Source organism: Brachybacterium sp. P6-10-X1, assembly GCF_001969445.1.
GTDB lineage: Bacteria > Actinomycetota > Actinomycetes > Actinomycetales > Dermabacteraceae > Brachybacterium.
This window is the reverse complement of the sequence record NZ_CP017297.1, coordinates 1,254,618-1,312,288: the sequence shown is the minus strand read 5'-3', so window position 1 is coordinate 1,312,288 and position 57,671 is coordinate 1,254,618. Positions and strand designations below refer to the sequence as shown.

Genomic DNA, 57,671 nt, shown 5'->3' with positions numbered 1-57,671 from the left:
GACATGAACAAGGCCGACTGGACCACGGCGGTCGCGACGATCGCCGGCGTGCTGGGGGTCGGGGTAGGCCTGTGGTGGGCGGACGGCGTCGCCGCCCTCATCGTCTCGGTCTCGATCCTGCGTGACGGACTCAAGAACCTGCGCAGCTCGATCCGAGGCCTCACCGACGCGGAGGCCCGCACCTACGACGACGCGGAGCCGCACCCGCTCACCCTCCGGATCGAGCAGCGCGCCGAGCAGACGAGCTGGGTGCGGGAGGCCTCCGCCCGAGTCCGCGACGAGGGACATGTCTTCCACGTCGAAGTCTTCGTCGTTCCCCACGGGGGAGCGCGGCCGCCGGCCGAGGACGTCGTGACGTTGCGCGACCGAATCGACGAGCTGGACTGGAAGGTCCACGACATCGTGATCGCCCCGGTCGACGAGCTCCCCCCGATGCAGACCTTCCGGTCGACCCTGCAGACGTGAGCGCCGCGGGACCCTACCGTGGAAGAACGCCGCACGGGACCACCTGGAGGAGGCGGGACCATGAGAGCAGTGACCTGGCAGGGCACCGAACGCGTGAGCGTCGAGGGCGTCCCCGAACCGATCATCCAACAGCCCACCGACGCCGTGATCCGGGTGACCTCCACCGCGATCTGCGGATCCGATCTCCATCTGTACGAGGTGCTCGGCCCGTTCATGACCCCGGGCGACGTCATCGGCCACGAACCCATGGGCATCGTCGAGGAGGTCGGGGCGGGCGTCACCCACGTGCGACCCGGCGACCGCGTCGTCGTCCCCTTCACCATCTCCTGCGGCCACTGCGCGATGTGCGAGCAGGCGTTGCCGTCCCAGTGCGAGACCACGCAGGTGACGGAGTTCGGGACGGGCGCTGCGCTGCTGGGCTATTCCAAGCTCTACGGGCAGGTTCCCGGCGGGCAGGCCGAATACCTGCGCGTGCCGCACGCCGACTACGGGCTGATGAAGGTCGGCGTCGAACTCCCGGACGAGAACTACCTCTTCCTCAGCGACATCCTCCCCACCGCCTGGCAGGCCGTGCAGTACGCGGGCGTCCCCCGGCACCGCACCCTGGCGGTGCTGGGCCTCGGCCCGGTCGGCCAGTTCAGCGCCCGCATCGGGCGGCATCTGGGGGCGCGGGTGTTCGGCATCGACCCGGTGCCGGAGCGCCGCACCCTGGCCGAACGCCACGGCATCGAGGTGTTCGACCTGTCGGAGAAGTCCGTCGGTGAGATCCGGGAGGCGACGCAGGGGCGGGGCCCGGACGCCGTCCTCGACGCCGTCGGGATGGAGGCCGAGGGCAGTCCCGTCGGCGGACTCGCGCAGAGCCTCGCCGGCAAGCTGCCCGATGCGATCGCCCGACCGTTCATGGAACATGCCGGCGTGGACCGGCTCGCGGCGCTGCACACCGCCCTCGATCTGGTCCGCCGCGGGGGCACCGTCTCCCTCGCCGGGGTCTACGGGGGAGCCGCCAGCCCGATGCCGCTGCTGACCATGTTCGACAAGCAGCTGCAGCTGCGGATGGGCCAGTGCAACGTGCGCCGCTGGACCGACGAACTGCTGCCGCTGGTCGAGGACCCCGCCGACCCCCTCGGCGTCGGCGACCTCGTCACCCACCGACTGCCCCTCGAAGAGGCCGCCGTCGGGTACGACCTGTTCCAGAAGAAGCACGACGGCTGCATCAAGGTCGTCCTCGACCCGACGATCGCCCCCACCCCGACCGACTGACCGCACCGCACCCTCCGTGCGGGGCGCGGCCGGACCCGACCCCGGCCCCCGATCCGACCACTCAGGAGAGAACCCATGGCACCCGCAGACCAGCTCACCCTCGTCGACCCCGTGACCCGTTTCCCCGACATCACTCCGCCGCGGCAGGACCAGAGCGAGCCCGGCCTCGATGCGGAGCTGATCCCCGGCACGGACCGCGGCGAGGACTCCTACCGCGGCACCGGCAGGCTCGAGGGCCGCAAGGCTCTGATCACCGGGGCCGACTCGGGGATCGGTGCCGCGGTCGCGATCGCCTTCGCCCGCGAGGGCGCCGACGTCGCGATGAACTACCTCCCGCAGGAGCAGGAGGACGCCGAGCACGTGGCCGGGGTGATCGAGCAGACCGGGCGCAGGGCGGTCCTGCTGCCCGGCGACCTCGTCGACGCCGACGTCTGCCGACAGCTCGTCGAGGACGCGGTCGCCCAGCTGGGAGGGCTCGACGCACTGGTGAACAACGCCGGTCGGCAGATCGCCGTCGAGAGCCTCGAGGAGCTCGAGGAGGAGCAGTGGATGACCACCTACGAGGTCAACATCCACGCGATGTACCGGATCACCAGGGCGGCGCTGACGCATCTCTCGGCCGGCTCCACGATCGTGAATTCCACGTCGGTCCAGGCCTACGAGCCCTCGACCACTCTGATCGACTACGCCTCCACCAAGGCCGCGATCAACAACTTCTCCAAGGGCATCGCCCAGCAGCTCGCTCCGAAGGGGATCCGGGTGAACGCCGTGGCCCCCGGACCGATCTGGACCCCGCTGCAGGTCTCCGACGGCCAGCCGAAGGAGGCGCTGCCCCACTTCGGCAAGAACACGCCGCTGGGCCGCGCCGGCCAGCCCACCGAGCTGGCCCCGGCCTACGTCTTCCTCACCTCGCCGGAGTCCAGCTACGTGCTCGGGGAGACCCTGCACGTCAACGGGGGCATGCCGACGCCGTGACCTCGCGACCCTCCGATGCCCTGCTGCTGATCGATCTGCAGGAGGCGTTCTTCGACGGCCCCGCGCTCGCCGAGGCGCGCACCGCGGTCGTCGCCGCCGTCGACTCGCTCGCCGGGGCGGCGCGCCGCGCAGACGTGCCGATCTTCCTGATCTCCACCGAGCACAGCCGCGACCGCTCCACCTGGACGCTGTCCATGCTCGAGGACGATCAGGGCTTCCTCTTCCACGGCGACCCGGCGACCGAGATCATCGCCGAGCTCGATGCCACGGGCATGACCCGGCTCGAGAAGACCCGCGACAGCGCCTGGTTCGGCACCGACCTGCTGCTGCGGATGCACAACCTCGCCGTGGGACGGGTCGTCATCGCGGGGGTCTCGACGCATGCCTGCATCGCCCAGACCGCACGGGACGCCTACGCGAACAACATCCGCGCCACGATCGTCGAGGACGCCGTGGCCGACGAGCGACCGGAGCACGCGCGCGCCGTCCGGGAGCTGCTAGTCGGGGACCGGCAGGCCGATCTCGCCGACTCCGCGGAGATCCGGGAGCACTGGACGCGCTGAGCGCCGTCCGGGTCCGGCGCGCCCCTGCGCCGTGGGGACCCCGTGACCACCGGGGCTCTCAGAACCCGGCGAGCACGACTCCGCTGCGGGGTGAGGCCGGGAAGCGACCCAGGGGGATCGACAGATCCTGCGGGGGCGCCGTGAGTTCGCTGCGGCTGAGCAGGCGCACCGCCCGCTCGAGCAGAGCGACCGTGCTCCCCTCGCCCGGGCACCGGTGGTCCTCCTCGTGGTACCCGGCACCCTGGGCGATCAGCGTGAAGGGGTCCTCCTGCCAGGACCAGCCCCGGAAGCGCTCCGGACGGAAGCTGTCCGGGTCGGGGAACGTGCGTCGGTCGTGGCAGGTGCCGTACAGGTCCAGGACCACCCGGTCGCCGACGCGGAAGGCATGACCGTGGAGCCGGAAGGGAGCGCGGACCCGGCCCGGCACTGCGGGGAAGAACGGGAAGAAGCGCCGCACCTCCTGCACGAACGGTTCGAGGTCGCGCTCGTCCCCCGCGGCGAAGGCGTCCCGCCACTGCGGGTGCCGGAGCAGGGCGACGGCGGCGAACTCGATGAATCGGGAGACGGCCAGCAGGGGCCGCAGAAGATTCATGATCTCCACGGCCGCGACCTGGGGAGGAAGCAGTGCCCCGTCCTCGGTGTGGGTGGCCAGAACGGCCAGCGGCGACCCGGGCGGCGGCGTCAGGTCCCCGGCCCGCACCTGCTCGACGAGACCGGCGGCCCAGCGCTCGGTCCCTCGCCGACGCCATCGGGCGTACCAGTTCGGAGGTCCGGGGCGGGCCACCTGGTCGATCATCAGGCTCAGCTCCGTCGTCAGACGGGGGACGTCGACCGTCTCCAGCGCGATCCCGCACCAGCGCAGCGCCATCCGTGCGAGCACGATCCGGCTGAGGTGGGCGAGTCGCACCCGGCCGCTGCCGTGCAGCCTCGCCAGCGCACGGTCCCACTCGGCCTCGTACAGGGCCCCCAGGCGATCCATCGCCTCGGGCCCCAGCAACGACAGGAAGACCCGCTTGCGGCGGCGATGCGCCGCATCGTCGAGGCTCTGGACGGAACCCTCGTCCTGCAGCAGGTGCTGGACGAAGGCCGGCATCGCGCCCTGCCGGGCGAGGTGCCGGCCGTCGTAGAAGACCCGCGCCGCCTCGCCGCCGCGGAGGAGGGTGACCGGCTGCAGCGCCAGGCGCGTGGTCAGCAGATCGGCGCCGGCGGCATCGCACCGCGAGGCGATGAACGGATATCCCTCGCGCAGGAACGCGAGAGTGCTGTCGAACGGGACGGTGCGCATCGGGGCCTCCCAGCCGTCGTCGGAGCCTGCCGTGTTCAGGCGGTGCAGGCCGAGCCCGACCGGATCGCGGGGCCGGGACCGGAGGGCAGATCGGAGCGGGCGTCTGCTCCGTCCCGACGCTAGGCCGCCCTGGTCCCGGGGGCAACGGATGGACCGTTCGGACGGGGCGAGGCTTCCGTCCGTCGGGCGGGAGTGCTTCGATGGGAGGATGAGCATCGATGCCGTCTCCGTGATCCGCGAGGAAGCGGACCTCCTCGCCGCCGCCCTCACCACCACCGACCCGAGCAGAAGGTCCCCACCTGCCCGGACTGGACCGCGGCCGATCTGCTGTGGCATCTCACCGAGGTCCACGAGTTCTGGGGCGCGGTCCTCGCCCACGGCGTCACCCGTGAGGAGGAGGCCGAGAAGCTCGAGGAGTCCGCGGCGCCCAGACCCGAGCGGTTCGAGGAGCTGCTGGCGCGGCGGGTCGCGGCGACCGAAGCGCTCCTGGAGCAGTTCGACGCGCACGAGGACGAGGAACCGGCCTGGTTCTGGTACTCGGCGGAGCAGACCGTCTCCGTCATCCGGCGGATGCAGACCCACGAGGCGACCATCCACCGCGTCGACGCCGAGCTCGCCGCCGGCAGAAGGGTGACCCCGATCGCCCCGCAGGTCGCCCATGCCGGACTCGATCACGTGCTGCGAGTCATGTGGCCCGCCGCCGTCGAGTGGATCCCGGAGTGGGCCGAGATCGCCCCGGTCGCCGTCGCCGAGATCACGGCCGAGGCCGGGCAGCCCCGGCGGCTGCTGATCAGCCGCTGGTCCGGGACCCGGCCCCGCGACGGGCGGGAGTTCGACGCCCCCGTCGGCCGGCTCGTGACGGACGAGGACGAGACCGATGGCCTGCCGCGCGCCGACGTGTCCGGGGCGCCGCTCGCCCTGGACCTGTGGGCCTGGGGACGGGGACAGGCCCTCGACCATCTCTCCGGGCGGAGCGAGAAGGTGGAGATCGTCGGGGACCAGGCGGCCGTGGCGCAGATGGAGGCGCTGATCGCCGAGGGGCACGACTGACACGATTGACCCGGACGCGCCCGGAGGCCTCACGCCACGGTGCGCTCGGGGATCTCCCGCCTCGACGGCTCCGCCCGCAGCCGCCCGCCGCCGAGGTGCAGCAACGAGGCCACGGTGAAGAAGGCCACCAGCACGATGGCCGTGACCAGGAGGACCTGCGGCCAGGAGGAGACCGTCGGATCCAGGAAGTCGTAGGGGTACCAGCCGGTGATCGCGCCACGCACCCAGGTCAGCACGAGATAGGCGATGGGGTAGAGCTGCCACAGCAGGATCCGGCGGGCGGGAGCGTGCCGTCGCCGCGGCGTGAGCAGCCAGTCGGCGACCGCGACCACGGGGGCGAGGCGATGCAGCACGATCCCGGTCCAGCCGATGTCCCAGCGCAGCAGCTCGGCCGGCGGCGCGATCAGCAGGGCGTAGACGATCCCCGTCATCGCCAGGTAGAACGTGACGGCGCCGCGCACGTCCTCCAGCCAGGGCGGCCGCTTCCGCCCGAGCAGCAGGGTCCCGGCGACGAGCAGGACGAATGCCAGGCTCGACTGGTTGGTGAAGTAGGAGATGTCCTGGGCCAACAGACCGTCCCGGGCGGCGACGACCACGTCGTGGACCAGGGCGGCGAGCACGGCGAGGGCGACCAGCACCCGCACCGTGCGCGCCGCGGCGCTCACGATCCCAGGGGCCAGGAGTCGCGCACGTCGGCTCCGCCCTCGACCACGTGCTCCTCGGCGCCGGGCAGATCCGTCCAGGAGTCCTGCGGGCGATATCCCAGCTCGAGCGTCGTGTTGGTCAGCGACCAGCGGCGGTTGGGGTTGTTCGAGATGGCGTAGAACAGGCCGAAGCGCACCTCCGCCTCGATGGCGCGACGCACCACCCGGGTGCAGTCGGCGGGGCTGAGCCACATGGCCCGCAGCACGTCCTCCTCGGTCGCGAGCGGGTCCTCGGCGACCCAGCCGATGCGCAGCGCGATCACGTCCAGGCCGTGCTCGTCGTGGTAGTAGCGCCCGAGAGCTTCCCCGAAGATCTTCGAGACGCCGTAGAGGGAATCCGCCCGCTGGATCTGGTCCGGGTAGACCGGCCACTGCTCGTACCGGTCGTACATGCCCATCGTGTGGTTCGAGGAGGCGAGCACGACCCGTCGGACCCCGGCGTCACGGGCGGCCTCGAGCACATTGCGCTGCCCGATGAGGTTCGCCTCCAGCACCGCCTCCCACGGGGACTCGGGGGACGCCGCACCGGCCAGGTGCACCACGGTGTCGACGCCGTCCATCAGCGCCCGCACCTGCTCGTACTCGCCCAGCTCCGCGAGCTTCAGCTCGACGCCCGGCGGTGCCTTGTCCGCGGTGCGACCGTGGAGGACGAGGTCGTACTCCTCGCGCAATGCGTCAGCCAGCCGGGCGCCGATGCCACCTGTGGCACCGGTGATCAGGACACGCTTCCTCGAGTTGCTCATGGCCTCATTATGGGCGCGCGGGCCGCTCCGGGTCGGACATCGGGCGGATCTCCGCCCGCAGCCGCTCCATGCGCGCATCGAGGTCCGCCGCGACCTGGGCGGCGTCATCGAGCTCCGCCCGCAGGTCCGCGGGCAGGTTGCGGCGGTACTTGTAGCTCAGCTTGTGCTCGGTGCTGGCCCAGAAGTCCATCGCGATGGTGCGCAGCTGCAGCTCGACGGGGACCTTCTCGGTGTGCTCGGAGAGGAACACCGGCACCTGCACGATCAGGTGCAGCGAACGGTACCCGTGGGGCTTCGGGGCGGTGATGTAGTCCTTGGTGGTGAGCACCTCGAGATCCGGCTGCCGGCGCAGCATGTCTGCGATCCAGTACACGTCGGAGACGAAACTGCAGGTGATGCGCACCCCGGCGATGTCGTGGACCCGTTCCCGGATCGCCGGGATCGTCATATCGCCTCCGGTGCGCACGGCCTTCTCGACGAGGCTCTCGGTGGACTTGAGCCGGGAGCGGACGTGCTCGATGGGGGAGTAGTCGTGGATCTGCTCGAACTCCTGGCGCAGGATGTTCACCTTGGTCTGCACCTCGTCGATGCCGAACTGGTAGTACATCCGCAGCCGAGTGAACTCCTCGTGGACCTGCTTCATCTGCGCGGCCAGCTGCTCGGGGTCGGTGCCCGGCCGGGTCAGCTGCTCCTGCCGGGCGCGCACCAGCGAGCTCATGCGCTGCGATGTGTCGGCCTGGACCGAGTCGTCATCATCCATCAGGTGCTGCCCTTCGAGGAGAGATCCGGGCCCTCGACGATGCCAGATCTCTCTGAGGGAGAGCGGAACGTCCTGGCCCCGCCCGCGATCCGGCCGTCGATCGGGCCGGGCCACGCCTTCGACACACCCCCGGTCCGTCATCGACCATTTCTCACGCGTCCGCGCGCCAGCGGGCCGCAGCCTCCAGGTCGTTGAACGTGTACACATGCGGTCCGGCCAGCGCGAGCCCCGGCTCCTCACGTGCCTGATCGAGCTCGTCCAGGAGGGGCCCGGGGTCCCAGGACCCGGGGCCGACGAGCCGCCGCACCCCCGAGCCTTCGCCACCGAGCATCCGCAGCGAGCGACCCACCCCGATCCGCGCCCCGATCCGCAGCAGCCTCGCCGTGCCCACGGCAGCGGCGACGCCCGGGCGCACGGGCACCGTGATGCCGGCTTCGCGGAGGCCGCGCACCCAGGCCAGCAGCGGGGCCGCCTCGAAGCACATCTGGGTCACGAGATGGGAGGCGTGCTCCGCCTTCGCGCGCAGCAGCCGCATCGCCTCCTGCTCGTCGACGAAGGGGTGGCCCTCCGGGTGCGCGCCCACCCCGATCGCGAGTCGGGGCGCCTCGGCGGCGAGGAGCTCGACCAGGCTCAGCGAGCCGTCGAAGTCGCCGGCAGCACGGGGCGCGTCACCGGCGATGACGAACACCTCGTCCATCCCGGCGGCGTCGAGCCGTGCCAGGATCGTGCGCACCTCCTGCGGGTCCCGGATCTGTCGCGCCGGGAGGTGCGGGACCGCGGTGAAGCCCCGGCCCGCGAGCTCGCACGCCACCGCCAGCGTCGCCTCCAGGCCGTGCGCCGGGGACGCGGTCACGGTCACGCGCGTCCCCGGCGGGAGGTGGGCGCCGACGCGGTCCGAGATCCCCCGCAGCGGGAGGACCTCGAACTGCGCCTCGCTCTCTTCCGCCGAGTCGACCTGGTCGGCGTCGGCGGTCACCTCACCCTCCCGCAGGGGCCGGTGCGGCCGAGGTGTCGGCGGCCGCCAGTGCGGTCACGTCTCCCTTGGGCTGCTCCTTCGTCGGATCGATGAAGGGCTTGGGGACCACCACCGCGTCGACCAGCTCCTCGCCGTACGGCAACAGGGTGCCCGCGAGCTCACCGGTGTCGACCGTGAACGCCGTCCCCACGTCGGAGAGCTCGGTCGGCACCAGGGCCAAGCCGATGTTCTTCTCCAGGCGGGGGGACCAGCAGGCGGAGGTGACCTGGCCGACCACGGTCCCGTCGTGATGGACGGGGAAGGCGTCGATCATGGAGCCGTCGTTGTAGCAGCCCAGCTGCGCCCCGCCGATCTCGAGCCCGACCAGCTTACGGCGCGGCCCCTCCTCCTTGATCCGGCGCAGCGCCTCCTTGCCGACGAAGTCCGCCTCCTGGTTGAGGTCCACCATCCAGTCGTAGCCCATCCCGACCTCGAACGGGTTGGTGTCGACGGTGATGTCGGCGCCGTGGGCGAGCATGCCGCCCTCGATGCGTCGGATGTGGCACGGCCCGATGACCTTCAGGCCATGGGGCTGTCCGGCCAGCCAGACCAGCTCCCACAGCCGTGCGGCGTCGCGGGAGGCATGGTGCACGTAGATCTCGTAGCCGATCTCGCCGGTGTACCCGGTGCGCGAGACGGTCACGTCGATTCCGTCGATCGTGAAGTCGTGCAGGTAGTAGTAGCGGATGTCCGCCACCGACTCGCCCAGCAGGTCGCGCATGACGGCGTAGGACTTGGGGCCCTGGACCTGCACCGGGCCGACGTCGACCTCGGAGATGTCGACGTCCATCCCGGCGTAGGTGGCGACTCCGCGGGCCCACAGCAGGATGTCGCTGTCGGCCAGGGAGAGCCAGAAGCGGTTCTCCTCCAGGCGCAGCAGGACCGGGTCGTTGAGGATCCCGCCGTGTTGGTCGGTGAGGAACACGTACTTGCACTGGCCGACCTTGCACTTGCTCAGATCGCGGGTGACCAGCAGGTTGGTGAAGTCGAAGGCGTCCGGTCCGGAGATCTGGATCTGCCGTTCGACGCCGACGTCCCAGAGGGTGACACCCTCCAGCAGCGCCCAGTACTCGGCGATCGGATCGCCGTAGTTCCGGGGGTGATACGTGTGGTTGTACACGCTGTACATCTGCACGCCGTGACGCCGGGAGGCGTAGAAGAACGGCGACTTGCGGATGCGCGGGTAGAGCAGTACGTGGGGATTCTGGTTCACGGTCATCGTGGCCTCCAACGTCGTGTCCGTACTCCACTCTCCCATCTGTGCGCGCATGACGCAATGGCCTGCGCTATGCGCAAAGCACGTGGTTATGCGGGTATGATCGGAGGATGGTCACGAATGGTTCGGTGCAGTCGGTGGACAGGGCCGCACGGGTGCTGGAGATCCTCGCCCGCGACGGCACGGCAGGCGTGGGCGAGGTCGCGCGGGAGCTGGAGGTCCACGGCTCCACCGCCTCCCGCCTGATCGGGGCGCTGGAGGGTCATGACCTCATCGATCGCGACGGCGCCACCGGCAAGGTCCGGCTCGGGATGGGCGTGCTGCGCCTGGCGGCGGCCACCCGCTCGGGCCTGGACCTGACCGCCCAGGCCGCCCCCGTGTGCGATGCGCTCGCCGAGGAGCTCGGCGAGACCGTCAACGTCGCGGTCCTGCGCGACGGCGCCGCGGTCAACGTCCACCAGGCGCAGGGCACCCGGACCGTCGCCCTGCACAACTGGGTCGGGAACCGCACCGTCCTGCATGCCACCTCGAGCGGCAAGATGCTCATGGCGCACCTGAGCGCCACCGACCGCGATGCCGTGCTGGAGGCGCCGCGGGAACGGTTCACCGAAGCCACCGTGATCGATGCCGACGCGCTGCGCCGGCAGTTCGACGAGGCGCGCGAGCGGGGATGGGCCGCCGTGGTCGAGGAGTTCGAGGAGGGGCTGAACGCTGTGGCCTCCCCGATCCGGGGCCCGGAGGGAGGCGTCATCGCGGCGCTCTCCGTCGCCGGTCCCGCCTACCGCCTGGCTCCCGACGATCTGCCGGGGGTGGCGGAGGTGCTGATCCGGGCGAGCGAGACGATCTCGCAGCGGCTCGGATACCGCGCCGACGTCACCGGCTGAGCCGGTGGTCCGCCGGCGCGGAGGTCGACGGCAGGACCGTCGGCCGGGGCCTCACCCCTTCATCCGCAGGTCCTGCGGGTCGAAGGCGGGAGTGCGCCCGACGGTCAGCACGGTGACCGGATGGCGCCGCCCCAGGTACTCGACCTGCAGCGCCGTACCTTCGGCGGCGTGCTGCGGGGGCAGGTATGCCATCAGCAGGTAGCGTCCGAGCGACGGGGCCGGCCCGGTCGAGGCGACGTAGGAGCGTCGGCCCTTCGCATCGAGGATCGGATCGCCCTCGGGGGTCAGGACCGGTTCGCCGCCGGTCATGCAGCGCGGCTCGGTGTCCTCGACGACCGGATCGACCGCCAGCGTGCACAGATGGGCCGCCGGGTCCGCGGCCCGCGCGGCGAGGTAGGCCTGTTTGCCGACGAAGTCGTGCGTCTTGACCTTCGGCAGTGCGAGATCGGCCTCCACGGGGTCGTACTCGGCGTTCAGCTCGGCGCCCATCAGGCGGTAGCCCTTCTCGAGCCGTCCGGTGGTGCCGTAGACACCGATGCCCGCGGCGATGAGGCCCAGGTCCTGGCCGTTTCCCCAGAGCATGTCCCAGACGCGCAGGCCATGCTCGGTGGGCAGGTGGATCTCCCAGCCGAGCTCGCCGACGTAGGAGATCCGCAGCAGGGAGGCGGGCACCGAGCCCAGCTGCACGTCCTGGGCGGTCCCGAAGCCGAAGGCTTCGGAGGTCAGATCGTGTTCGGTGATCCGTTCCAGCAGATCACGCGCCCGCGGTCCCCACAGGCCCAGGGTGGTCACGGCCGAGGTGGCGTCGGTCAGCTGCACCGAGCCGTCCTGCGGGAGATGGGCGCGGAACCAGGCCAGGTCCCGCGAGCCCTCGGCGCCGCCGGTGATGATCCGGAAGTCCTCCTCGCCGCGGCGAACGATCGTCAGGTCCGAGCGGAAGGTGCCCGCCGGGGTCAGCAGCGGCGTGTAGACCACCCGGCCGACGCGCACGTCGATCCGGGCCACGGCCAGCTGCTCGAGATAGTCCACCGCTGCGGGGCCGTGGACGTCGAAGATCGCGAAGGCGCCCAGATCGACCATCGCGACCCGGTCCCGCATCGCCAGGTGCTCGGCCTCGATGATCGGGGACCACCAGCGCCGGTCCCACTCGGCCGTGCGCTGGTCGATCCGGTCGCCGTACTCCGCGAGCAGGTCGGCATTGGCCTCGTACCACTGCGGGCGCTCCCACCCGGCGGCCTCGAAGTACCGCGCGCCCAGCGCCTCGGTGCGGGGATGGAAGGGACTGGTGCGCAGGGGGCGGTCCGAGAGCCACTGCTCGCGCGGATGGGTGATCCCGTAGATCTTCGGGAAGCCCTCGGCGGCGCGGGAGAGCACGTGGGACGACGTGCGCAGGGCCGGGGCGAAGCGGGCGATGTCGGAACCGTGCGGATCGATCTCGCTGGTCCCGTCGGTGATCAGCTCTGCGAGCATCCGCCCGACCCCGGCTGCCTCCTTGATCCAGACCGCGGCGGCCGACCACAGCCCGGCCACTTCCGGCATCTCGCCGACCACGGCCCCGCCGTCGGGGGTCAGCGAGAGCAGGCCGTTCAGCGCCGCCGTGCGGGGCGGCTCGGGATCGGTGAGCAGGTCGGGGAACATCTGCTGGGCCTGCTGCAGCTGCAGTGTGAAGTCGTCCTCGGTGAAGGGGAAGCTGGTCGGCGTCGCCTGCCCGGGATGGTCGCCGACGGGCGGGATCTCGTCGGGGTGGTGCAGCAGGGGTCGGTGCGCATAGGACCCGATCTCGAGGTCGGGCCCGCGCTGGCGCTCGTACATCAGGCTGTCCATGTCGCGCAGCAGCGGGAAGCTGATCCACTGATCGGTCCGCTCCAGCTGCGGGATCGGCCCGACGTCGATCATCTGGTGGACCGCCGGGGTCAGGGGGATGGCCGCTCCGGCCAGGGCGGCGACGCGCGGGCTCCACACCCCGCAGGCGATGATCACGGTCTCCGCCTCGATCTCGCCGGCATCGGTGACCACGCGGCGGATCCGCCCGTCCTCGACCAACAGATCGAGCACCTCGGTCTCCGCGCAGGTGGTCAGCGCGCCGGCGGCCTCGGCGCGCTCGCGCAGCAGCTCACCGGCCCGGATCGGGTCGACGATCGCACCGGTCGGGGTGTGGAAGCCACCGATCAGCAGGCTCGCATCGCAGTACGGCACCAGCTGCTGGATCTCGGCGGGGGAGATCAGGTGCGCCTCGACGCCCCAGGACCGGGCCGACGTCATCCGTCGTGTCAGCTCCTGCATCCGCTCCGGGCTGCGGGCGACCTCGATGCCTCCGCACAGCGAGAGCACCCCGAGCTCCTCGTACTGGCGCAGGGAGTCCACCGTGAGGTCGGTGACCTCCTTGGAGTGGTCGACGGGGAAGACGAAGTTCGAGGCGTGGCCCGTGGATCCTCCCGGGTCCGGCAGCGGTCCCTTGTCGATCTGGACGATGCTGCGCCATCCCAGATCGGCCAGGTGGCTGACGGCGGCATTGCCGACCACCCCGGCTCCGATGACGACGATGTCTGCACGATCCGGCAACTGTGCCATGGCGTCCTCCCGAACTCACCTGGGCCTCCTCACGGTATCCCCGTGCGGGGCGTTTGACCATGGGTGGTGCAGGCGGAGACCTCCCCGGATCCACGCGACGCGGCGCGGTGCAGGAGCCCGGGCTCCGTCGGCGCGGGGATGAGGCGCTCGTGCCCGCCGGGGATCAATCGTCCGGGTCGGTCCTCGGCATCGGCGCGCGCTGTCCGGTCCGCGCCTCCCAGGCCTCGGCCAGCAGCTCGGCCAGCTCGGTCTCGTCGACCCTCTCCAGGCGCACCAGCACGCTGGCGTGCCCGCGGTAGTGGTCCGTGGTGAAGAAGCGCTGCGGATCCGCGGCCAGCAGCGCCTCGCGCTCGGTGAGGTCCGCCCGCCAGCAGATCAGCACACCGGGCTGCTCGTGCATCCGGGCGAAGATCTTCCCGGCCGCGTAGAACGCGGGCGTGCCGTAGGAGGTCTTCTCGGCGACGCGGGGGAGAGCTGTCGCCAGGCGCCGCACGGCGGCCTCGTCGCTCATGCGTCCTCCCGGGACGGGGAGGGGATCGGGGTCTGCTGATAGAGGGCGAGCCGCCACTGACCGTCACGGCGCGTGTACGTGCTGGCCATGAGGGCCCGGAAGGGCTGCTCGTCCTCGTCCCGGAAGGCGATCCCGGTGTAGACGAGGATCGCCGTGGCCGTGTCGATCTCGATCAGGCGCGCATCACGGATCTCGTACCGTCGCCAAGGCGGTGCCTCGGCCAGGGACGCGATGACGGTGGCACGGTCGAACACCATCCCGTGGGCGAGGACCATGACGCCGTCCGCGGTGAGGAGGCGACCGTAGACGTCGTCCCCGGTGCCGTCGCAGAGCGAGTTCCAGCCGCGGTGCTCGAGGGCGAGCAGCTCATCGATGATCATGGCACCACGGTGGGGCATCGCCCCCCGGAGGGCAATGCCCGCTCGCCGCGAGGCGGCGTTCGCGCCCTTCACCTTCCGCCACACAGAACCCTGGTAGAAGCGGTCCGAGCTGTTCCGCTTCGAGCCCCAGCCGGTGCGCCGGTACCGGTCGAAGAAGATCGACTCCTGCTCTTCGAGAGTGCGCAGCGCGTCGTAGAGCCGGAAGTTCGCGCCGGACTTCGCGACCGCGAGGGCGAGGACGTTCGACAGGGATTCCGCCGCGTCGCGCTGCAGCTGCTCGTGCTGGCCGGCGTTCGACCAGGAGGTCGAAGATTCACGAGCCCGGGAGCGCACCCGGGAGAGTGTCAGCAGGGACATGGTGGGTGCTCCTTGTCTGTCCGGGGGCATGAGAAGAACCCCCGACAGTGGTGTCGAGGGCGTGCAGGTGAGGTGGGGTTACCGACAGGTCACGTCACGGACCGGTGACGGTCGCGTGGCGAATGGGTCACGAGCTGCCATACGTGGTCTCGACTGTCTGATCCGACGCATATGTTGAAAATATGACCACCGGTAAAGAGTGCGACGAGCCTGCAGAAAAGCAGCCGCCCAGCGCGAAACACAGCAGCGATGAGATCGACTACAACGATCCCGACGCGTATCTCGAACCGGACCCGTTCGACGGTGGTGCAGACCTCAACGACATCGACGGGGAGTACTAGGCCCAGGGCGCACACTTCAACGGTCGGCAGAGCGACCGACGAGTGGGTGATCGCGGTGCCGGCCCGGTTCGGGTACGCGAGCTCGGCGGAGCCACGCCGGTCGCCGAGTTCGTCGATCAGCTTCTGCGGCACCGTGAAGCTGCGATGCGACGCATCCGTCTTCGGCAGCCCCTCCACCGCCCATGCACCCTTCTTCCCCCTCGTCCATGCCCGCCGGATCGTCACCCTCGGCGGGTCTCCGTCCGTGATGTTCCGCCACTGCAGTGCCGTCACCAGCGGCTGATACTCGGCCGGCATCGCCTTGTGGATCGCCTCGTCCTGGTCGCGGGTGATGATCAGCGGATCCGCTGGGGGAGCTTCGGGAGTCGCACGCCCTTCGCCGAGTCGGTCGACGAGGGTCCCGAACCTGGCGGCGGTCTCGTCGTCGTCGAACGTCGCGGTGGTGGGGGTGGGGTTGCCGGGGTCGCGGTACTGCACGCGCCACGCAGTGGGTCCCTCGGCTCTCTGGCGGCGGCTGATCGAGGTCATGGGGGAGGCCTCGTGTCGGGTTGTAGTCCGGAACGTGGTCCGCACCACCGACAGGGGAACAAAAAACGCCCTGTCACCAGGGCGTTTCTTGGGGTGATCGACGGGATTTGAACCCGCGACCGCCTGGACCACAACCAGGAGCTCTACCAACTGAGCTACGACCACCATGCGCGGATCACGACCCGCAACGAGAGACAAGCATACCGGCTCCGCGGGGAGTTCTCGCCCGGGGAGCACCCGGGGAGAGTGTGAGACGTGTTGCATCTGCTCCGAAGGAGGATACTGGTCTCATGATCGCCGCATTCTCCCTTCAGCCCACCGGCCGACCCTCGGATCCCGCGCTCGTGCGCACCCTCGATGACGGGGCCGATGGCGCGAGCGTCCACGACGCGGTCGCCGCCGCCGTGCGCATCGTGCGCGACTCCGGCCTGCCCACCCGCACCTCGGCGATGTTCACCGAGGTCGAGGGGGAGTGGGACGAGGTCATGGACGTCGTGGGGCGCGCGACCGCCGAGGCGGCACGCTACGGCTCCCGGGTCTCCCTCGTGCTCAAGGCGGACATCCGTCCCGGGCACGAGGGGGAGATCGAGGGCAAGGTCGAGCGGCTCGAGGCCGCGGTGGACCGCCTCGGCAGCTGACCTCCGGTCCTCGGGCGCCCCGCTGACTCCTCGAGCGCGACCGCGGGCACCTCTCACGTCGCAGGAGGGGTCCCCACGGTCGCACTCGGTATGCCGCGATCCGTCCTGGGTCGCCGCGACCCGAGGCAGGTCGATCGGCTCAGAGATCCCGGTCGAGCAGCCCGTCGCGCAGTGCCGCGGCCAGCGTCGGCGCCACCGGCAGGCGGGGGATGAGCGTCGCCTGGAAGGCGTGGTAGATGTCCGGCTTCCCGGGCCAGGTCACGCCCTGCGGCTCGTTGTCCGCGTCGAGCTCGTGGAACCAGGAGCCCGTCCCGGGATCCAGCAGGTAGGTGGAGATGTACTCCCACCACTGCTCGTAGCGCTCGGCCCAGATCCGCTCGCCGGTCACCTGGTGCATCACCGCGGCCGCGCCGACGGCCTCGGCGGCCACCCAGTGCATGCGCTCGCGCGCCACGGGGGTGCCGTCCCAGTCCACGGTGTAGACGAAACCGGGTTCTCCGTCGGCCCCGAAGCTCGCGGCGGCCTTCTCCATCAGCGCCGTGGCCGCCTCGAGCATCCACTCCGGGGCTTCACCCTCGGCGGTGATCAGCGCGGCCCGGCCGTGCAGGACCAGGCGGGCCCACTCGATCCAGTGCCCGATCGTCGCGCCGTAGGGGCGGAACGGGTGGTTCGGCTCGTCGCGGTTGTAGTCCAGCAGCGGGGTCCAGGAGGTGTCGTAGTGCTCGGGCAGCGCCCAGTCGTTGCCGCGGGCGAACTCGTCGATCGCCCGGGTCATGATGCCCACCGCGCGATCCAGCCAGCGCCGCTGCCCGGTCACGTCGGCCGCGGCCAGCAGGGCCTCGACCGTGTGCATGTTCGCGTTGATCCCGCGGTACTCCTCGCACGCGCCGAAGGCACGGTCGAAGGTGTCCACGCTCATCGCGGCGTCCTCGTCGAAGAACTTCTGATCCAGCACCGTCAGCGCCTCGTCGAGCAGCTCGGCGGCACCGGGCCTGCCGGCGGCGACGGCCGAGGACGCGGCGAGGACCACGAAGGCGTGCGCATAGGCCTGCTTCGAGTCGTCGACCGGCCTGCCCGCCGCGACCGAGGCGAACCAGCCGCCGTGCTCGCCGTCGTGGAACACCCCGCGCAGCGAGGCGATGCCGTGATCGGCGAAGCGCCCGAAGTCGGGCCGGCCCAGCAGATGGCCGAGCGCGAAGCTGTGCGTCATCCGGCAGGTGATCCACAGCTCGGAGGGGCGCGAGAGGTCCGGTGCGCCGTTCTCGTCGAGCCAGGCGAAGCCGCCGTCCTCGCGCACGGACTCGGAGCCGAACACGAGCAGCTCATCGCCCTCGCCCTCGAGCCAGCTGCGATGGGAGGCGCGATCCAGCCAGGGGACGTAGGGGCCCGGGGCGGGCACATCTGCGCCGGGCGTCGGCTCGGCGGAGAGCTCGAAGGTGCGCGAGGCCGCCTGCGCCTGGGCGGTGGTGGGCCCGGGCTCGTCGACCAGCAGCACCTCCCGGTAGTACTTCAACTCCTGGATGGACTCGCGGATGTCGGCCAGGGCCCGGTGCCCGCCGTGCTTGGCGGGAATGTTGTAGTACACCCGCGGGAACCAGCGCTTGGCGAGCTCCTTGAAGCTGGAGACGTCGATGGTGCGGTAGGACAGCCAGGACGCGAGCTCGGGCACGTCCCGGTCCAGGAACACCCGGTCGGTGCCGACGCTGTTGCCGGCCAGCGGTGCCTTGCCCGGCTCGGGGCAGAACTCGCGCACGTACTGAAGACACAGCTCCTGCGCCTGCTCGAGGGTCACCCCGTCGTCGAGCTCCTCGAGGAGGCCGGAGACGGTGTGCATGTTCACCACGAAGGGATCCATTCCCTCCAGCGAATCGGCCGGTGGCTTGATGACGACGTCGACGCCGTCCCCGAGGATGTTCAGATCGGCGTCGGTCACGAGCACGGCGATCTCGACGAGCGCATCGCGCTGCTTGTCGAGGCCGGTCATCTCGCAGTCGACCCAGATGATGCGGTCGTTGAGGGCGCGGGAGGAGCTGGAAGTCACCGGGCCACAGTATCGCGACAGCTCCCAGGACGTCGTCGGCGCGGTCCGCGGCGGGAGCCCGCGGGCCCGATGGTCTCCTCGTGGCCGACGGGAGGTGCGCGGACGCCTCACTCGGGCGTCCCTCCAGCTCCGGCAGTGATTACCAGGCAGTCACCGACGCCCGGGGAGGAACCGCCGTGAACCTGTACTTCCGCCTGCTGGTCTTCATGATCCGCGTGCGCTTCCGCAGCCGCCCGAGCCTGTGGGACACCTCGCGCGTGAGGTTCCGGGTCAATCCCTCGGACCTCGACGTGATGCGGCACATGAACAACGGCCGCTACCTCACCCTCATGGATCTGGGCCGCATGGACCTGATGCTGCGGTCGAGGTTCTGGCGACGCATCACCGAGCAGGGCTGGTACCCGGTGGTGGCCGGGCAGAGCATCACCTATCGCAGGTCCTTTCAGCTGTGGGAGCGCTTCGACCTGGCGTCCCGCGTCCTCGGGCACGACGATCGCTAGGTCTACATGGAGCAGGTCTTCCGCCGCGACGGCGAGGTGGTGGCCGACGCCGTCGTACGGGCCCGCTTCCTGCGCAGGTCCGGTGGCTCGGTGCCGATGGAGGAGGTGCTGGACCTGGCCGGTCCGGTGCCCGATCACCGTCAGCTGCCGGAATGGGTGGCCCAGTGGAACGAGGGGTCCTCGCGGCACGGCCGCGAGCTCTGAGGACCGGCCGGGATCAGGCGCCTCGGCTCTCGTCATAGGAGAGCGGGGCCGGTACCGTGGTGGACCGACCCGTGGGACCGCTCATCGATCGAGAGCCGCCATGACCTCGCCTCCCGCCTCCGGTTCGCCGAGACCGCCGACGGAGACGACGTCCCGCGCCGACCTCCTCCGGCCCGGCACCACCGAGCCTGCTGCGTCGGCACCGGGAACCGCGGGCTTCGGCCTGCGACCGCCCCGAGATCGGGTCGATCCTCGGTGCCGCGCCTGGTGGGCGACCCAGACCGTGCTGTGGGCCGTGGTTCCTGTCCTCACCCTCGCCCTGCTCGGCCTGCTCATCGGACCCGCCCGCTGGTGGCTGCTGAGCGCGGCGCTGGTGCTGCTCGTGCTCGCCATCCCACTGGCGCTGGTGGTGCCCCGGGTGCGGTGGCGGATCCACCGCTGGGAGGCGACCGACGACGCGCTCTACAGTCGCACCGGGCTGCTGTGGGAGGAGTGGCGCGCGGCGCCGCTGTCCCGCATCCAGACCGTCGACCTGGATCGGGGACCGCTCCAGCGCTCCTTCGGACTGGCCACGATCTCGGTGTCCACCGCATCCGCCCGGGGCGCGGTCCGGATCAGCTCCCTGGCCACCGGGGCGATCGGCCTGGCCGCCTACGGTGTCGTCCTCCAGGTCTTCGACTGGTTCCAGGCGGTGCCCGTGCTGATCGCCTGGCTCGGGACGTCGGCGGGAGCGGTCCCCCTGCTCGTCCTGCTTCTGGTGCTGATCGTGGGCGCCGTCGTGATCGGGGCCGTCGGCACTCTCGCGGTCTATGTCGAGGGTTGGTGGGGGTATCGGCTCGGACGGCATGAGGACGGGTCCCTCGATCTGCGGCGCGGCCTGCTGGTCAGCCGGTCCACCGTGTTCGACGGCGACCGGCTGCGGGGAGTGACGCTGCACGAGCCGCTGGGGCTGCGCCGAGCGGGCGGTGCCCGGCTCGATGTGATCGCCGTCGGCGTGAAGGCCCCGGAGGGGGACCAGAAGAACGCGCAGTCGCCGGCGCTGGTGCCCGCCGCGCCCCGAGCGGTCGGTGCAGAGGTGGCCGGGACGATCCTCGGTGCCCCGGTGCCCGACGCTCTGCGTCCCCACCCGCCCGCGGCGCGACGCAAGCGGTTCCTGCGCGCCGGGATGCTCACCGCGGCCGGGGTCGTCCTCGCCGTGATCCCTGCTCTGGTCTTGCCGTCGCTGTGGTGGATCCCGGCCCTCACCGCTGTCGTCCTCGCCCTCGTCACGGCTGTGCTCGCCCGCGACAACTCCCGTGGGCTGGGGCACCGGGTGACCGACCGCCACGTCGCGCTGCGCAAGGGATCCCTCTTCCGCCGCACCGATGTGCTGGGGCGGGATGACGTGCTGGGCTGGATTCTCACCCGCTCGCCCTTCCAGCGGCGAGCGGGCCTGGGCACCGTCGTGGCGACGTCGGCGGGCGGCAGCGGCGCCTTCCGCCTCCCGGACGTCGACGCGGAGCAGGCCCGGGCGATGATGACGAGCGCGGGGACAGTCTGGGAGCACCTGCAGGTCAGGGAGCCCGGCTCGCCTGCCGAGATCTCTCCACGGCGCGGGACGATCGAGGTCAGCGGCGGGACCGCGGGGCGACGTCCGCGGGCCGTCGAGCGCGGCGGCGCAGCTCCTCGAGACCGCTGAGCACCATCAGCAGGACTACGACCCCCAGCAGCACCCACTGCTCCAGCAGTCCCGCAACGATCCCCGTGATCACCAGCACCGCGAGATAGACGAAGGTCATCACGCGCACGGATGCGCCCAGCAGGCGGGCCCCGACGCGGGTGCGCAGCAGCCGGAGCACCAGCAGCAGCGCGATCGCGCCGATCGTGAGGAACTTCAGCATGCGGGCGGATCCTGACGGGTCGGGGACGGCAGCGGCTCCAGTATGACGTGATCGGCCTGACCCATTGCGCTGTCGCCGGTGCGATCTGTCCCCGCGCAGTGTCGACGACCTCGCGTCCCGCCGCATCTGGTCCGCACGACCACATAGCGTCGGTGCAGTCCATGCCCACGAACGTTCGGCCACGCACTGATTCGCCTATGATCGCGTGCATGCTTGCCACCGCGGAGTTCATCGTGGAGACCCCCGACGGGGAGGTCGAGTTCCCTCTGACCGGTCCGGTTGCCGATCATCTGCTCGATCACGGGTATGCGAATGCTGACCGCGAGCCGCATTGGCACCTGCGCTGGTGCCTCGACCGCATGGAGGTCGGGGAAGCGATAGATGTCGGGGATGCGCGAGTCCACCGCATAGCCGCCCACAGCTGACCCGTACGCGAGGAAGCGCCCCCGCCACTCGGAGCGGGGGCGCTTGTCGTGTCCGGTCGTGTCGGCGTTGACCCATGGCCGGACGGGCTGCCGGTGGCAGGTGCCATCATCCCGCCGTAGAAGGATGAGGGCGTCCCTTCCCAGGGGTCGCCTCGCCCTGGGATTCGAGGACACTGCGAGGCGACCGGGACAGACTATCGGCGGTCCACGGCGAGCAGCCGATCGATCGGTCGGCAGTCCGCCGGTGGGGGCCACACCCTCCTGGCATCCCGAGGCTAGCGGTGGCGATCATCTGCTACTACGGTCGGGACTCCTACGTGTGAAGGTGGCCTCGGGGCCGCCGGAGAGGAGCACAGACATGGCACAGCTCTCGGGTAAGAAGGTCGCGTTCGTCGCGACCCGCGGAGTCGAGCAGGTCGAACTGACGGCGCCATGGCAGGCAGTACAGGATGCCGGCGCTCAGACGGTGCTCGTCTCTCCGTCGGACAGCAGCTTCACGGCGATGCACGGCGACTGGGAGTACGGCGACGACTTCACCGTCGATGTCCCGATCGCCGAGGCGGACCAGGTCGACTACGACGGTCTCATCGTGCCCGGTGGCACGCTGAACGCGGATGCTCTGCGCGTCGACGAGGACGTTCTGCGCTTCGTCCGCAGCTTCTTCGACCAGCAGAAGCCGGTCGGCGTGATCTGCCATGGACCGTGGGTCCTCATCGACGCCGGTGTCGCCGAGGGGCGGAAGCTCACCAGCTACCACTCGCTCGCGAACGATCTGAAGAATGCCGGTGCCCAGTGGGAGGACAGCGAGGTCGTCGTCGACAACGGCCTGGTCACCAGCCGGAGCCCCGCCGACCTCGATGCCTTCTGCGCGAAGGTGGTCGAGGAGCTCGCCGAGGGCAAGCACTGACCGGCCCGTCGCGGCCGACCACCGCGGACGAGCATCGGGGGTGAGGGTGGCCCGATGCCCGAGCCCGGCCGGTCGCCAGCGTCGTCTAGTCCGTGGCGGCATGTTCTCCGGGTTGTCGGGGTTGCTCGTGCTCCGCGATAGCCCGAACGGTGATTGTCCCAGCAGGGACTTCTTCATGCGCGCGTCCGCGCCCGTCCCTGAGGGGTCACGAACGTGCTGCGGCAGTGGACACGCTGTTCGGGTGCCCCCAGCAGGACTCGAACCTGCAACCTACGGATTAGAAGGCCGTTGCTCTATCCATTGAGCTATGGGGGCTGACGGCCGACGAGTCTACCGAGGATCTGCGGTCGCCCGCACCGCCACCGGGACCTCAGCGCCCGTGGAAGCGCAGGCTCCGCGGAGAACGGGTGAACCCTGCCCGCTGCAGCGCCTGGACGGCCCGTCGCATCGACGAGGGCTGCTTCGCCTCGGCGGTCGTCAGGGCGAGGCCGTCGACCCGCTCGAGGGAGATCCGGCCGAGCCGTCCTGCGGAGGCGGTCGCGGCCAGGGCGAAGGCGACCTCGTCCTCGGCCTCCGCCGGCGACCACCACAGCAGCGACTTCCCGCCGGCATCGAGGTAGGCGGCGGCCCGGCCATCGGCCACGACGACGTGGGCCCCTGCTCGGCGCTGCGGTCTGCTGCCGCTGCCCGGGTCCGGCCATGACAGGACCGAGCCGAAGGGCGAGGCGGGATCGATCGCCGAGAGCACGACGGTCCTCTCCTGCGAGGGCGCGGCCCGGACGCGGTCGACGGCAGCGGTCTGGGCGAACTGAGCGGCCCCGAGGCCCTCGACGAAGTAGCCGCGTCGCACCGCGCCGGAGTCCTCGAGGTCGGCGAGCTCCCGGAACACCGAGGACCAGCCCCCGGGGACGCCCTCGCTCGCGACGGCGCCGCGGGTGAGCAGCCCGTGACGGTCCACGAGCAGGGCGACGCGTGCTGCACGACGGGCCGACGGGTCCACCGCGGGCACCCGTACCGCGCTCCACCTGCCCAGCGCCGCCGGACCGGTCAGCGACGCGAGCGCGGAGTCCTCGGTCTCCGCGCGCAGAAGGGAGGCCGACAGGCGTGCCGCACCGCGGCGGCCGCGCCGCGACGCCGATCCACCACGCCGACGAGGGGTGGAGGCGGGACGCGCAGCAGGGGAGCGCCCCGGCAGGGCGGCAAGAGAATCCGGCGACGCGAGGCCGGCCAGGGCCAGCTGCTGGAGGGCGTCGGCGACCTGAGCGAGGGAGAGCGATTCCTCTCCGCGGCGTCGTCGCACGGCGGAGGCCAGGTCCTGCAACCGCACCGGGCCCACCGCATCCTCGAGCGCCTCGAGCACGTGGCGGGCCAGAGAATCCTCGGCGAAGACCGCTCGGGCACCGTCGACCTCCTCCCGGTCGAGGCCGAGAGCCACGGCGTCGGCCAGGTGCAGGCGGACCAGCGGCTCCGTGGACCCGCTGCCGCGGGCCGTCACCAGGACCTCGCCGCGGCCGAGCGCGTCCTCCAGCAGACGCGGCGCCGACGGGCCCAGGCGCACCGGCAGCAGATCATCACGCCACACATCCAGCGGCGCCTCGATCCCGGTGAGCTGGTCGATGACATCGGCCAGCGCCTCGCCCGCGTCCTCGGCGCTCGCGCCGTCGCGATGCTCGGCTGCACCGTGCCCGTCGGCCGGTCCGCGTTCGTCGACCGGCCCTTGCCCGCCGGCCGGTCCGCGTTCGTCGACCGGCCCTTGCCCGCCGACCGTCCCGCCGATCCCGTGCCAGTCCAGGGTGAAGGCGGTGAACGCCTCCGGCGTCACCGGCGCGATGTCCTGCCGGGCGGCGGCCAGCGAGACGCGGCGGATGCGCCGCAGGATCCCGGCATCGACCCATTCCTCGCTCTCCCGCCCCGGCAGGAAGGCACCCTTGGCCAGCACCCGGCGGGCCGAGAGCCCCGCGAGGGCGGCGTGCGCCGTCGCCGGCGGCAGCGGCAGGTCCTCGATCAGCTCCTCGACGGTGAAGGGGCCGCGGCCGCGGGCCCAGCGGGCCACCACCTGCTCTGCGGCATCCGGTACCTGCCCCAGGACCGCCGGGTCCAGCGATGCCTCGGCCCCGCGGGGCAGCACCTGCTCGCCGGCGGCGTCGCGCCACATCCCCACCTCCTCGACCAGCGCGAGATGGTCCTCCACGTGCCAGCGCAGCGGCAGCACGCGGCCGGCGGTCGTGAGCTGGGCGATGGCCGTCCGCGCGGCGTGGGGATCCGTCGTCCCGTCGGCCGGGTCGAAGCGGGCCAGCACCTGGGCGGGAGTCAACGGCCCCAGGCGACGCAGCGCGTCGGCGAGATCCTCGCCGTCGCGGATCGCCCGCTCGGGACTCAGCAGCTGCGCATCCGCGCTCACCTGTGCGATCGCCGCGGGCATCAGCAGCTCGCGCAGCGAGACGGTGCCCAGCAGCTCGGCGAGCACCGACTGGTCCAGGGTCAGCGCCGCAGTGCGCCGCTCGGCCAGCGGGGCGTCGGCATCGTAGATGAACTGCCCCTCGTAGCCGAACATGACCGCGCGGGCGATGGGGCTGGGCTGGTCGACGTCGACCTCGACGACCTCGACGCGCCCGCTCTCCAGCTCGGACAGCAGGCGGGTCAGGGCCGGGAGGTCGTACTCGTCCAGCAGGCACTCCCGGGCCGCTTCGAGCATCATGGGGAAGTCCGCGTGGTCCCGGGCGGCGTCGAGCAGGGTCGCGGACCGTTGGCGCTGCTGCCACAGCGGCGCCCGAGAGGTGGGCACGCGCCGCGGCAGCAGCAGGGCACGGGCCGAGCATTCCCGGAAGCGCGCCGCGAACAGGGCGGAGGAGCCCACCAGATGCTGGACGGTCTGCTCGATGACCTCGGAGGAGAACAGCACCAGCTGGGCCGTCGGGGCCGCAGAGCCCTGCGGCAGGCGCAGCACGATCCCGTCGTCGGAGGCGACGACCTGGACCTGAGAGGTGCCCGCCTCCCGCAGCCGGTCGCTGATCGCCAGCGCCCACGGGGCCGTCACCCGCCGGCCCAACGGGCAGTGCACCACGATGCGCCAGTCCCCGAGGTCGTCGACGAAGCGCTCGAGCACCAGGCGGGAGCCGCCGGGCACCACCCCGGCGGACTGCAGCTGCCGATCCAGCAGCAGGTGCACCTGCGCGCGGGCGTCCTCGTCCAGGCCGAGCTCGACCAGATCCTGCTCGCGCTCGGAAGCGTCCTGGCCGGCGAGCTGATCGAGGTAGGCGCCGATGGCCCGGCCGAGCGTCGCCGGGCGCATCGCCCCGTCGCCGTGCCAGAAGGGGATCCGCCCGGAGAATCCGGGCGCGGGGGAGACCGTCACCCGTTCGTGGGTGATCTCCTCGATCCGCCAGCTGGAGGTGCCCAGCGTGATCACGTCCCCGCGCCGGGACTCGTAGACCATCTCCTCGTCGAGCTCGCCGACCCGCCGGGCCTGCTCCGCCCCGGCGGCCAGGAACACCGGGAACAGACCGCGGTCCGGGATGGTGCCGGCGTTGGTGACCACCAGGCGCTGCACACCGGGCCGCGCGCTGAGCACCCCGCGGGAGCGGTCGTGGACCAGCCGCGGGCGCAGCTCGGAGAACGCCGTGGAGGGATAGCGGCCGCTGAGCATGTCCAGCACGGCGTCGAAGGAGCTGCGCGGCAGCTCGGCATAGGGGGCGGCCGAACGCACCACCTCCAGCCAGTCCGCGACGTCGAGGTCGTCGAGCGCCGCGGCCGACAGCGTGTGCTGGGCCAGCACGTCCAGCGCGTTGCGCGGCACCTCGAGCGGTTCGAGACGGCCCGCCCGCGCCTCGCGCACCATCAGAGCGCTGTGGACGACATCCAGCGGGTGCAGCGGATGGAGCCGCCCTCGCGAGACGTCCCCGACCCCGTGCCCGGCCCGACCCGCCCGCTGCAGCAGCGAGGCGACGGTGAAGGGGGAGGAGACCTGTACGACGGCGTCGACCGCGCCCATGTCGATCCCCAGCTCGAGGGTCGACGTCGCGACCACGCAGCGCAGCACCCCGGCCTTGAGCAGGTCCTCGGTCTGTCGCCTGGCTTCCTTGGACATCGAGCCGTGATGCACCCGGGCGACCTCCGCGGGCCCGCCGTCGTCCGCGGCGCCCTCGACCGCCTCGCCGCTCGGGGCTGCCTCGACCGCCTCGTCGGCTCTCGGGCCGACGTCGCTCTCGCTCTCTGGGCTCGGGACGACGTCGCGTCGCGGTCCACGCCGACGGTGCAGCGCGTTCAGCCGGTCGGTCAGGCGCTCCGCCTGGCGGCGCGAGTTCGTGAAGACGAGGGTCGAGCGATGTGCCTCGACCTCGGCCAGCACGGCCCGCTCGACGTGCGGCCACAGCGTGCCCTCGACGTCCTCGTCGTCGATCGCGTCGGACGGGGGGACGACGTCGTCCATGTCCGGCACCGGCACCGTCACCCCGAGATCCCACTGCTTCGTCCCGGCCGGGGCGACCACCCGGGCCGCGCCCCCGGTGGGGGAGAGGAACCGCGCGACCTCCTCGGGTGGTTCCACCGTCGCCGACAGTCCCAGCCGCTGCGGTCGGCGCCTCGGCGGGCTCGTACCCGCTCCGGTGATCAGCGCGTCCAGCCGGGCCAGCGACAGGGCCAGGTGCACGCCCCGCTTGCTGCCCGCGACGGCGTGGACCTCGTCGATGATCACCGTTTCGACGTCGACCAAGGATTCCCGCGCGGCCGACGTCAGCATCAGGAACAGGGACTCGGGAGTGGTGATCAGGATGTCCGGCGGGTGGGAGACCAGCCGCCGGCGCTCCGCGGGCGAGGTGTCCCCGGAGCGCACGCCCACCCGCACCGGCGCCGCCTGATCGCCCCGCGCCGCGGCGTGGTCGGGAATCCCCACCAGAGGCCGACGCAGGTTCCGTTCGACGTCGACCCCGAGGGCCTTCATGGGGGAGATGTACAGGACCCGCGTGCGCTCGCCGGGCCGCTGCCCCGGGCGCGCTCCCTCCGGGGCGTCGGGAGCGGAGGAACCGGCGGCCGCGGGGGAGCCCGGGAAGCCCGCGGAGTCCCGAGAGCCGGGGGAGAACATCAGATCATCCAGAGCCCGCAGGAACGCCGCGAGGGTCTTGCCCGAGCCCGTCGGAGCGATCACCAGGGCGTCCTCGCCCTCGGACACCGCCTCCCACGCCCCGAGCTGGACCGGCGTGGGGAAGCCCAGCGCGCTCGAGAACCAGTCCCGGGTCGCCGGGTGCAGGCTCGTGGGCAGCGCAGCAGCGGAAGATGTGCTCACCGGGCCATCATCCCGCGAGCAGGGCATGCGCGGGGCGGATCGGCCAGGATGCGCCCGCGCCGGAGCCGACGGCAGGGAGGATGCGCCCGTGCCAGGACCGGCGAAAGGTGGAAGGATGGAGGCGTTGCGCTCCGCCGACGGAGCGCGCGAGCACGACCGACCGTCTATCGAAAGGGACTGCCATGGCGGACTACACGCTTCCGGATCTCGACTACGACTACGGGGCGCTGGATCCCTCGATCTCGGGCAGGATCATGGAGCTGCATCACTCCAAGCACCATGCGACCTATGTCAAGGGTGCGAACACGGCGTTGGAGAAGCTGGCGGCGGCTCGGGAGTCGGAGGACTTCGGGGCGATCAATCAGTTCTCGAAGGATCTGGCGTTCAACCTTGGTGGGCACACGAATCACTCGATCTTCTGGAAGAACCTCTCGCCGGAGGGTGGCGACAAGCCCACCGGTGAGCTGGCGGCCGCGATCGATGAGTTCTTCGGGTCCTTCGACGCGTTCCGTGCTCATTTCACGGCGGCGGCGCTGGGGATCCAGGGGTCGGGCTGGGCGATCCTGGCCTATGAGCCGGTCGGTGGGAACCTGGTGATCGAGCAGTTCTATGATCAGCAGAACGGTGTGCCGGTGGCGACGATCCCGTTGTTCCAGCTGGACATGTGGGAGCACGCGTTCTACCTGGACTACCAGAACGTGAAGGCGGATTACGTCAAGGCGATCTGGAACATCGTGAACTGGGCCGATGTCCAGAAGCGGTTCGAGAACGCCCGCACCGTCGGCGCCTCGCTGGTGGCCCCTCAGGCCTGAAACGCACCCCAGGTCGTGGCCGGCTCGTCCCGGCCTCGACCGTCGCAGCGGCCGGTCCCCGCCCCGGGGACCGGCCGCTCGTCGCGTTCAGGGACCGGCTGTTCGGTGCGGCCAGGGACCTTCTGTTCGGTGCGGTCAGGGGGCGGACCGAGTCACCGATGGACCTTCCTCCCCACAGCCCGCTCGTCCACAATCCCGGCCCCGTCCTGGCCCCGGGACCGACGCCCGGGGACGGTGGGGATCCTCGGCACGGCGCCGAGGCCGGAAGCCCCGGCACCTCAGGAAGGACACCGCCATGCGGGACATCCACACGACCTTGATGGGCAACGCCACTGCGGACCCCACGCCGCGACAGCACGATGACGGCACCGTCTCCGCGAGCGTGCGAGTCGCGGTCACCTCGCGCTACTACGACTCCTCCACCAGCGGATTCGCCGACCGCAAGACCGAGTTCATCACGGTCTTCACCCGGAAGGCCCTGGCCCGCAACCTGCTGACCTCGGTGAAGAAGGGGAACCCGCTGGTGGTCACGGGACGGCTCGGCCTCTCGGAGTGGGTCGCCGACGACGGCACCTCGCGCCACTCGCTGACCCTGCAGGCGGAGGCGCTCGGCCATGACCTCACCTTCGGGGCCGCGTCCTTCGCCCGCCCCCTGAAGGCCGAGGACGTCCCCGAGCACGATCCGCAGTCGGGGGTGATTCTCTCCCGGAACGAGGAGGAGGTCACAGCGTCGCCGCTGACGGACGAGCAGAGCGAGGACGACGAGTTCGCCCCGGCGTTCTGACGGGTCAGTCCGCGGCCTGCAGCGTCTGCAGGAGGGCCGCAGATATGTCGGGCAGCAGCGCGGCGCCGAGGACGTACCCGTGCCCGGCACCGCGGTGCACCGCCGACCAGGTGGTGCCGTCCGCGAGGGCGGCGACGACCACACGCAGGGGGCGACCCTCCGGCAGTCCCTGAGCCTCCGGCGGCGCTGCGCCCTCGTCCTCGGCGCGCACGCTCCACGAGGACGGGGCCAGATCACAGGCGATCGCCCCGCCGGTGGCCAGGTCCGGCCACTGCACGCTCTGCAGCGCGGCCAGCGGATCGCCTCCATCGGCCGAGCCGCCGACCCCGGACCCGTCGTCCAGATCGATCGGAGTCAGGTGCAGGGCATCCGGCTCCTGGTCCCCGGAGGCGTCGGCGCCGAGCAGGGCGGCCAGCGACGGCGAGGTGGCCATCAGCGCGGCGCTGCGGGCCAGGGCGAACAATCGCGGAGCGCCGAGCTGCTCGCCCTCGAGGTGCCGGGCCACCTCGAGCACGGCGGCGGCGAGCGCGGCGGTCGGGGCGTCGAGCGGGTCCGTTTCGGGAGTCGTCATCGGATCGAGAGGTCCCTTACAGGTTGACCTGACAGAATGGAGGGGCCGCAGTGCTGGGCACTGCGGCACCACACTGTACCCGGAGACCGGAAAGACCCCTGCGAGGCCGCAGGAACCGCCGCGTCTTCGACATCGAGGCACCCGAGGTTATCCGTGAGTTTCTCCGCCCCCCTCGGCGACACACCCCGGCCGCGCCCGCGACCGGCCCCTGATTCCAGCTCATCGACGCCCAGGAGGCTCTCACCGCTGGCCATCGCGGCGATCGTCGTCGCGGCACTGGTCATCCTGTTGGTCGTGGCCTCCGAGGTGTGGACGAAGTACCTGTGGATGGACCAGCTCGAGTTCACCGACGTGCTCGTCGTCCGCTGGGTCACGCAGGCGGTCCTGTTCGTCCTCGGGTTCCTCCTGTTCGCGATCCCGCTGTTCTTCAGCCTGCGCATCGCGTACACCAAGCGCCCCATCTACCCGCCGGTCACCCGTGAGCAGGAGGCCCTCGAGCAGTTCCGCTCGGCGGTGGACCCGCTGCGCCGAGGGCTGACCATCGCTGCCCCGCTGATCATCGGTGCCTTCGGCGGCCTGGCAGCCTCCCGCAGCTGGCAGGACGTCCAGCTGTTCATGCACCCGCAGAGCTTCGGGGAGACCGATCCGGTCTTCGGCAACGACGTCGGGTTCTACGTGTTCACCCTGCCGGTGATCGATCTGTTCGTCTCCTTCGGCCAGTTCGTCCTGTTGGTGGCGATCGTCGGCGCCCTCATCGGCCACTTCATCTACGGGGGAGTCGCCTGGGGCCAGGAGAGCGGCCTCGAGGTCACCCGCTCGGCCCGCCGCCACCTGGGAGTGCTGGCCGCGATCTACGTGCTGGTGCTGGGCGCCGGCCACTGGTTCCAGCGCTACGACATGCTGGTCAATCAGCACGACCGCTTCCACGGCGCCTCCTACACGGACGTCCACGCGATCCTCCCCGCCCAGACGATCCTCGCGATCTCCGCGATCGTCGTGGCCGCCCTGTTCGTGCTGTGGATCTTCCGCTCCGACTGGCGCATCCCCGCCATCGGCGCCGGTCTGATGATCCTGTCGACCCTGGCGGTGGGCAACCTCTACCCGTGGGCGATCCAGCAGTTCCAGGTCCAGCCCAACGAGCGCACGCTCGAGCAGCCGTACATCCAGCGCAATATCGACGCCACCCGCGCCGCCTTCAACATCGATGATGTCGAGGAGGTCTCCTACACGGCGACCACCGACGCCGAGCCCGGAGCGCTGCGCGAGGATGCCTCGACCACCGCGCAGATCCGGCTGATGGACCCCAACATCATCTCGCCCACCTTCGAGCAGCGCGAGGCGAACCGTCGGTACTGGGGCTTCGAGGACGTGCTCAGCGTCGATCGCTACGAGATCGAGGGCGAGCTGCAGGACACCGTCATCGGCGTGCGTGAGCTGCGCCCGGACAAGTTCGACCTGTCCTCCCGCTCCTGGGTCGACCAGCACATCATCTACACCCACGGCTACGGCACCGCCGCCGCCTACGGCAACCGCCGCAACGCGGACGGGGAGCCGAGCTTCCTGCAGTCCGGCGTCCCCGGCGAGGGGGCCTTCGGGGAGTACCAGGAGCGGGTGTACTTCGGGCGCCACTCCCCGGACTACTCGATCGTCGGCGCTCCCGAGGGCCACGACCCCGAGGAGTTCGACTACCAGTCCGGCACCGACGGCGAGAACGCGGGGGAGCAGGTCAACAACACCTTCCAAGGAGACGGCGGGCCGGCGGTCGGGGGCTTCCTCAACCAGCTGCTGTACTCGATCAAGTTCCGCGATCCGAACATCCTGATCTCCGACTACCTCAACGAGGAGTCGCAGATCCTCTACGACCGTGCCCCGCAGGACCGGGTGAAGGAGGTCGCTCCGTTCTTGTCGCTGGACTCCCAGATGTATCCGGCGGTCGTCGACGACGAACTGGTGTGGGTGGTCGACGGGTACACCACGACCGATCAGTACCCGTACTCGCGGACGGTCGACCTCGACAGCACGATCAACGATTCGCAGACCGACCCCGCGGATTCCGCGCAGAACCGCGAACGCACCGCGAACTACATGCGCAACGGGGTCAAGGCCACCGTCAACGCTTTCGACGGTTCCGTGACGCTGTACTCCTGGGACACGGAGGATCCGATCCTGAAGGCCTGGGAGGAGGTGTTCCCGGACGCTCTGCAGCCCGCGGACGAGATCAGTGGCGAACTGATGAGCCACCTGCGCTATCCCGCGGACTACTTCAAGGTCCAGCGCGAGCTGCTCGGCACATACCACGTCAAGCAGGCGGACGACTTCTTCGGCGCCCAGGACTTCTGGCAGATCCCGCCGGATCCTACCCAGCCGGCACCGGAGAACCCCGACGGCACCACCGGTGAGCAGGCGGCGCAGCCGCCGATGTACCTCACGATGCAGATGCCGGGCACGGAGACCCCGCGCTTCACCCTCTCCTCGAGCTACATCCCGGCCCAGGGGCAGAACGTGCTCACCGGCTACCTGGCCGTCGACTCCGAGACCGGGGACACCGCGGGCAACCCGGCCGACAGCTACGGCGACATGAAGCTCCTGGTGCTGCCCCCGACCAACCCGGTCAACGGCCCGGGCCAGGTGCAGGCGACCTTCAACTCGGAACCGAACGTCTCCCAGGCGCTGAACCTGCTGCAATCGGGCAACTCCGAGGTCATCAACGGCAACCTGCTCACGCTGCCCGTCGGCGGCGGTCTGCTCTACGTCCAGCCGGTGTACCTGCAGTCCTCCGCCTCCGGCGGCGGTACGCAGTACCCGCTGCTGCAGATGGTGCTGGTCTCCTTCGGCGACAAGATCGGCTTCGCGCCGACGCTCGACGAGGCCCTCGACCTGGTCTTCGGCGGTGACTCCGGAGCCAGCGCCGGTGACGCATCCGTCTCCGACCCCGACGGCGCCTCCGGTGCGGTCGACGCGGAGACCGGCGAGGGCACGGTCGATTCTCCCGAGGGCGAGGAGGACACCTCCGGCGGTGACGAGTCCGCCGATCAGGGGACGCCTGCCGGTGAGTCCGGCTCCGCCCAGGAGCGGCTCGATGCTGCGCTCGCGGACATGGACGCCGCGGTGGCCGATTCCGAGGAGGCCATGGCGGCCGGGGACTGGGCCGCGTACGGCGAGGCGCAGGACCGGATCGCCGACGCCCTGAACCGCGCGGTCGCCGCCAACCAGGAGCTCGGCGGGACCGGCACGCCGGCGCCGTCCGACGGAGGAGGGGGCTGATCCCCGAGGCACCCTGAGGCCCCTCCAGCACGCCCGATCGTCCCGGTCACCGACCGCGGAGGGTCGGGCGTGCTGCCGTTCCGGTCTCGCAAGGCGCGCTCTTGGCACGTCGCCCCAGGTGAATGGCATGTGAACGTGGCGTGGCGCACGTTCGGGCCCCCTCGGTTGGACGAGGCCGGGGCGGAGCCGTAAAGTAGTGCATGTCGCCGCGGGGTGGAGCAGTTCGGTAGCTCGCCGGGCTCATAACCCGGAGGTCGTAGGTTCAAATCCTGCCCCCGCTACGAGATAGGACCCCTGATCAGCAGGAATGCTGATCAGGGGTCCCTTTTTCTGCTCTGTCGGAGATGACCGGCGTGAGCAGCAGGTGCCAGGGCTGCGGCGACATCGGGACAGCCCCGTGAGGGCCGAGAACGCGTCGGCGGAGGACATCGCCACCGCGTTCCTGCACCGGGAGGCGGCGACATGGCTCGCCGCCGCTCCTCGGACGCGGCAGGGGAGGATGCGTGCTCAGTTCTCGATCCTGGTCGCCCACGCCGCAGACCACGGCAGGCTCGACATGTCCTCGGACGGGCGCGCCGTCGCGGGCCGCACATGTGGCCGATGTGGCGACGGCGCGGGCCGGCGAGGACAGCGGGGAGCGTGCCTCGGCTCGATGAGGACGCGGAGAGCGCCGACGTCGCCGCATCCGTGCCTCCGTGCTCTGGCAGGATTGCCGTATGACGACGCCCGCCCTCCCCGCGCCCCGCACGCTGCTGTTCATCGGCGACTCCATCACCGACTGCTCGCGCACCGAGGACCCCGACGGTCTGGGCTACGGCTACGTGCGTCTGCTCGCGGAGCACTTCGCCGCCCACGAGCCCACCGCCCGGGTCGTCAACCGGGGGGTCAGCGGGAACAAGGTCGCGGATCTCGGCGCCCGCTTCACGCCGGACTGCCTCGAGCACGACCCGCAGGTGGTGACGATCTACGTCGGGGTCAACGACGCCTGGCACCGCTTCACGCAGGGCGAGGACCAGCGGGTGAGCCCGCAGGCCTTCGAGGAGGGGTACCGCTTCCTGCTCGACCAGCTCTCCGCCACCAGACCGGCCGCCCCGGTGCTCATGGTGCTCCCGTTCGCCGTCGACGTCAGCGAGGAGATCGCCCGCCTCCACGAGGACCTCGACGAGAAGGTCCGCATCATCCGGGGCCTCGCCCGGGAGTTCCAGCATCCGGTGGTCGATCTCGAGGAGGTGCTCCAGCGGTCCTGGACCGTGGGGCACACTCCGCCGTCGATCGCCGGGGACGGCGTGCACCCGACCATCGCCGGGCACCGCCTGATCGCCGACGAGTGGCTGGCGACCTTCGCCGGGGTGGACCGGAACGGTCGCTGAGGCACCGCGGCAGCCTGCGGCACCGACCGCGGCGTCAGCGCAGGGGCGGAGTCACGTCCACGGACAGGAACCCGCGATGGAACGTGCGCGCGTCGACCACCAGCACCCGTCCGGGCCGGGTGGGATCGCGCAGCTGCACATGCCCGCTGACCGCGTCTGCACCGACCACCGCGTAGACATGGGACCGGGGCAACGGGCCGTGCGCGGTGGGCAGCCGACTGCTGAGCGGGTGCGTGGAGGCCGTGATCGCCCGGCCCTCCCGGCGCCAGGTGACGATCTGCGCGGCGGAGGGGAGCCGCAGCAGGGTGCGCACGCGCAGTCCCAGCAGCAGCTCGAGGCCGAAGCGGGCGACGCCGCGCTGCAGGAAGCCGTAGCCGCCGGCGACATGGGCGGCGATCGCCTTCTCGAGCACCCCGACCCATCCGGGATTCGCCCCGTCCCGGCGAGCTCCCACGGAGGAGCCGGAGCCGGACACGGGCATCTGCCGGTCCACCCGGATCGGCTCGTCCACGGCGGGCAGGCGCACCGTGACGGTGCCGTCGTCCTCGGCCGTCACGAGGCCCGGGAGATGCCGGGGAGCGGTTTCATGGATGGCGAGCATCGGGGCGACCAGCCAGCAGTCCCCGACCTGGCCCTGCCGAGGCCGTAGCGGACGCGGCGGCGCCAAGGGCCCGGTGTCCAGCCGCCACCCGGCCGCGGCGGGCCCGGGGGAGGACAGCACGCGCAGCGAGCGGCGCCAGGTCCGCACCCGGGGCCGACGTGCGGTGGTCATCGGCAGGGCGGGTCGCGGGGCGGACGGCGATTGATCAGTGGGCCTCGGCGGGCACGATCTTCTGGCCGGTGCGGTCCATGACCTCGTGGAACCAGGGCTGGGAGACGTCGAAGGCCTTGTGACCGGCGATGCGCTCGAACTCGATGGCGCGCAGCACGTCGGCATGGCCCTCGTCGTGCCCGATGACGCCCGAGCCGCCCTCGAGGGCGACCTGCACGGCGAGGTCGGTCATCGACTTGATCAGGCGCAGGTCCTGGGCATTGGCCTTCGCGGAGCGCGCGAAGTAGCCGGACTTCTGGACCATGGACTTCTCGGCGCCGAGCTTGGCGGAGAACTGGTCGGCGAACCACTTGCCGGGGTTGATCGTGTCGATCTTGACGTGACCGAAGGGGTCCTTCTCCGGCTCCTCGCCGCGGGCCTGCATCTCGGCGACGATCTCCGGGATGCCGGCGCCCTCGGACAGGAAGATGTTCACGCAGCCCACCTCGTCCATGACCGTCTTCAGCCGCTCGGCCTCCGCGTCGATGTCCAGGGCCAGCTCCGGCAGGAACACGGCGTGGACGTCCCAGCGCTCCGGGGTGTGGCCGATCCCGGGCAGCCATTCCTGCTGGGCGTGCCACTGCTGGTAGTACTCGGCCGCCTGCGCGGTGAGGTAGCCGCAGGCGCGCCCCATGATCTCGTGGATGATCAGCATGCGCGGGTTCGAACCGTGCTCGGCGATGATGTTCTGCGCGAAGATGCTGGTCTGCTCCGCCGCGCTCTGCGCCCCGAGGGACTGGCGGATCGGCACGATGTCGTTGTCGATCGTCTTCGGCAGGCCGACGACCTGCAGGTCGTAGTCGTTCTCGTGGACGTACTCCGCCAGATCCGCCGCCGTGGTGTTGGTGTCGTCCCCGCCGATGGTGTGCAGGACGTCGACACCATCGGCGATGAGCTTGTCGGCGGCGACCTGGAGGGCGTTCTGGCCCTCGGCGATCAGGCCGCGCTGGACCAGGTCCGCCGTGTTGGTCAGCTTCACCCGCGAGTTGCCGATGGGGGAGCCGCCGTAGTCGTGCAGCACCCCGGCCTTGGCGCGCACCTCGTCGTCGACGACGATCTTCTCGCCCGAGAGCAGGCCCCAGTAGCCGTGCTTGTACGCGATGATCTCGACATCGGGCACCAGCTCGGTGTACCGCTCGATGAGTCCGCCGACGGCGGAGGACAGGCAGGGGGCATAGCCGCCCGCAGTGAGCAGGGCGACGCGCTTGACGGTCATGAGGAGGCGATTTCCTTCACAGGTCGGGGATTGCGATGCCTCGAGTCTACCGATCTGGAGGCACGACCTGATCCAGGGTCCGCGGCGCCCGGCCCCGACGGCGTGCGCCGCCCCGCGCGTTCGGTGGCGTCGTTCAGAACTCCCGCGGGGCGAGCGCCTCGAGGATCTCCTCGTGCAGATGCCCGTTGGTGGCCACCGCGCTGCCGCCGAAGGGTCCGTCCTCGCCGCCCAGGGAAGTGAAGCGGCCCCCGGCCTCGGTGACGATGGGGACCAGCGCGACCATGTCGTGCAGCGCCAGCTCGGGCTCGCAGGCCGCGTCCACGGCCCCCTCGGCCACCAGCATGTAGGACCAGAAGTCGCCGTATGCCCGGGTGCGCCAGAAGCGCTGCATGAGGTTCAGCATCTGGGGGAGGCGGTCGTGATCCGCCCAGCCGTGCAGGGAGGAGTAGGACAGGGAGGCCTGATCCAGTTCCTGGACCTGGGAGACCGCGAGACGGGAGGCGCTGTTGATGCGGGAGCCCGTCCACGAGCCGACGCCCTCGCCGCCCCACCAGCGCCGCGAGAGCGAAGGGGCCGAGACCAGGCCGACGACGGGACGGCCGTCCTCGATCAGACCGATGAGAGTGCCCCACACCGGCACGCCGCGGACGAAGTTGCTGGTGCCGTCGATCGGGTCGATCACCCACTGGCGGGGGGAGGCGCCGGTGGACCCGAACTCCTCGCCGATCACCTGGTCCCGCGAGCGGGACCGGGCCAGCTGCGAGCGCACGAGCTGCTCGGCGGCCGTGTCGGCGTCGGTGACCTCGGTGAGATCGGGTTTGGTGGAGACCTCGAGGTCCTGCGCCTTGAAGCGGGACATGGTCAGCTGGTCCACGGCATCGGCGAGCACATGGGCCAAGCGCAGATCATCGGCATAACGACTGGACATGGGCCCACCCTAGAGTGATCCGGCGACGTGGACGGGCAGCGACGCGGGCCCCGCTCACAGCTCCCAGGGATCGTTCCGTCGCAGCGTGACGGCGAGGCGACGGTAGGACGCCAGGCGCACGGGGCCCGCGCTGCCGGCGTCCCCAGCGTCCACGAGGTCGTCCAGGGCGCAGTCCGGGGCGGTCTCCAGATGGGTGCAGCCCCGCGGGCAGGACTCGGCCAGGGCGGCGAGGTCCGTGAAGGCCTCCAGCAGCTCCTCGGGGTCGACGTGGCCCAGGCCGAAGGACCGCACCCCGGGGGTGTCGATGACCCAGCCGTCGTCCTGCGGCAACTGCATCGCCAGGGCCGAGGAGGAGGTGTGCCGGCCGCGGCCGGTGACGTCGTTGACCACGCCGGTGGCGCGGTCCGTACCCGGCACCAGGGCGTTCAGCAGCGTGGACTTGCCCACGCCGGAGTGCCCCACCAGGACGCTGACGTGTCCCGCCAGGCGTCGCCGCAGCTCCTCGAGCCCTCGGATCCCCGTGCCTGCGCCACCGCTGTCGGCCACGCCCCCGCCGCGCTCCGCCGCAGTGCCGCCCTCCACGGCGGTGACGACGTGCTCGAGACCCAGCGGGGCATAGGTGCGCAGGAATTCCTCGGGGGAGCGGAGATCGGCCTTGGTCAGCACCAACAGGGTGTCGACACCGGCGACGTAGGCGGCCACGAGGCAGCGGTCGATCATGCCGCCGCGCGGTTCCGGGTCCGCGACCGCCGTGACCATCACCATCAGGTCGACGTTGGCCACGAGCGGACGTTCGGTGGCGTCGTCGTCATCGGCGCTGCGGCGCAGGAACGAGCTGCGCTCGCGGATCCGCACGATGCGTGCGAGCGAGCCGTCGCGCCCGGAGGTGTCACCCACCAGCCCCACCAGGTCGCCGGGGACGACGGGGGAGCGCCCCAGCTCCCGGGCGCGCATCGCGATGACCGTGCGCTCCTCGTCCGTGCCGGCGTCGACCACGGTGTGCCAGCGCCCGCGATCGACCGAGACCACGCGCGCGGTGATGGCGTCCTCGTGGCGGGGGCGGTCCTTGGTCCGCGGCCGGGACCCGCGACGGCTGGGCCGGACGCGGACGTCGGACTCGTCGTAGTCGCGGGCGGACCGTCTCACGCCTGGCCGCCCTCCGGTGGTTCGGTGTGCAGCATCGACAGCCACATCCCCACGAAATCCGGCAAGGTCTTCTGCGTGGTGGCGATGTTGACCACGCGCAGATCCGGCACCCGCAGCCCGATCACTGCCGCGGCCGTGGCCAGGCGGTGGTCCTCGTAGGTCTCGAACACCCCGCCGAGCAGCGGGCCGGGATGGATCTCCAGGCCGTCCTCGTGCTCCAGGGTGCGGGCCCCGACCTTGGTCAGCTCCGTGGCGAGCGCCTTCAGCCGGTCGGTCTCGTGTCCGCGCAGATGTCCCACACCGCGCAGGCGGGAGGGGGAATCGGCCAGCGTCGCGAGCGCCGCGATCGTGGGAGTCAGCTCACCGACGGCCGAGAGGTCGGCGTCGATCCCGTGCAGCTCGCCGGTCCCGCGCACGCACAGCGTGCCCTCCTCGCGCCAGACCTCGCCGCCCATGCGGCTCAGCAGCTCCCGATAGGCGTCCCCCGGCTGGGTGGTCTCCTCGGGCCAGTCGTCCACGGCGATGGTGCCGCCGGTGGCCATCGCGGCGGCCAGGAAGGGTCCCGCATTGGACAGATCCGGTTCGATGACCATGGCCACCGCGGAGATCGGTCCGCGGGGCACGGTCCAGCTGTGGTGGCCGTCGGCGTCGACATGATGCGCGCCGTCGATGCCCACCTGCCGCAGCGTCGCCAACGTCATGTCGATGTGCGGCAGCGAGGGCAGGACCGTGCCGGTGTGCACGAGCTCGAGGTCGGTATCGCCGCGGGCGGCCACCAGCAGCGCGTTGGAGACGAACTGGCTGGAGGCGGAGGCGTCGACCTCGACCCGGCCGCCCCGGAGGTGTCCCGTCCCGTGCACGGTCAGCGGGAGATGGCCCGCCTCCCCGTGCTCGGTGACCTCCACGCCCTGGTTGCGCAGCACCTCGATGACCGGTCCCATGGGGCGGACGAGAGCGGCCTCGTCGCCGGTGAAGCGCACGTCACCGTGATGCAGGGCCGCGAGCAACGGCACGAAGCGCATCACGGTGCCGGCCAGGCCGGTGTGGATCTCGACCGGCTCCGACGGGTGCTCCGTCGGAGGGGGGAGGGGCGTGACGTGCAACGAGTCCTCGCGCACCTCCAAGGTGGCGCCGAGGCGCTCGAGCGCGTCCCGCATCAGCCGCGTGTCGCGGGAGACCAGCGCTCCTCGGAGCTCGGAGGGCTCGTCCGCGGCGGCGGCCAGGAGCATCCACCGAGCGGTCAGGGATTTCGACCCCGGGATCCGCACCAGGGCGTCGACGGGCCCGTCGGCGACCGGCGCGGTCCACAGCACCTCGGAGACCACCGGGCGTCAACCTGCCTTCGCGGCGAGCTGCTTCTGCGCGGTGCCGACGGCGCCCTTGGCCTTCTTCTCGACCTTGTCGGCCTTCTTCTCCAGCTCGCGCTGCTTGGCGGCGGCCTTCTTCTGGCTGCGCTCGACGAACTGGTTCACCTGGTAGCCGAGCGAGGGCTTGCCGTCGTGATCGACCACGGCCAGCAGCAATCCGCCGAGCAGCCCGGCGTCGGTGAGGATGGCCAGGATCTCCTGGGTGCGCTCCTCGCCGCGCAGCTCCCAGACCTTCTTGCGGCCCGCCCAGCCGACGGACGTGGTCGCCAACAGGGCGACCGCCGCGGCCCGGGGGCACCGGTTCGCCGCGTAGAGCACGCCGACGCCGGCGGCGACGACCCCCGAGGCGCGGACGATGGTGCGCGCGTCGAGGAACCCGGGCGCGGAGGACTTCGCGAGGTTGGAATCGGCCGCCTCGAACGCCTGGGGGTAGACATCGATCTCGCGCTCGGGGCGCAGAGCGGTGCGCACGCCTTCGACGACGAAGGGGGCGGCGAGCAGGGGACGGGCGATGCGTCGGACCAGGGCCATGGTGTCCTCACGTTCTGAACGGGTGCGAATCTGCGGTGCTGCCGTCTGCAGCAGATCACCGGCGTCCAGACTACCGCGCAGGGAACAACGAGACCGCCCTGGACGTTGCACGGGACGGATCCGGTCCCGGTCGGCCCGCCGTGAACGATCGCGGACGGTGCCGTCGGCGGGGGCGGACCGACAGATCGGTTCAGAGAGTTTCGGAGAGCACGGACGGAGGACGGATGACCACAGCGACGCTCGCGCGCCCCGTCGGCGGCGTGCCTGGCGTAGGTTGGAGCGCGATGACGCAGACAGATTCCGCCCCGAGCCCCGATGCGGGCCTCCCGGACCAGGGCAGCCCCGGTGCCGAGGACTTCGACTTCGAGACCGAGGCCCTGTCCCACCTGGACTCCCTCTACGGCGGCGCGCTCCGCATGACCCGCAATCCGCATGATGCGGAGGACCTGGTCCAGGAGACCTTCATGAAGGCCTTCCGGGCCCGGGGCCGCTTCACGCCCGGCACGAACATGCGCGCCTGGCTGTACCGGATCATGACCAATGCCTTCATCACCACGTACCGCAAGAAGCAGCGTCGGCCCAAGGAGGCCTGGACCGACACGGTCGAGGACTGGCAGCTGGCGGAGGTCGGCTCGCACACCAGCAGCGGCCTGCGCTCGGCGGAGACCGAGGCGCTGGACCATCTGCCGGACTCCGCGGTCAAGGACGCGCTGGGCGAGCTGCGCGAGGACTACCGGATGGCGGTGTACCTCGCGGACGTGGAGGGCTTCGCCTACAAGGAGATCGCGGAGATCATGGACACCCCTATCGGCACCGTGATGTCCCGCCTGCACCGAGGGCGCCGCCAGCTGCGCGAGATGCTCTCCGACTACGCCTACCGCAGCGGCTTCCTGCGCGCGGATCCCGCGGCCACCGCCGCCGAGGGCTCCGACGCCGCCGATGACGCCCCGCATGAGACCCGATCGACGGACCGGGAGGAGGAACGATGAGCCAGGAACAGACCCCCGAGCGCGATCCGCGCTACGGCCTCGAGGAGGCGCTCGACGGCGAGCTGCCGCCGGAGACCGTGGAGCGGATGCAGCGACACACCGCGGACTGCCCGGAATGCGCCGAGGAGTGGGAGCGGGTGCGCCGCATCAAGGAACTGGTGCGCCGCAGCTGCGCCGACCAGGCCCCGTCGGGCCTGCGCGAGCGCATCGCGGTGCAGTACCGCAGCGTCTCCGTCACCCGCACCACCGACGCCGACGGATCCACCAGCGTGCGCATCTCCTCCCGCAGCACGCGGCGGGAGATCCCGGGCGCCTGAGGGCCCCGGGAGCCGGCACCTCGCCGCCACAGGGTCCGGACATGGCTGAGGGCCCCTCCCGCGCGGGAGGGGCCCTCAGTCATGTCGCCGCCGGCGACGTCACGGTCAGCTGTTGGGGCGCTTGCCGTGATTCGCGTTGTTCTTGCGACGCGCCTTGCGCTTGCGTCCTCGCTTGCTCATCGCGATCTCCTTCCTTCGCCCGGATGACCAGATGATTGTGCCACAGGCGGAGTCCACGATCCCGCCGCCCGGGTCTCCCGTGACCTGCTGAGGTGGAGGTCACGCCGTCCACGGGGCGGCGCCGGGCTCAGGACGAGGTGCCCAGCCAGCTGCCGAAGCCGCCGTGCAGCACCAGCCAGGCCATCAGGCCGTAGCCGGTCTGGCCCGGGTGATCGCCGGGGGAGCGGGACAGGTCGGACTCCCACTGCTCGTGGCCGATCAGCCCGTCGACGGTGTCGACATAGGGGATCCGCCGACGGGAGCAGACGTCCTCGAACGCTCCGGACAGCTCCCGGACGGCCGGGGTGAGCTCCGGGTCCCGGCTCGGCGGGGGCCCGACGACGAAGGCCGGGATGCGCTGCCGCTCCAGACCGTCGAGCACCTTGGCGAGGTTGAGGCGGGAGCGGGCCAGGGAGTTCCCGGCGGCGACGTCGGCCCGACCCATGGCCAGCACCACCCGGTGGTCGACGCTGCCGTCGGCCTGGGCGGTGCGATCCATACGGCTCTCCACCTCCGCGTCCCAGCGCTCGGCGAGCGAGGCGGACGTCTCCCCGGGCAGGGCCGAGGGGAAGAGGTCGACCCGGCTGGCCGCCCCCTGCTCGCTGGCGACGGCTCGTCCGAGCCATCCCAGCGCCCGAGCATCACCGATCCCGGCGAGGAGCTCGTCGCCGAGCGCGATGATCCGGATCCGGGGTGCCGGATCCGAAGCGGACGTGGTGGACGCAGGCTGCACCGGGACCTCCTGGGCGGGGACGGGGACGTCAACTGTAGCGGCGGGGGGGGGCCGGGGCGAACCCGCGGCCCTCCTCGGCCGATCAGGACTCGAAGGCGCGGGTGAGCAGGTCCTCCTGCTCGGCCTTGTGGGTGGCGTTCGAACCGGTCGCCGGGGAGGCCGACGCCGGACGGGCCACGACCTTCAGCGTGCGCCCGACCTCGACCGCGAAGTTCAGGGCCATGAAGCCCCAGGCTCCCTGGTTCTGCGGCTCCTCCTGGACCCAGGTGAGGGTGGCGTCCGGGTAGGACTCCAGCGCTGCCGTGAGCTCGGCGGTGGGCAGCGGGTACAGCTGCTCCAGACGCAGGATGGCGACGTGCTCGGCCTCGAGCTCCTTGCGGCGGGCGAGCAGGTCCCAATAGACCTTGCCGGAGGCCAGCACCACGCTCGTGACCTTCGCGGGGTCCACGGTGGTATCCGTGATGACCGGCTCGAAGGTGCCCTCGGTGAAGTCCTCGACCGGGCTGACCGCAGCCTTGTTGCGCAGCATCGACTTCGGGGTGAAGACGATCAGCGGCTTCTTCGGCTCGGTCAGCGCCTGCTTGCGCAGCAGATGGAAGTAGCTGGCCGGGGTGGACGGCGCCGCCACCCGCATGTTCTCTTCCGCGCACAGCTGCAGGAAGCGTTCGATGCGGGCGGAGGAGTGGTCCGGCCCCTGGCCCTCGTACCCATGGGGGAGCAGGAGCACCACGGAGGAGTTCTGGCCCCACTTCTGCTCGGAGGCGGAGATGAACTCGTCGATGATGGTCTGCGCGCCGTTGACGAAGTCGCCGAACTGCGCCTCCCACAGCACCAGCGACTCGGGGTTCTCCACCGAGTAGCCGTACTCGAAGCCCAGCGCCGCGAACTCCGAGAGCGAGGAGTCGTAGACGTTGAATCGCGCCTGGTCCTCGGACAGGTACGACAGCGGGGTCCAGGTGTCGCCGTTCTCGTGGTCGATCAGCACGCTGTGACGTTGCACGAAGGTGCCGCGCCGCGTGTCCTGGCCGGAAAGACGCACGCGGCGGCCTTCCATCAGCAGCGACCCGAAGGCCAGCAGCTCGCCGTAGGCCCAGTCCACCTTGCCCTCGGTCGACATCTGCTGGCGCCGCTTGAGGACGCCGGCGAGCTTCGGGTGGACCGTGAAGGAGCTCGGGACCGCGCCGTGCGCCTCGCCGATGCGCTCGAGCACCCCGGCGCCGACGGCGGTGTCCGTCCCGGCACGACGATCGGCCGGCGGGCGCTGCGAGGCCGGCAGCTCGAGACCCTGCACGCTCGCGTCCGGGTCCGCGTCGGAGGCGTCGGTGCGGGTGGCGGCGAAGGCCTCGTCCAGGTGCTCCTGGAAGTTGCGCACCAGCGCCTCGGCCTCGTCCTCGGTGAGGTCGCCGCGCTGGATGAGCGTCTCCATGTACTGCTTGCGGGTGCTGGGCAGGTTCTCGATCAGCCGGTACATCTGCGGCTGCGTCATCCACGGATCGTCGCCCTCGTTGTGGCCGCGGCGGCGGTAGCACTGCATGTCGATCACCACGTCGCGGTGGAACTTCTGACGGTAGCGGAAGGCGATCTCGGCTACCCGCACGCAGGCCTCGGGGTCGTCCCCGTTGACGTGGAAGATCGGCAGCTGCGTCGACTTGGCGACGTCGGTCGAGTAGAACGACGAGCGCGAGGAGTCCGGCAGGGTGGTGAAGCCGATCTGGTTGTTGATGACCACGTGGACGGTGCCGCCGGTGCGGTAGCCGCGCAGCTCCGAGAGGTTCAGCGTCTCGGTGACCACGCCCTGGCCCGCGAACGCCGCGTCGCCGTGGACGAGCACCGGCAGCACCGGGAACTCCTCGGGGCGCTCGAGACGGTCCTGCTTGGCGCGGGTGATGCCTTCGAGGACGGGATTGACCGCCTCCAGGTGCGAGGGGTTCGCGGCGAGGTAGACCCTGGTGGACTCCCCGTCGTGAGAGGTGAACTGCCCCTCGGTGCCCAGGTGGTACTTCACGTCGCCGGAGCCGAGGTTGGACCCGTAGTTGCCCTCGAACTCCTGGAAGATCTGGGCGTAGCTCTTGCCCGCCAGGTTCGAGAGCACGTTCAGCCGGCCGCGGTGGGACATGGCGATGCAGACCTCGTCGACCCCGTCGTGCGCGGCGCCGTGGAGCACCGTGTCGAGCATCGGGATGACCGACTCGCCGCCCTCGAGGGAGAAGCGCTTCTGGCCCACGAACTTGGTCTGCAGGAACGTCTCGAACGCCTCGGCGGCGTTGAGCCGATCCATGATGTGGGTGTGCTCGGCCTTGTCGAAGGGCCGACGCGGGGTCTCCATCTGATCCTGGAGCCAGGCGCGCTCCTCGGGATCGGAGATGTGCATGTACTCCACACCGATGGTGCGGCAGTAGGCGTCGCGCAGCACCCCGAGGATGTCGCGCAGCGTCATCTCGTCCTTGCCGCCCAGACCGCGGGTGGGGAAGATGCGGTCGAGGTCCCACAGCGTCAGGCCGTAGGTCTCGACGTCGAGGTCGGGATGGGTGCGCACTCGGTACTGCAGCGGATCGGTGTCCGCCATCAGGTGCCCGCGCACGCGGTAGGAATGGATGAGGTCCATCACCCGGGCGAGGCGCTCGGACTTGGAATCCTTGAAGGGGTTGTCCGGCACCCAGCGGATCGGCTGGTACGGCAGCCGCAGTGCGGCGAAGACGCGGTCGTAGAAGCCGTCCTTGCCCAGGAGCTTGTCACCGATCGCCTTGAGGAACTCGCCCGAGGCGGCACCCTGGATGATCCGGTGGTCATAGGTCGAGGTCAGCGTCATGACCTTCGAGACGGCCAGGTCCGCGAGCGTCGCGGGGCTGGCCCCCTGGAACTGTGCGGGGTAGTCCATGGCGCCGACGCCGACGATGGTGCCCTGTCCCTGCATCAGGCGCGGGATGGAGTGGACCGTCCCGATGCCGCCGGGGTTGGTCAGCGACACGGTGGTGCCGGAGAAGTCGTCCATCGTCAGCTTGCCGTTGCGGGCCTTCTTGACGACCTCCTCGTAGGCGCGCCAGAAACCGAGGAAGTCGAAGCGCTGGGCGCCCTTGATGCTGGGCACCACCAGGCCCCGCGAGCCGTCGGGCCGCGGCATGTCGATGGCGAGGCCGAAGTTGATGTCCTCGCGCTTCAGCAGGAGCGGCTTGCCCTTCTCATCGACGTCGAAGCCGTTGTTCATATCGGTGACCTCACCGATCGCCTCGATCATCGCCCAGCCGATCAGGTGGGTGAAGGAGACCTTGCCGGCGCGATTGCGCTTGAGGTGGTTGTTGATGACGACGCGGTTGTCGAACAGCAGCTTCACGGGCACATCGCGCACCGAGGTGGCGGTGGGAACGTGCAGCGACTCGTCCATGTTCCGCACCACGGCCGCCGCCGGACCGCGGAGCTTGACGGGCTCCGGCTCGCTGAGCTCGACCGCCGGGATCTGCGAGGTGATCGTGGGGATCTTGGCCGGTCGGTCCGAGGTGGTCGACACGGAGGGCTTGGTCGATTCGGCCTTCGTGGACTCGTCGTTCACAGGAGCGGATTCCTTCGTGCGCTGAGAGGATGCCGCGGGAGAGGCGGCCTGAGGAGTGGACGCCGCGGAGGGGGCGGTGTTCTTCGAGGAGGGACCCGCGGTGCTCTTCGGGGCGGGGTCCGCCTCCTTCGGGGCGGGGTCCGCGGCGCCGGAGGCCGGGGCCGCAGACTCGCCCTGGTCGTGGGAGCGCTGCTCAGAGGCCTTCTGCGGGGGATCCTCCGACTGCTCCGACGACGTCGGGGAGGCGCCCTGCGCGGGCTCCTGGGCAGCGGGAGCCGCGGGCGTCACCTCGGCGTGGGAGGAGAAGTACTCCGCCCAGCTGGGGTCGACGCTCGAGGGTTCCTCAAGCCACTGCTCGCGGAGAGCGTCCACGAGCCATTGGTTGGGGCCGAACTCCGAGGTCCCGGAGCCCTGTGTCTGCTGTGACACTCTGAGATCGCCAGCCTTCTCACGGTCGAGTGGTACGGATGACCTCAGCCTAACGGAGCGGACCGGCGAGAACGCGGCGGACGGCGACTGCGACAGTGATTGTCGGCACGGTGGTGCGGGACATCACGTCGAGGTCGCGGCGTCCGGCAGGACGACCCGGATCAGTGAGGAGCGGCCCTCGCGCGCCAGTTCGGAGCGCGGGTCGTCGAGCACTTCGATGGTCCCGCCGTGCAGGCCCACCGCCCAGCGGGCGATCGCCAGCCCCAGGCCGGTTCCCCCGGAGCTGTCCGCGTAGCCCCCGCGCTGGAAGCGCTCGAACACGCGGGAGCGATCTTCACGGGCGATGCCCGGCCCCTCGTCGTGCACGTCGATCCATACTCCGTCGCCGTGGGCGGTGCGAGCGGCGCGGACGTGGATCCGCCCCCCGGCCGGCGAATGCCGGGCGGCGTTCTCCAGCAGGTTGTGGATCACCTGATGGATCCGCGCCGCGTCGGCGGTGACCGCAAGGTCGGCAGGATCGACGTCGACGATCCACCGCACGTCGCGCCCCCCGGCGGCGAGAGTCGCCGCGTCGACCACCTCGTGGAGGAACGGGGTCATCTCGATGACCTCGAGGTCGAGCTCGACCACGCCCGCGTCCAGCCGGGACAGATCCAGCAGATGGTTCACCAGCAGGGAGAGGCGCTCGGTCTCCGCCAGAGCCACCTCCAGCGCCGCCGGGTCCGGATCCGTCACCCCGTCGACCAGGTTCTCCAGTTGCGCCCGCAGTCCCGCGACGGGGGTGCGCAGCTCGTGGGAGACGTTCGCGACCAAATCCCGACGCATCTCGTCGGTCTGCTCGAGCTCAGAGGCCATGGTGGAGAAGGCGGCGGCCAGCTGGCCGACCTCGTCGCGGCTGGTGGCCCGGATCCGCTGGGTGTAGTCCCCGCGGGCCATGGCTTGGGCGGCTCCGGTCATCTCCCGCAGCGGCGAGGTCATCCCGCGCGCCAGCAGCTGGGTGAAGACCAGGGCGATCACCACCACCAGCGGGATCGCCAGCCACGGCTGCACCCCTGCCCTGATGCTCACCTGGGTCAGGAGCGCGGCGACCGAGACCACGACGCCGACCAGGATCCCGAGCTTGACCTTGAAGGAGCGGAAGCTGTCCAGGGGACGCACGTCCAGGCGGTCGGGGACGCGACGGCGGGCGGTGTGCGGGGCCGGCGGCAGCTCCGGGGTCGGGGGCGGTGAGCTCACGAGTCGGTGGTGGGCTGATTCGGCGTGGGCATCGACGAGATGTCCACCGGGGCGTCCCGACCCTCCTGGTCGTCCGGGCCGGTCTCGCCCGTCGAGGCGTCCTCGTCGGGGATCTCCAGGGCGTACCCGACTCCGTGGACGGTGCGCACGAGGTCCGCCCCGAGCTTGCGGCGCAGCGCCTTGACGTGGGAGTCGACCGTGCGGGTGCCGGTGGCGTCGATCCAGTCCCAGACGTCCGCGAGCAGCTGCTCGCGGGTCAGCACGGTGCCGGGAGCGTTCGCCAGGCACAGCAGCAGGTCGAACTCGGTCGGCGTCAGATGGGCGGGCACCCCGGCCCGCATCACGCGTCGGCCGGCCCGGTCGATCACCAGGTCCCCGAACTCCATCGCGACGTTCTGCTCGGTCTCGGTGGCGGCGGGTGGCCCGGCCCGGCGCACACGCCGCAGCAGCGCCTTGAGGCGGGCGGCGAGCTCGCGCATGGAGAAGGGCTTGGTCATATAGTCGTCCGCGCCGACGCCCAGGCCGACCAGCATGTCCGTCTCGTCGTCGCGCGCGGTGAGCATGAGGACGGGCACCGGCTCGTCGGCCTGGATCCGGCGGCACACCTCGAGCCCGTCGAAGCCGGGCAGCATGACGTCGAGGACGACGACGTCCGGACGCACCTCGGCGACGGTGCGCACGCCCGAAGGTCCGTCGAGGGCGGTGGTGACCTCCCAGCCCTCTGCGGTGAGCCGGTCGGCGATGGCGCGGGTGATCGTCGGCTCGTCCTCGATCACCACCACGCGCACGGGCGGGGCTGAAGCTGCCTGGTCCGGGGTCGACATGGCGCCACTGTAGACCGCAGCGCCTGCATCCCCGGTGATCATCGCGGCGGAGATCGCTGGACGTCCCCGGTGGGCGGCGGGCTCGAGCGCCCGCGAGAGCCCACGGGCGACGTGCCCGGCGGGCGTGCCCGAGACGTGACCGCGACCCCATCGGACCTGCGCGCACGTGGTCCGGCGCACTCGCAGCGGGCTCGCCGTGGAATCGCTCGTCAAGAACGGACCACACTTAGAGCCGTCTTGGCAAAAACTTGGCAATGGCCCGAGTGACCTGCTGGTCCTCTGCCGGGGCCCGCCCGTAGATTGTTCCAGGTTGTTCGGCGACGCGTCCTTCCCCCCTGTCCGGCGTCGCGGCTCATGGACAGTACGGAAACGCAGTCGAAGCGGAAGCAGGTCGATCACGTGGCGAATCATCGCGCCGACGGACGCGCCACGGTGCGCACGCTCCGGGCCAACCCGGGCTCGCATCGCCACGGGGCCCTCCCCGCCAGCGCCGTGAAGGTCGGTGTGCTGGGAGCCCTCGCGACCGCCACCATCGCCGCACCGCTGGCCGCCGCGGCGGCCGGGATCGACGAGGCCGCCGCCCCCGGCGACGTCACCGCCGCACAGGCGCCGCAGAGCGATGCCGCCGCGCAGAGCGCCGAACTCTCCGCCGCCCCCGTCGCCCTGCCCGAGGCGGGAGCCTCCGCGAGCGTCACGCAGGCCGCCGAGACCCGCGAGACCGACGAGGGTGCCACCCGCTCCGAGGAGCGGACCTCTTCCTCCGGTGAGAAGGATGCGGCCGAGGACGAGAAGGCTGCGGCCGAGGAGGAGAAGGCGGCCGAGGACCTCGCCATGGAGGTCGAGGTGCCCGAGCCCGAGCCCGCCGATTCCACGCAGTCCGCCTCCGGCGACTCCACGCCCGCCAGCAGCGGCGGCTACATCAAGCCCGTCAACGCCCCGATCACCTCCGGGTTCGGCGGGCGCGTTCACCCCGTCCTCGGGTACTTCAAGGGCCACAACGGCGTCGACTTCGGCGCCTCGTGCGGCACCCCGGTCAAGGCCGCCAAGGGCGGCACCGTCGTCGCCGTCGAGAACACCAGCGCCTCCGGCAACCGGGTGAAGATCGACCACGGCAACGGCGTCATCACCGGCTACTACCACCTGCAGGGCTTCAACACCTCGGTCGGCGCGACCGTCGCCCAGGGCGACACCATCGGATACGTCGGCTCCACCGGCCGGTCCACCGGCTGCCACCTCCACTTCGCGAAGATGGACGAGGGCGGCAACTACTCCAACCCGATGTCGATCCTGCGGTGACCAGCTCCGGGTCACCGGTCGTCCTCGGGGTCGAGTCCTCCTGCGACGAGACCGGCTTCGGCATCGTCTCCGAGGGGACCCTGCTCGGCCAGGGGCTGGCTTCCAGCGCCTCCCAGCATGCAGAGTTCGGGGGAGTGGTCCCCGAGATCGCCGCCCGGGCCCACGTCGAGGCCGCCGTGCCCACCCTGCGGATCGCCCTGGCCGACGCCGGGATCGAGACCCGGGACATCACCCATGTCGCCGCCACCTCGGGCCCAGGGCTGGCCACCGCCGTCCACGTCGGCCTCGCCGCCGCGAAGTCCGTGGCCTGGGCACTGGATGTGCCGCTGTACGGCGTCCACCACCTCGCCGGGCACGCCGCCGCCGACACCCTCGAGCACGGCCCGCTGCCCGAGCGCTCCGTGGTGCTGATCGTCTCCGGCGGGCACACCTCGATCCTCGCGATCGGCGACCTGGTGCGCGACCCCATCGAACACCTCGGCGACACGCTCGACGACGCCGCGGGCGAAGCCTTCGACAAGGTCTCCCGCCTGCTCGGACTCGGGTACCCCGGAGGGCCCGCGATCTCACGGGCTGCCGTGGACGGCGACCCGCAGGCATTCGCCTTCCCGCGGGCGCTGCTGCGCCCGAAGGATGCCCCCTTCACCTTCTCCTTCTCCGGGCTGAAGACGGCCGTCGCCCGCACCGTCGAGAAGCTCGAGCGCGCCGGGGAGCCGGTGCCGGTGGCGGACATCGCCGCCTCCTTCGAGCAGGCCGTGGTCGATGTGCTGGTGACCAAGGCGCTGCGGGCCGTGCGCGAACGCTCCCTGGACACCCTGGTGATCGTCGGAGGGGTCGCAGCCAACGCTCGCCTGCGCGCGGTCGCCCAGGAGCGCTGCGACGCCGCCGGCATCACGCTGCGGATCCCGCCGCCACGCCTGTGCACGGACAACGGCGCGATGATCGCCGCCGTCGGCGATCTGCTGGTGCGCTCCGGCGCCTCGCCCAGCGGACTGCGCATCGCGGCCGATCCCTCGGCGGTGCTCCACGGTGCCCAGCTTCCCCTGCCGCAGTGAGGCCCCGCTCACACCGTGCCCGTGCGGCGGCGTCCGTGCACACCGCACGGGCATCGAGTTGCTAGACTTCCGAGGTCGGCCCGCGTAGCTCAGTGGATAGAGCGTCTGCCTCCGGAGCAGAAGGTCGTAGGTTCGAATCCTGTCGCGGGCACGCAAACAATCCCCGGTCAGAGGCCATCACTGCCACTGACCGGGGATTATGCCGTTCAGGCGGGGTGGGTCGGAAGACTGCTCCTGCGGGCGGCGGGGACGCCTCCCGACTCAGCTCTCCCGACTCAGCCCTCCCGGCGCAGATCCGCCAGGCGCGTCAGCACGGCGGCCACGTTCTCGGTGCCGGCGATGCGATGATTCGCCGCGGTGTCGCCGCCGCCGACCTTCACGCCCACGTCGGCCTCGCCGAGACGGCCGAAGACCGACTCGTCGGTGACGTCATCTCCCAGGTAGAGCCAGGCATCGGCCGCGCTGGCGCGGGCGAGGGTCTCGATCGCTGTGCCCTTGGAGGTGTGCACGACCGAGAACTCCACGACCTCCTTGCCCGGGGTCACGGTCACCTCGGGCAGGGTGACCGCGTACTCGAGCGCCGACTCGGTCGCGTTGTGCCCGCCGCGCCCGCGGGCATTGCGGGTGTGCAGCACCGCGGCCGAGGGCTTGGTCTCGACCTCGACCCCGGGGTGGGCCCGGGCGATCTGCCGCAGGTTCTCGGTGATCGAGGCGAGCAGCTCGTCCTTCTCCGGGGTCATCGACAGCGCCGCCGAATCGAGCACCTCGGCCTGCATCCACGGCGGCAGCGCCCCCACCTCCGCGCCGTGCGAGCCCACCAGCACCACCGAGGAGGGCATCCGGGCGTGGGAGTCCAGATCTCCGAGGGCGCGTCCGGAGATGAGGGCGGTCGCCACCCCGGGCATCTCCGAGAGGTCGCGCAGCGCGGCCAGGGCGGCGGGATCGGGGTGGACCGCGTCGCGGTCGGCGACGATCGGGGCGAGCACCCCGTCGAAGTCCGAGGCGACGAGGATCCGCGGGGTCGCCGAGAACGCGTCCAGCGCGGTATCGAGCGCCGCAGGATCCGTGGCGTCCTCGCCGGTCAGCCTCACCATCGGCTTCGGCTCGCGCACCGAGGCCCCGGAGTGCTCCAGGCGCTGCAGGAAGCTGTGGGCCCAGGCCTGCACGTCGTTCTCCATCACCTGGTGGCGCAGCGAGCGCATCGCCTCCTCCTGCTCCTCGGCCGGCATCGCCATCGCCCGCAGGATCGCGGCCTTGAGCTCGTCGATGTCGTGGGGATTGACCATCACGGCGGCCCGCAGCTCGTCGGCCGCCCCGGCGAACTCGCTGAGCACCAGGACTCCGTGCAGGTCGGGGCGGGAGGCCACGTACTCCTTGGCGACCAGGTTCATCCCGTCGCGCAGCGCGGTCACCAGCACCACATCGGCCGCCATGAACAAAGCGGTCATGTCCCGGCGGTCGAAGGAGCGATGCTGGTAGGAGACCGCCGGGCGGCCGATCGGGGCATGATCGCCGTTGATGCGGCCGACGGTCAGCTCCACCTCGTCGCGCAGCTGCCGGTAGGCCTCGACCCGCTCCCGCGAGGGCGTGGCGACCTGGATCATCACCGTCTCGTGGGGATCGACCGAGCCGTCCCCGAGCAGCTCGCCCCAGGCCTTGAGCCGGTGGCGGATCCCCTTGGTGTAGTCCAACCGGTCGACCCCGAGCACGATCTTCCGAGGATGGCCGAGGTCCTGGCGCAGCTGCTCGGCCCGTTGGCGCACCTCCTCGTCCTCGGTCAGCGCAGAGACCTTGCTGGAGTCGATGGAGATCGGGAAGGTCTGGGCGACGACCTCTCGCACCGGAGCCGCACCGAGGCCCGGCACCGAGATGGTCTGCCCGTCGACGTGGTATCCCAGCAGCTTGCGCACCGCGGCCAGGAAGTTCTGGGTGTCGCTCTCGCGCTGGAAGCCGATGAGATCGGCGCCCAGCAGCCCGCGCAGCATCTGATTGCGCTTGGGCAGCTGGGAGAACAGTTCCACGGAGGGGAAGGGGATGTGGTTGAAGAAGCCGATGCGCACGTCGGCCCGCTGCTCGCGGATCAGTCGCGGCACCAGCTGCAGCTGGTAGTCGTGGATCCAGATGGTGCCGCCCTCGCTGGCGACCGGCGCAGCGGTGCGGGCGAAGCGGCGGTTGGCCGTCACGTAGGAGTCCCACCAGGCGCGGTGGAACTCCGGGTCGACGATGACGTCGTGGTAGAGAGGCCACAGGGTGGCGTTGGAGAAGCCCTCGTAGTAGCGCTCGATGTCCTCCTGATCGAGCCGGACCGGGTACAGGCTCATCCCGTCGGCGTCGAAGGGATCGGGCTCCTGCCCGGGGGAGCCGGCCCAGCCGACCCAGGCACCGGAGTCGACGGTGTGCATCACCGACTCCATGGCGGTCACCAGCCCGCCGGGGCTGGTGACCCATTCGGTCGCGCCGTCGGGGAGCGTGCGGGAGTCCACCGGCAGCCGGTTCGCCACCACCACGAGGTCGTGGCCGGGGCGGGTGGGATCGTCGACGGGACGGGAGGCGGAAGAGGGCACGGGAACTCCTTGACGACGGGCGGACGGCGGACGGGAGCGGCACCCGTGCCGGACAGGCCCGCGGTACGGCTCCCGTGCCGATCTGCTCCGAGACTACCAAGTGCGATCGATCACGACCTGGGTGCGAGCAGGCCCGGGAGCCTCCCACCAGCGCCCCTGACCTGTGGTGACGGCGGCCGACCGCTCGGGAGGGACGCCATCGGCGCTCACGGGCCGGAGCTCGCCGCGGTCGCGGACCGGACGCCGCTGTGACCCTGCCGTGGCGCCGTCTACAGTCAGGGGGCGTCGACGCGCCCGCCCGGGCCCGTCGTCGAGCCCTTCCCACCGCATCCCACCCCAGGAGCACGACATGCGCGCCCATGAGGCCGGAGCCCTCCACGGCAACGACGCCGCCCCGACCTGGCTCCCGTACCCCGCCGACGTCAATGCGCTGATCCCCGGGCTGTGGTCGCAGTCCACGGTCCGCGGCGCCGACGGCGCGGTCGCCGTCGGCGGCGTGGACGTCCACCGGATCGCCGAGGAGGTCGGCACGCCCGCCTTCGTGCTGGACGAGGAGGACTTCCGCGCCCGCGCCCGCTCCTTCCGCGATGCCTTCACCGAGGCACTCCGTCCCTACGCCGGGGCCGACGTGTACTACGCGGGCAAGGCGTTCCTGTGCGGCGCGGTCGCCCGCTGGGTCGACGAGGACGGACTGGGCCTGGACGTGTGCACCGGAGGAGAGCTGGCCGTCGCGCTGCGGGCCGGGTTCCCTCCCGAGCGGATCGCCCTGCACGGCAACAACAAGTCCGACGCCGAGATCCGCCGCGCCCTCGAGGCAGGCGTCGGCCGGGTGGTGATCGACTCGCTCGACGAGATCGACCAGGTCGCGACGATCGCCGACGAGCTGGATCTGCGGGCCGCGGTCATGCTGCGGGTGACCACCGGCGTCGAGGCGCACACCCACGAGTTCATCGCCACGGCGCACGAGGACCAGAAGTTCGGGCTCTCCCTCACCGGCGGCAGCGCCCTGGAGGCCGTGCGCCGCACGCTCGCCTCGCCATCGCTGGACCTGGTGGGCCTGCACTCCCACATCGGCTCGCAGATCTTCGACACGGGAGGCTTCGAGGTCGCGGCCCGCCGCGTGCTGGACCTGGTCGCCCAGATCAGGACCGAGCTCGGTCACACCATCGACCAGCTCGACCTCGGCGGCGGCTTCGGCGTCATGTACAACACCCAGCACACCCCCTCGTCCCCCGACGAGCTCGCCCGGGGTATCGCCGACATCGTGGCCAAGGAATGCCGCGACCTCGAGCTCGACGTCCCGCACCTCTCCTTCGAGCCCGGCCGCGCGATCGCCGGACCCTCGACCCAGACCCTGTACTCCGTCGGCACCGTCAAGGACGTACGCCTGGGCGGGCCGCATCACCGCCTCTACGTCTCCGTCGACGGCGGCATGAGCGACAACGTGCGCACCGCCCTGTACGACGCGGACTACTCGTGCCTGCTGACCGGCCGGGTCTCCGACGCCGCCCCCGAGGTCGTGCGCGTGGTCGGCAAGCACTGCGAGAGCGGCGACATCGTGGTCAAGGACGAGTACCTGCCTTCCGACGTCCAGCGTGGGGACCTGGTCTCCGTGCCCGTCACCGGGGCCTACTGCTACTCGTTGGCGTCCAACTACAACCACGTGCCGCGGCCGCCCGTGGTCGCGGTGCGCGACGGGGAGATCCGCACCCTGATCCGTCGGGAGACGGAGGAGGATCTGTTGGGCCTGGACCTGGGCTGACGCGACCAGGGCCGGGGTCCCACGAGATTCCCTGTCGAGGTCCCGCCACCACCCCGCCTCGCCGCCGCCCCATCTCGCCGCTGCCCATCTCGCCGCTGCCCATCTCGCAGCGCCCCGCTCAGCCCTGCTCAGCCCTGTGCGCTGATGTCGCAATCGTTCATGGACGGTCACAGGTCGCGGGCCCCCTCGGATACAGTGCGAGGGCCCGCCCCGGCCACCCCGTCGGACCGTGTGGAAGGACCACCGCCGCATGTCACAGACCTCTCCCGGCCATCCCGTGCCGTCGGATTCCTCCGAGCCCGCGCAGTCGCCGGCGCTGCGCGTCGCCGTCCTCGGCGCCGGCACCGTCGGCACCGAGGTGCTGCGCCTGATCGACCAGCAGCGCGAGGACCTCGCCCACCGCATCGGTGCGCGCCTGACGGTGACGGGTATCGCTGTGCGCGACCTGACGCGGGACCGCGGAGAGCACGTGCCGGCCGATCTGCTCACCGAGGACGCCTCCGCTCTGGTGCGCAGCGCCGATCTCGTCGTCGAGGTGATGGGCGGGATCGAGCCGGCCCGCACCCTGCTGCTGGAGGCCATGGCGCACGGCGCGAGCGTCGTCACCGCCAACAAGGCCCTGCTCGCGCAGGACGGCGCCTCCCTGTACGAGGCCGCCGACATCCACGGCGTGGACCTGTACTTCGAGGCCGCGGTCGCCGGCGCCATCCCCCTGGTGCGGCCCGTGCGCGAATCGCTCGCCGGCGATCGCATCCAGCGGGTGCTGGGGATCGTCAACGGCACGACCAACTACATCCTCGACGCCATGACGCGCACCGGCGCGAGCTTCGACGAGGCGCTCGCCTCCGCGCAGGAGCTCGGCTACGCCGAGGCGGACCCCACCGCGGACGTGCAGGGTCACGACGCCGCCGCCAAGGCGTCGATCCTGGCCTCCCTCGCCTTCCATTCGCGGGTACGGCTCTCGGACGTGCACTGCGAGGGCATCACCGAGGTCTCGGCGCAGGACATCGCCGCCGCCGGCCGCATGGGGCGGACCATCAAGCTGCTCTCGATCGTCGAGCGCGTCGAGGAGGAGACGGGGGAGCGGATCTCCGCCCGCGTCTACCCGGCGCTGCTGCCCGAGGAGCATCCGCTGTCCTCGGTCTCCGAGGCCTACAACGCTGTGTTCATCGAGGCCGACGCCGCCGGCTCGCTGATGTTCTACGGGCAGGGGGCCGGAGGCGCCCCGACCGCCTCCGCGATCCTCGGCGACGTGGTCTCCGCCGCCCGTCAGCGAGTGCGCGGCGGGGTGGGGCCCCGAGAGTCCCGCTATGCCGAGCTGGAGCAGATCCCGCTGGAGGACCTGCGCAATGCCTTCTACGTCTCTCTGACCGTGCAGGATCGCCCCGGCGTGCTCGCCGAGATCGCCGGCACCCTGTCCGGCAACGGGATCTCCATCTCGACCATCCACCAGGAGCTGCTCGAGAAGCCCGAGGGGGAGGGGGAGCGGGCCCTCGCCCATATCGGCATCAGCACCCACCGCGCGCTGGAGTCGGCGATGACCGCGTCGCTGGACGTGTTCTCCGCGACCTCCACGGTGCTGAGCATCGATTCCGTCCTGCGCATCGAAGGAGACTGACCCCTATGGCACACCCGTGGCGCGGCATCCTCGCCGAGTACCGCGAGCACCTGCCCTTCGCCGAGAACGACACGCTGCTCAGCCTGGGGGAGGGCGGGACGCCGTTGGTCCCCGCCCCGGCCCTGTCCCGGCGCGTCGGAGCCGACGTGCACGTCAAGGTCGAGGGCCAGAACCCGACCGGCTCCTTCAAGGACCGCGGCATGGTCTCGGCCATGTCGAGAGCTGTCGGCGACGGGGCCACCGCGGTGGTCTGCGCCTCCACCGGCAACACCAGCGCCTCGGCCGCCGCCTATGCGACCGCCGCCGGGATCACCTGCGCGGTGCTGCTGCCGCAGGGCAAGATCGCCGCCGGGAAGCTGGCCCAGGCCGTCGTGCACGGCGCCCAGCTGATCCAGGTCGAAGGCAACTTCGACGACTGCCTCGAGATCGCGCGCAAGCTCGACGCGGAACATCCCGTCGAGCTGGTCAACTCCCTGAACCCCTACCGCCTGGAAGGGCAGAAGACCGCCGCCTTCGAGGTGAGCGATGCCCTGGGCAGGGCCCCGGACATCCACGTCCTGCCCGTGGGCAACGCCGGGAACATCTCCGCCTACTGGATGGGCTATCGCGAGTACCACGAGGCCGGCATCACCGATTCCCTGCCGGCCATGTGGGGCTTCCAGGCGTCCGGTGCGGCCCCCTTCGTGGCCGGTCACCCGATCAGCGACCCCGAGACCGTCGCGACCGCGATCCGGATCGGCGCGCCGGCGTCCTGGAGCCTCGCCGTCGAGGCCCGCGACGGCTCCGGCGGGCTCATCG

The 57,671-nt window shown here is 71.2% G+C and carries 49 protein-coding genes and 4 tRNA genes (2 of these 53 cut by a window edge); 25 read left to right on the top strand and 28 right to left on the bottom strand.

Annotation, left to right across the window (positions count from 1 at the left end):
- The 4 genes from BH708_RS05985 to BH708_RS05970 all read left to right on the top strand — a co-directional run.
- A protein-coding gene (locus BH708_RS05985; protein ID WP_172805745.1) for a cation transporter crosses the window boundary here: on the top strand, positions 1-465 show its 3' end. It extends 549 nt beyond the left edge of the window; 465 of the gene's 1,014 nt are visible here — the last part of the coding sequence; its start codon lies beyond the left edge, outside the window; its stop codon occupies positions 463-465.
- Between the two features lie 60 nt (positions 466-525).
- Complete coding sequence (locus tag BH708_RS05980) at positions 526-1,725, top strand: alcohol dehydrogenase catalytic domain-containing protein (protein WP_076807376.1); 1,200 nt, start codon at positions 526-528, stop codon at positions 1,723-1,725.
- 75 nt (positions 1,726-1,800) lie between these two features.
- Entirely contained in the window at positions 1,801-2,700 is a 900-nt protein-coding gene (locus tag BH708_RS05975) for an SDR family oxidoreductase (protein ID WP_076807374.1), read from the top strand.
- Positions 2,697-3,263, top strand: coding sequence for a cysteine hydrolase family protein (locus BH708_RS05970; protein WP_076807372.1), 567 nt, complete (start codon positions 2,697-2,699; stop codon positions 3,261-3,263). Before BH708_RS05975 ends, BH708_RS05970 begins: the two co-directional genes overlap by 4 nt.
- A gap of 58 nt (positions 3,264-3,321) precedes the next feature.
- On the opposite strand, the gene BH708_RS05965 is transcribed toward BH708_RS05970, so the two are convergent.
- Positions 3,322-4,548, bottom strand: a complete 1,227-nt coding sequence (locus BH708_RS05965) for a cytochrome P450 (RefSeq protein ID WP_076807370.1) — start codon at positions 4,546-4,548, stop codon at positions 3,322-3,324.
- Positions 4,549-4,740: 192 nt separating this feature from the next.
- Between BH708_RS05965 and BH708_RS05960 the strand changes: the two genes are divergently transcribed.
- Positions 4,741-5,598, top strand: a complete 858-nt coding sequence (locus BH708_RS05960; protein WP_253705491.1) for a maleylpyruvate isomerase N-terminal domain-containing protein — start codon at positions 4,741-4,743, stop codon at positions 5,596-5,598.
- Between the two features lie 29 nt (positions 5,599-5,627).
- Here the strand turns inward: BH708_RS05960 and BH708_RS05955 are convergent, their stop codons facing one another.
- From BH708_RS05955 to BH708_RS05935, 5 genes are all read right to left on the bottom strand, one after another.
- Positions 5,628-6,263 (bottom strand): Pr6Pr family membrane protein, encoded by a 636-nt coding sequence (locus tag BH708_RS05955; RefSeq protein ID WP_076807368.1) that lies wholly within the window; start codon positions 6,261-6,263, stop codon positions 5,628-5,630.
- Positions 6,260-7,045, bottom strand: a complete 786-nt coding sequence (locus BH708_RS05950; RefSeq protein WP_076807367.1) for an NAD(P)-dependent oxidoreductase — start codon at positions 7,043-7,045, stop codon at positions 6,260-6,262. The genes BH708_RS05955 and BH708_RS05950 overlap by 4 nt, the downstream gene beginning before the upstream one ends.
- A 7-nt stretch (positions 7,046-7,052) precedes the next feature.
- Positions 7,053-7,805 (bottom strand): GTP pyrophosphokinase family protein, encoded by a 753-nt coding sequence (locus BH708_RS05945; RefSeq protein WP_083713318.1) that lies wholly within the window; start codon positions 7,803-7,805, stop codon positions 7,053-7,055.
- A 151-nt stretch (positions 7,806-7,956) separates the two neighbouring features.
- The gene (locus tag BH708_RS05940) at positions 7,957-8,781 is read right to left on the bottom strand and encodes a methylenetetrahydrofolate reductase (protein WP_076807365.1); all 825 of its coding nucleotides are present in this window, start codon (positions 8,779-8,781) and stop codon (positions 7,957-7,959) included.
- A gap of 1 nt (position 8,782) precedes the next feature.
- Positions 8,783-10,039, bottom strand: a complete 1,257-nt coding sequence (locus tag BH708_RS05935; protein ID WP_076807363.1) for a glycine cleavage T C-terminal barrel domain-containing protein — start codon at positions 10,037-10,039, stop codon at positions 8,783-8,785.
- A 107-nt stretch (positions 10,040-10,146) separates the two neighbouring features.
- Between BH708_RS05935 and BH708_RS05930 the strand changes: the two genes are divergently transcribed.
- Entirely contained in the window at positions 10,147-10,920 is a 774-nt protein-coding gene (locus BH708_RS05930; protein WP_076807361.1) for an IclR family transcriptional regulator, read from the top strand.
- Positions 10,921-10,971: 51 nt separating this feature from the next.
- Here BH708_RS05930 and BH708_RS05925 read toward each other — a convergent pair whose 3' ends face one another.
- The 5 genes from BH708_RS05925 to BH708_RS05905 all read right to left on the bottom strand — a co-directional run bounded on the left by BH708_RS05925 (position 10,972) and on the right by BH708_RS05905 (position 15,773).
- On the bottom strand, positions 10,972-13,491 hold the full coding sequence (locus BH708_RS05925; protein WP_076807360.1) for an FAD-dependent oxidoreductase: 2,520 nt from the start codon (positions 13,489-13,491) through the stop codon (positions 10,972-10,974).
- 163 nt (positions 13,492-13,654) lie between these two features.
- On the bottom strand, positions 13,655-14,002 hold the full coding sequence (locus tag BH708_RS05920) for an MmcQ/YjbR family DNA-binding protein (protein ID WP_076807358.1): 348 nt from the start codon (positions 14,000-14,002) through the stop codon (positions 13,655-13,657).
- The gene (locus tag BH708_RS20280) at positions 13,999-14,739 is read right to left on the bottom strand and encodes a nuclear transport factor 2 family protein (protein WP_253705490.1); all 741 of its coding nucleotides are present in this window, start codon (positions 14,737-14,739) and stop codon (positions 13,999-14,001) included. Before BH708_RS20280 ends, BH708_RS05920 begins: the two co-directional genes overlap by 4 nt.
- An 89-nt stretch (positions 14,740-14,828) precedes the next feature.
- Positions 14,829-15,608, bottom strand: coding sequence for a hypothetical protein (locus BH708_RS05910; RefSeq protein WP_076807356.1), 780 nt, complete (start codon positions 15,606-15,608; stop codon positions 14,829-14,831).
- An 89-nt stretch (positions 15,609-15,697) separates the two neighbouring features.
- A tRNA-His gene (locus BH708_RS05905) sits at positions 15,698-15,773 on the bottom strand.
- A gap of 125 nt (positions 15,774-15,898) precedes the next feature.
- On the opposite strand from BH708_RS05905, the gene BH708_RS05900 reads away from it, so the two are divergent.
- Positions 15,899-16,246, top strand: coding sequence for a thiamine-binding protein (locus BH708_RS05900; RefSeq protein WP_076807355.1), 348 nt, complete (start codon positions 15,899-15,901; stop codon positions 16,244-16,246).
- A 139-nt stretch (positions 16,247-16,385) separates the two neighbouring features.
- On the opposite strand, the gene orn is transcribed toward BH708_RS05900, so the two are convergent.
- On the bottom strand, positions 16,386-18,287 hold the full coding sequence (orn, locus tag BH708_RS05895) for an oligoribonuclease (protein WP_076807353.1): 1,902 nt from the start codon (positions 18,285-18,287) through the stop codon (positions 16,386-16,388).
- Positions 18,288-18,463: 176 nt separating this feature from the next.
- Here orn and BH708_RS20275 point away from each other — a divergent pair, with 176 nt between their 5' ends.
- The 3 genes from BH708_RS20275 (at position 18,464) to BH708_RS05885 (ending at position 20,669) form a co-directional block, all read left to right on the top strand.
- A complete protein-coding gene (locus BH708_RS20275) occupies positions 18,464-18,787 on the top strand; it encodes a thioesterase family protein (RefSeq protein ID WP_253705489.1) in 324 nt (107 codons plus the stop codon).
- A 6-nt stretch (positions 18,788-18,793) separates the two neighbouring features.
- Positions 18,794-18,991: a hypothetical protein gene (locus BH708_RS20270; RefSeq protein ID WP_253705488.1), complete on the top strand. Its 198-nt coding sequence runs from the start codon at positions 18,794-18,796 to the stop codon at positions 18,989-18,991.
- Positions 18,992-19,286: 295 nt separating this feature from the next.
- Positions 19,287-20,669, top strand: coding sequence for a PH domain-containing protein (locus BH708_RS05885; protein WP_216639504.1), 1,383 nt, complete (start codon positions 19,287-19,289; stop codon positions 20,667-20,669).
- On the opposite strand, the gene BH708_RS05880 is transcribed toward BH708_RS05885, so the two are convergent.
- Positions 20,599-20,871, bottom strand: a complete 273-nt coding sequence (locus tag BH708_RS05880; RefSeq protein ID WP_076807350.1) for a hypothetical protein — start codon at positions 20,869-20,871, stop codon at positions 20,599-20,601. The genes BH708_RS05885 and BH708_RS05880 overlap by 71 nt on opposite strands.
- Positions 20,872-21,080: 209 nt before the next feature.
- Here BH708_RS05880 and BH708_RS05875 point away from each other — a divergent pair, with 209 nt between their 5' ends.
- Positions 21,081-21,296, top strand: coding sequence for a hypothetical protein (locus tag BH708_RS05875; protein WP_157235771.1), 216 nt, complete (start codon positions 21,081-21,083; stop codon positions 21,294-21,296).
- A 358-nt stretch (positions 21,297-21,654) separates the two neighbouring features.
- The gene (locus tag BH708_RS05870) at positions 21,655-22,203 is read left to right on the top strand and encodes a type 1 glutamine amidotransferase domain-containing protein (protein WP_076807346.1); all 549 of its coding nucleotides are present in this window, start codon (positions 21,655-21,657) and stop codon (positions 22,201-22,203) included.
- Between the two features lie 242 nt (positions 22,204-22,445).
- Here BH708_RS05870 and BH708_RS05865 read toward each other — a convergent pair.
- Positions 22,446-22,518: transfer RNA gene (locus tag BH708_RS05865), tRNA-Arg, on the bottom strand.
- Positions 22,519-22,573: 55 nt separating this feature from the next.
- Positions 22,574-27,484, bottom strand: coding sequence for a DEAD/DEAH box helicase (locus BH708_RS05860; RefSeq protein WP_253705487.1), 4,911 nt, complete (start codon positions 27,482-27,484; stop codon positions 22,574-22,576).
- Between the two features lie 182 nt (positions 27,485-27,666).
- On the opposite strand from BH708_RS05860, the gene BH708_RS05855 reads away from it, so the two are divergent.
- Both BH708_RS05855 and BH708_RS05850 read left to right on the top strand, forming a co-directional pair.
- Positions 27,667-28,296: a superoxide dismutase gene (locus tag BH708_RS05855; RefSeq protein ID WP_076807342.1), complete on the top strand. Its 630-nt coding sequence runs from the start codon at positions 27,667-27,669 to the stop codon at positions 28,294-28,296.
- A 295-nt stretch (positions 28,297-28,591) separates the two neighbouring features.
- Entirely contained in the window at positions 28,592-29,080 is a 489-nt protein-coding gene (locus tag BH708_RS05850; RefSeq protein WP_076807341.1) for a single-stranded DNA-binding protein, read from the top strand.
- Between the two features lie 4 nt (positions 29,081-29,084).
- Here BH708_RS05850 and BH708_RS05845 read toward each other — a convergent pair whose 3' ends face one another.
- Positions 29,085-29,651: a PPA1309 family protein gene (locus BH708_RS05845; RefSeq protein ID WP_076807339.1), complete on the bottom strand. Its 567-nt coding sequence runs from the start codon at positions 29,649-29,651 to the stop codon at positions 29,085-29,087.
- Between the two features lie 153 nt (positions 29,652-29,804).
- Between BH708_RS05845 and BH708_RS05840 the strand changes: the two genes are divergently transcribed.
- The 3 genes from BH708_RS05840 to BH708_RS05830 all read left to right on the top strand — a co-directional run bounded on the left by BH708_RS05840 (position 29,805) and on the right by BH708_RS05830 (position 34,285).
- Entirely contained in the window at positions 29,805-32,915 is a 3,111-nt protein-coding gene (locus tag BH708_RS05840) for a UPF0182 family protein (RefSeq protein ID WP_076807337.1), read from the top strand.
- A 207-nt stretch (positions 32,916-33,122) separates the two neighbouring features.
- A tRNA-Met gene (locus tag BH708_RS05835) sits at positions 33,123-33,196 on the top strand.
- Positions 33,197-33,631: 435 nt separating this feature from the next.
- Positions 33,632-34,285 carry a GDSL-type esterase/lipase family protein gene (locus tag BH708_RS05830; RefSeq protein WP_076807336.1) on the top strand — a complete coding sequence of 218 codons (654 nt, stop codon included), beginning with the start codon at positions 33,632-33,634 and terminating at the stop codon, positions 34,283-34,285.
- A 34-nt stretch (positions 34,286-34,319) separates the two neighbouring features.
- Here BH708_RS05830 and BH708_RS05825 read toward each other — a convergent pair whose 3' ends face one another.
- From BH708_RS05825 to BH708_RS05800, 6 genes are all read right to left on the bottom strand, one after another.
- Positions 34,320-35,057 carry a C2 family cysteine protease gene (locus BH708_RS05825; protein ID WP_076807334.1) on the bottom strand — a complete coding sequence of 246 codons (738 nt, stop codon included), beginning with the start codon at positions 35,055-35,057 and terminating at the stop codon, positions 34,320-34,322.
- Positions 35,058-35,091: 34 nt separating this feature from the next.
- Positions 35,092-36,312, bottom strand: coding sequence for a pyrophosphate--fructose-6-phosphate 1-phosphotransferase (locus BH708_RS05820; protein WP_076807332.1), 1,221 nt, complete (start codon positions 36,310-36,312; stop codon positions 35,092-35,094).
- Between the two features lie 133 nt (positions 36,313-36,445).
- Complete coding sequence (locus BH708_RS05815; protein ID WP_076807330.1) at positions 36,446-37,240, bottom strand: inositol monophosphatase family protein; 795 nt, start codon at positions 37,238-37,240, stop codon at positions 36,446-36,448.
- Between the two features lie 54 nt (positions 37,241-37,294).
- Positions 37,295-38,386 carry a ribosome small subunit-dependent GTPase A gene (locus BH708_RS05810; RefSeq protein ID WP_076807328.1) on the bottom strand — a complete coding sequence of 364 codons (1,092 nt, stop codon included), beginning with the start codon at positions 38,384-38,386 and terminating at the stop codon, positions 37,295-37,297.
- A complete protein-coding gene (gene aroA, locus BH708_RS05805) occupies positions 38,383-39,711 on the bottom strand; it encodes a 3-phosphoshikimate 1-carboxyvinyltransferase (protein WP_076807327.1) in 1,329 nt (442 codons plus the stop codon). Before aroA ends, BH708_RS05810 begins: the two co-directional genes overlap by 4 nt.
- 6 nt (positions 39,712-39,717) lie before the next feature.
- On the bottom strand, positions 39,718-40,284 hold the full coding sequence (locus BH708_RS05800) for a DoxX family membrane protein (protein ID WP_076807325.1): 567 nt from the start codon (positions 40,282-40,284) through the stop codon (positions 39,718-39,720).
- Between the two features lie 284 nt (positions 40,285-40,568).
- Between BH708_RS05800 and BH708_RS05795 the strand changes: the two genes are divergently transcribed.
- Together BH708_RS05795 and rsrA are read left to right on the top strand one after the other, a co-directional pair.
- Positions 40,569-41,273, top strand: a complete 705-nt coding sequence (locus BH708_RS05795; RefSeq protein ID WP_076807324.1) for a sigma-70 family RNA polymerase sigma factor — start codon at positions 40,569-40,571, stop codon at positions 41,271-41,273.
- The gene (gene rsrA / locus BH708_RS05790; protein ID WP_076807322.1) at positions 41,270-41,590 is read left to right on the top strand and encodes a mycothiol system anti-sigma-R factor; all 321 of its coding nucleotides are present in this window, start codon (positions 41,270-41,272) and stop codon (positions 41,588-41,590) included. The genes BH708_RS05795 and rsrA overlap by 4 nt, the downstream gene beginning before the upstream one ends.
- A 105-nt stretch (positions 41,591-41,695) precedes the next feature.
- Here the strand turns inward: rsrA and BH708_RS20600 are convergent, their stop codons facing one another.
- From BH708_RS20600 to BH708_RS05770, 5 genes are all read right to left on the bottom strand, one after another.
- Entirely contained in the window at positions 41,696-41,770 is a 75-nt protein-coding gene (locus tag BH708_RS20600) for a 50S ribosomal protein bL37 (RefSeq protein WP_371330008.1), read from the bottom strand.
- A gap of 127 nt (positions 41,771-41,897) precedes the next feature.
- Entirely contained in the window at positions 41,898-42,542 is a 645-nt protein-coding gene (locus BH708_RS05785) for a GDSL-type esterase/lipase family protein (protein ID WP_076807320.1), read from the bottom strand.
- Positions 42,543-42,624: 82 nt separating this feature from the next.
- On the bottom strand, positions 42,625-46,518 hold the full coding sequence (locus tag BH708_RS05780) for a multifunctional oxoglutarate decarboxylase/oxoglutarate dehydrogenase thiamine pyrophosphate-binding subunit/dihydrolipoyllysine-residue succinyltransferase subunit (RefSeq protein WP_076807319.1): 3,894 nt from the start codon (positions 46,516-46,518) through the stop codon (positions 42,625-42,627).
- 123 nt (positions 46,519-46,641) lie between these two features.
- Positions 46,642-47,754, bottom strand: a complete 1,113-nt coding sequence (locus BH708_RS05775) for a cell wall metabolism sensor histidine kinase WalK (RefSeq protein WP_253705486.1) — start codon at positions 47,752-47,754, stop codon at positions 46,642-46,644.
- Positions 47,751-48,578 (bottom strand): response regulator transcription factor, encoded by an 828-nt coding sequence (locus BH708_RS05770; RefSeq protein WP_076810861.1) that lies wholly within the window; start codon positions 48,576-48,578, stop codon positions 47,751-47,753. The genes BH708_RS05775 and BH708_RS05770 overlap by 4 nt, the downstream gene beginning before the upstream one ends.
- A gap of 399 nt (positions 48,579-48,977) precedes the next feature.
- Between BH708_RS05770 and BH708_RS05765 the strand changes: the two genes are divergently transcribed.
- From BH708_RS05765 to BH708_RS05755, 3 genes are all read left to right on the top strand, one after another.
- Entirely contained in the window at positions 48,978-49,874 is an 897-nt protein-coding gene (locus BH708_RS05765; protein ID WP_253705485.1) for a M23 family metallopeptidase, read from the top strand.
- Positions 49,871-50,929, top strand: a complete 1,059-nt coding sequence (gene tsaD / locus BH708_RS05760; protein ID WP_076807317.1) for a tRNA (adenosine(37)-N6)-threonylcarbamoyltransferase complex transferase subunit TsaD — start codon at positions 49,871-49,873, stop codon at positions 50,927-50,929. The genes BH708_RS05765 and tsaD overlap by 4 nt, the downstream gene beginning before the upstream one ends.
- Before the next feature lie 78 nt (positions 50,930-51,007).
- A tRNA-Arg gene (locus BH708_RS05755) sits at positions 51,008-51,080 on the top strand.
- A 124-nt stretch (positions 51,081-51,204) separates the two neighbouring features.
- Here the strand turns inward: BH708_RS05755 and BH708_RS05750 are convergent.
- Positions 51,205-53,493: a bifunctional alpha,alpha-trehalose-phosphate synthase (UDP-forming)/trehalose-phosphatase gene (locus tag BH708_RS05750; RefSeq protein ID WP_076807315.1), complete on the bottom strand. Its 2,289-nt coding sequence runs from the start codon at positions 53,491-53,493 to the stop codon at positions 51,205-51,207.
- A 349-nt stretch (positions 53,494-53,842) separates the two neighbouring features.
- On the opposite strand from BH708_RS05750, the gene lysA reads away from it, so the two are divergent.
- The 3 genes from lysA to thrC all read left to right on the top strand — a co-directional run.
- On the top strand, positions 53,843-55,255 hold the full coding sequence (gene lysA / locus BH708_RS05745; RefSeq protein WP_076807314.1) for a diaminopimelate decarboxylase: 1,413 nt from the start codon (positions 53,843-53,845) through the stop codon (positions 55,253-55,255).
- A gap of 250 nt (positions 55,256-55,505) precedes the next feature.
- Positions 55,506-56,873 (top strand): homoserine dehydrogenase, encoded by a 1,368-nt coding sequence (locus BH708_RS05740; protein WP_076807312.1) that lies wholly within the window; start codon positions 55,506-55,508, stop codon positions 56,871-56,873.
- A gap of 5 nt (positions 56,874-56,878) precedes the next feature.
- Positions 56,879-57,671: the 5' portion of a threonine synthase gene (gene thrC / locus BH708_RS05735; protein ID WP_076807310.1), read on the top strand. It continues 266 nt past the right edge of the window; only the first 793 of its 1,059 coding nucleotides appear in the window; it begins with the start codon at positions 56,879-56,881; its stop codon lies beyond the right edge, outside the window.

Coding starts and splice junctions, on each gene's coding strand:
- BH708_RS05945 (WP_083713318.1), bottom strand. CDS start 7,805: ATGGATGATGACGACTCGGTCCAGGCCGACACATCGCAGCGCATGAGC.
- BH708_RS05900 (WP_076807355.1), top strand. CDS start 15,899: ATGATCGCCGCATTCTCCCTTCAGCCCACCGGCCGACCCTCGGATCCC.
- lysA (WP_076807314.1), top strand. CDS start 53,843: ATGCGCGCCCATGAGGCCGGAGCCCTCCACGGCAACGACGCCGCCCCG.
- BH708_RS05845 (WP_076807339.1), bottom strand. CDS start 29,651: ATGACGACTCCCGAAACGGACCCGCTCGACGCCCCGACCGCCGCGCTC.
- BH708_RS05870 (WP_076807346.1), top strand. CDS start 21,655: ATGGCACAGCTCTCGGGTAAGAAGGTCGCGTTCGTCGCGACCCGCGGA.
- BH708_RS05815 (WP_076807330.1), bottom strand. CDS start 37,240: ATGTCCAGTCGTTATGCCGATGATCTGCGCTTGGCCCATGTGCTCGCC.
- BH708_RS05795 (WP_076807324.1), top strand. CDS start 40,569: ATGACGCAGACAGATTCCGCCCCGAGCCCCGATGCGGGCCTCCCGGAC.
- BH708_RS05740 (WP_076807312.1), top strand. CDS start 55,506: ATGTCACAGACCTCTCCCGGCCATCCCGTGCCGTCGGATTCCTCCGAG.
- BH708_RS05855 (WP_076807342.1), top strand. CDS start 27,667: ATGGCGGACTACACGCTTCCGGATCTCGACTACGACTACGGGGCGCTG.
- BH708_RS05875 (WP_157235771.1), top strand. CDS start 21,081: ATGCTTGCCACCGCGGAGTTCATCGTGGAGACCCCCGACGGGGAGGTC.
- BH708_RS05965 (WP_076807370.1), bottom strand. CDS start 4,548: ATGCGCACCGTCCCGTTCGACAGCACTCTCGCGTTCCTGCGCGAGGGA.
- BH708_RS05930 (WP_076807361.1), top strand. CDS start 10,147: ATGGTCACGAATGGTTCGGTGCAGTCGGTGGACAGGGCCGCACGGGTG.
- BH708_RS05920 (WP_076807358.1), bottom strand. CDS start 14,002: ATGAGCGACGAGGCCGCCGTGCGGCGCCTGGCGACAGCTCTCCCCCGC.
- BH708_RS05935 (WP_076807363.1), bottom strand. CDS start 10,039: ATGACCGTGAACCAGAATCCCCACGTACTGCTCTACCCGCGCATCCGC.
- BH708_RS05800 (WP_076807325.1), bottom strand. CDS start 40,284: ATGGCCCTGGTCCGACGCATCGCCCGTCCCCTGCTCGCCGCCCCCTTC.
- BH708_RS05825 (WP_076807334.1), bottom strand. CDS start 35,057: ATGACCACCGCACGTCGGCCCCGGGTGCGGACCTGGCGCCGCTCGCTG.
- BH708_RS05925 (WP_076807360.1), bottom strand. CDS start 13,491: ATGGCACAGTTGCCGGATCGTGCAGACATCGTCGTCATCGGAGCCGGG.
- rsrA (WP_076807322.1), top strand. CDS start 41,270: ATGAGCCAGGAACAGACCCCCGAGCGCGATCCGCGCTACGGCCTCGAG.
- BH708_RS20270 (WP_253705488.1), top strand. CDS start 18,794: ATGGAGCAGGTCTTCCGCCGCGACGGCGAGGTGGTGGCCGACGCCGTC.
- BH708_RS05980 (WP_076807376.1), top strand. CDS start 526: ATGAGAGCAGTGACCTGGCAGGGCACCGAACGCGTGAGCGTCGAGGGC.
- BH708_RS05770 (WP_076810861.1), bottom strand. CDS start 48,578: ATGTCGACCCCGGACCAGGCAGCTTCAGCCCCGCCCGTGCGCGTGGTG.
- BH708_RS05975 (WP_076807374.1), top strand. CDS start 1,801: ATGGCACCCGCAGACCAGCTCACCCTCGTCGACCCCGTGACCCGTTTC.
- BH708_RS05820 (WP_076807332.1), bottom strand. CDS start 36,312: ATGACCGTCAAGCGCGTCGCCCTGCTCACTGCGGGCGGCTATGCCCCC.
- BH708_RS05910 (WP_076807356.1), bottom strand. CDS start 15,608: ATGACCTCGATCAGCCGCCGCCAGAGAGCCGAGGGACCCACTGCGTGG.
- BH708_RS05830 (WP_076807336.1), top strand. CDS start 33,632: ATGACGACGCCCGCCCTCCCCGCGCCCCGCACGCTGCTGTTCATCGGC.
- BH708_RS05850 (WP_076807341.1), top strand. CDS start 28,592: ATGCGGGACATCCACACGACCTTGATGGGCAACGCCACTGCGGACCCC.
- BH708_RS05950 (WP_076807367.1), bottom strand. CDS start 7,045: ATGAGCAACTCGAGGAAGCGTGTCCTGATCACCGGTGCCACAGGTGGC.
- BH708_RS20280 (WP_253705490.1), bottom strand. CDS start 14,739: ATGTCCCTGCTGACACTCTCCCGGGTGCGCTCCCGGGCTCGTGAATCT.
- BH708_RS05880 (WP_076807350.1), bottom strand. CDS start 20,871: ATGCTGAAGTTCCTCACGATCGGCGCGATCGCGCTGCTGCTGGTGCTC.